73 protein-coding genes and 1 riboswitch (2 of these 74 running past the window's edge) are annotated in these 53,321 nt (G+C 48.6%); of the genes, 14 read left to right on the top strand and 59 right to left on the bottom strand.

Annotation, left to right across the window (positions count from 1 at the left end):
• A protein-coding gene (locus K6T23_RS03975; protein ID WP_159644745.1) for a hypothetical protein crosses the window boundary here: on the top strand, positions 1-206 show its 3' portion. The gene continues 106 nt to the left of window position 1, outside the view; only the last 206 of its 312 coding nucleotides appear in the window; its start codon lies off the left edge, out of view; the stop codon is at positions 204-206.
• Between the two features lie 94 nt (positions 207-300).
• The gene (locus K6T23_RS03970) at positions 301-564 is read left to right on the top strand and encodes a DUF4017 family protein (protein ID WP_159644748.1); all 264 of its coding nucleotides are present in this window, start codon (positions 301-303) and stop codon (positions 562-564) included.
• A 527-nt stretch (positions 565-1,091) separates the two neighbouring features.
• On the opposite strand, the gene K6T23_RS03965 is transcribed toward K6T23_RS03970, so the two are convergent.
• Positions 1,092-1,565 (bottom strand): GNAT family N-acetyltransferase, encoded by a 474-nt coding sequence (locus tag K6T23_RS03965; protein WP_238283630.1) that lies wholly within the window; start codon positions 1,563-1,565, stop codon positions 1,092-1,094.
• A gap of 88 nt (positions 1,566-1,653) precedes the next feature.
• Here K6T23_RS03965 and K6T23_RS03960 point away from each other — a divergent pair, with 88 nt between their 5' ends.
• A complete protein-coding gene (locus K6T23_RS03960; RefSeq protein ID WP_238283629.1) occupies positions 1,654-2,427 on the top strand; it encodes an HAD-IIB family hydrolase in 774 nt (257 codons plus the stop codon).
• Positions 2,428-2,547: 120 nt separating this feature from the next.
• Here the strand turns inward: K6T23_RS03960 and K6T23_RS03955 are convergent, their stop codons facing one another.
• On the bottom strand, positions 2,548-3,039 hold the full coding sequence (locus K6T23_RS03955) for a PH domain-containing protein (protein ID WP_053072198.1): 492 nt from the start codon (positions 3,037-3,039) through the stop codon (positions 2,548-2,550).
• Between the two features lie 74 nt (positions 3,040-3,113).
• Between K6T23_RS03955 and K6T23_RS03950 the strand changes: the two genes are divergently transcribed.
• Complete coding sequence (locus K6T23_RS03950) at positions 3,114-3,509, top strand: VOC family protein (protein ID WP_238283628.1); 396 nt, start codon at positions 3,114-3,116, stop codon at positions 3,507-3,509.
• A gap of 48 nt (positions 3,510-3,557) precedes the next feature.
• On the opposite strand, the gene K6T23_RS03945 is transcribed toward K6T23_RS03950, so the two are convergent.
• The 15 genes from K6T23_RS03945 to K6T23_RS03875 all read right to left on the bottom strand — a co-directional run bounded on the left by K6T23_RS03945 (position 3,558) and on the right by K6T23_RS03875 (position 13,809).
• Positions 3,558-3,743, bottom strand: coding sequence for a hypothetical protein (locus K6T23_RS03945; protein WP_238283627.1), 186 nt, complete (start codon positions 3,741-3,743; stop codon positions 3,558-3,560).
• Between the two features lie 38 nt (positions 3,744-3,781).
• A complete protein-coding gene (locus K6T23_RS03940; protein WP_238283626.1) occupies positions 3,782-4,960 on the bottom strand; it encodes an iron-containing alcohol dehydrogenase in 1,179 nt (392 codons plus the stop codon).
• A gap of 24 nt (positions 4,961-4,984) precedes the next feature.
• Positions 4,985-5,578, bottom strand: coding sequence for a VanZ family protein (locus K6T23_RS03935; RefSeq protein ID WP_238283625.1), 594 nt, complete (start codon positions 5,576-5,578; stop codon positions 4,985-4,987).
• A gap of 283 nt (positions 5,579-5,861) precedes the next feature.
• Positions 5,862-6,011, bottom strand: coding sequence for a hypothetical protein (locus tag K6T23_RS03930; RefSeq protein WP_238283624.1), 150 nt, complete (start codon positions 6,009-6,011; stop codon positions 5,862-5,864).
• Between the two features lie 134 nt (positions 6,012-6,145).
• On the bottom strand, positions 6,146-6,694 hold the full coding sequence (locus tag K6T23_RS03925) for a YdhK family protein (protein WP_053428622.1): 549 nt from the start codon (positions 6,692-6,694) through the stop codon (positions 6,146-6,148).
• A gap of 81 nt (positions 6,695-6,775) precedes the next feature.
• Positions 6,776-7,387 carry an FMN-binding negative transcriptional regulator gene (locus tag K6T23_RS03920; protein WP_238283623.1) on the bottom strand — a complete coding sequence of 204 codons (612 nt, stop codon included), beginning with the start codon at positions 7,385-7,387 and terminating at the stop codon, positions 6,776-6,778.
• 13 nt (positions 7,388-7,400) lie between these two features.
• Positions 7,401-7,922, bottom strand: coding sequence for a GNAT family N-acetyltransferase (locus K6T23_RS03915; protein ID WP_238283622.1), 522 nt, complete (start codon positions 7,920-7,922; stop codon positions 7,401-7,403).
• On the bottom strand, positions 7,919-8,389 hold the full coding sequence (locus K6T23_RS03910) for a MarR family winged helix-turn-helix transcriptional regulator (RefSeq protein ID WP_238283621.1): 471 nt from the start codon (positions 8,387-8,389) through the stop codon (positions 7,919-7,921). Before K6T23_RS03910 ends, K6T23_RS03915 begins: the two co-directional genes overlap by 4 nt.
• 106 nt (positions 8,390-8,495) lie before the next feature.
• Complete coding sequence (locus K6T23_RS03905) at positions 8,496-8,708, bottom strand: hypothetical protein (protein ID WP_142126648.1); 213 nt, start codon at positions 8,706-8,708, stop codon at positions 8,496-8,498.
• A gap of 186 nt (positions 8,709-8,894) precedes the next feature.
• A complete protein-coding gene (locus tag K6T23_RS03900; RefSeq protein ID WP_238283620.1) occupies positions 8,895-9,431 on the bottom strand; it encodes a GNAT family N-acetyltransferase in 537 nt (178 codons plus the stop codon).
• Positions 9,432-9,513: 82 nt separating this feature from the next.
• Complete coding sequence (locus K6T23_RS03895; RefSeq protein WP_238283619.1) at positions 9,514-10,542, bottom strand: ABC transporter ATP-binding protein; 1,029 nt, start codon at positions 10,540-10,542, stop codon at positions 9,514-9,516.
• Complete coding sequence (locus K6T23_RS03890; protein WP_238283618.1) at positions 10,539-11,930, bottom strand: ABC transporter permease; 1,392 nt, start codon at positions 11,928-11,930, stop codon at positions 10,539-10,541. Before K6T23_RS03890 ends, K6T23_RS03895 begins: the two co-directional genes overlap by 4 nt.
• A 176-nt stretch (positions 11,931-12,106) precedes the next feature.
• Positions 12,107-13,156: an extracellular solute-binding protein gene (locus K6T23_RS03885; protein ID WP_238283617.1), complete on the bottom strand. Its 1,050-nt coding sequence runs from the start codon at positions 13,154-13,156 to the stop codon at positions 12,107-12,109.
• Between the two features lie 142 nt (positions 13,157-13,298).
• Positions 13,299-13,664: a hypothetical protein gene (locus K6T23_RS03880; protein WP_238283616.1), complete on the bottom strand. Its 366-nt coding sequence runs from the start codon at positions 13,662-13,664 to the stop codon at positions 13,299-13,301.
• Positions 13,645-13,809: a hypothetical protein gene (locus K6T23_RS03875; protein WP_156183409.1), complete on the bottom strand. Its 165-nt coding sequence runs from the start codon at positions 13,807-13,809 to the stop codon at positions 13,645-13,647. Before K6T23_RS03875 ends, K6T23_RS03880 begins: the two co-directional genes overlap by 20 nt.
• Positions 13,810-13,942: 133 nt before the next feature.
• Here K6T23_RS03875 and K6T23_RS03870 point away from each other — a divergent pair, with 133 nt between their 5' ends.
• Both K6T23_RS03870 and K6T23_RS03865 read left to right on the top strand, forming a co-directional pair.
• A complete protein-coding gene (locus K6T23_RS03870; protein ID WP_238283615.1) occupies positions 13,943-14,347 on the top strand; it encodes an Rrf2 family transcriptional regulator in 405 nt (134 codons plus the stop codon).
• Positions 14,348-14,488: 141 nt separating this feature from the next.
• On the top strand, positions 14,489-15,121 hold the full coding sequence (locus tag K6T23_RS03865; RefSeq protein ID WP_063191025.1) for an NAD(P)-dependent oxidoreductase: 633 nt from the start codon (positions 14,489-14,491) through the stop codon (positions 15,119-15,121).
• A 165-nt stretch (positions 15,122-15,286) separates the two neighbouring features.
• On the opposite strand, the gene K6T23_RS03860 is transcribed toward K6T23_RS03865, so the two are convergent.
• From K6T23_RS03860 to K6T23_RS03760, 21 genes are all read right to left on the bottom strand, one after another.
• Positions 15,287-15,877: an HD domain-containing protein gene (locus K6T23_RS03860; RefSeq protein ID WP_063191026.1), complete on the bottom strand. Its 591-nt coding sequence runs from the start codon at positions 15,875-15,877 to the stop codon at positions 15,287-15,289.
• A gap of 108 nt (positions 15,878-15,985) precedes the next feature.
• On the bottom strand, positions 15,986-16,192 hold the full coding sequence (locus K6T23_RS03855) for a hypothetical protein (protein ID WP_187427175.1): 207 nt from the start codon (positions 16,190-16,192) through the stop codon (positions 15,986-15,988).
• Positions 16,193-16,283: 91 nt separating this feature from the next.
• The gene (locus tag K6T23_RS03850; RefSeq protein WP_148796954.1) at positions 16,284-17,177 is read right to left on the bottom strand and encodes a hypothetical protein; all 894 of its coding nucleotides are present in this window, start codon (positions 17,175-17,177) and stop codon (positions 16,284-16,286) included.
• A 406-nt stretch (positions 17,178-17,583) separates the two neighbouring features.
• On the bottom strand, positions 17,584-18,459 hold the full coding sequence (locus tag K6T23_RS03845; protein ID WP_063191029.1) for a GNAT family N-acetyltransferase: 876 nt from the start codon (positions 18,457-18,459) through the stop codon (positions 17,584-17,586).
• Between the two features lie 12 nt (positions 18,460-18,471).
• Positions 18,472-19,194 (bottom strand): YhgE/Pip domain-containing protein, encoded by a 723-nt coding sequence (locus K6T23_RS03840; RefSeq protein WP_231888704.1) that lies wholly within the window; start codon positions 19,192-19,194, stop codon positions 18,472-18,474.
• 37 nt (positions 19,195-19,231) lie between these two features.
• Entirely contained in the window at positions 19,232-20,191 is a 960-nt protein-coding gene (locus tag K6T23_RS03835) for an ABC transporter ATP-binding protein (protein WP_063191031.1), read from the bottom strand.
• 13 nt (positions 20,192-20,204) lie between these two features.
• The gene (locus tag K6T23_RS03830; protein ID WP_063191032.1) at positions 20,205-21,542 is read right to left on the bottom strand and encodes a hypothetical protein; all 1,338 of its coding nucleotides are present in this window, start codon (positions 21,540-21,542) and stop codon (positions 20,205-20,207) included.
• A gap of 85 nt (positions 21,543-21,627) precedes the next feature.
• The gene (locus tag K6T23_RS03825; RefSeq protein ID WP_063191033.1) at positions 21,628-22,815 is read right to left on the bottom strand and encodes a diaminopimelate decarboxylase family protein; all 1,188 of its coding nucleotides are present in this window, start codon (positions 22,813-22,815) and stop codon (positions 21,628-21,630) included.
• On the bottom strand, positions 22,778-24,004 hold the full coding sequence (locus K6T23_RS03820) for an arginase family protein (protein ID WP_063191034.1): 1,227 nt from the start codon (positions 24,002-24,004) through the stop codon (positions 22,778-22,780). Before K6T23_RS03820 ends, K6T23_RS03825 begins: the two co-directional genes overlap by 38 nt.
• The gene (locus K6T23_RS03815) at positions 24,001-25,206 is read right to left on the bottom strand and encodes a diaminopimelate decarboxylase family protein (RefSeq protein ID WP_063191035.1); all 1,206 of its coding nucleotides are present in this window, start codon (positions 25,204-25,206) and stop codon (positions 24,001-24,003) included. The genes K6T23_RS03820 and K6T23_RS03815 overlap by 4 nt, the downstream gene beginning before the upstream one ends.
• A 95-nt stretch (positions 25,207-25,301) precedes the next feature.
• Positions 25,302-25,460: a hypothetical protein gene (locus tag K6T23_RS03810; RefSeq protein ID WP_156489301.1), complete on the bottom strand. Its 159-nt coding sequence runs from the start codon at positions 25,458-25,460 to the stop codon at positions 25,302-25,304.
• A 324-nt stretch (positions 25,461-25,784) separates the two neighbouring features.
• A complete protein-coding gene (locus tag K6T23_RS03805) occupies positions 25,785-27,860 on the bottom strand; it encodes a class I SAM-dependent methyltransferase (protein WP_238283614.1) in 2,076 nt (691 codons plus the stop codon).
• A 113-nt stretch (positions 27,861-27,973) separates the two neighbouring features.
• Positions 27,974-28,561 (bottom strand): histidine phosphatase family protein, encoded by a 588-nt coding sequence (locus K6T23_RS03800; protein WP_063191037.1) that lies wholly within the window; start codon positions 28,559-28,561, stop codon positions 27,974-27,976.
• Positions 28,562-28,589: 28 nt separating this feature from the next.
• Positions 28,590-28,943, bottom strand: coding sequence for a DUF2085 domain-containing protein (locus tag K6T23_RS03795; RefSeq protein WP_231888705.1), 354 nt, complete (start codon positions 28,941-28,943; stop codon positions 28,590-28,592).
• Entirely contained in the window at positions 28,921-29,208 is a 288-nt protein-coding gene (locus K6T23_RS03790; protein ID WP_197470330.1) for a hypothetical protein, read from the bottom strand. The genes K6T23_RS03795 and K6T23_RS03790 overlap by 23 nt, the downstream gene beginning before the upstream one ends.
• A 103-nt stretch (positions 29,209-29,311) precedes the next feature.
• Positions 29,312-30,154 (bottom strand): gluzincin family metallopeptidase, encoded by an 843-nt coding sequence (locus tag K6T23_RS03785; RefSeq protein WP_238283613.1) that lies wholly within the window; start codon positions 30,152-30,154, stop codon positions 29,312-29,314.
• Positions 30,155-30,167: 13 nt separating this feature from the next.
• Positions 30,168-30,665 (bottom strand): NUDIX hydrolase, encoded by a 498-nt coding sequence (locus tag K6T23_RS03780; protein ID WP_238283612.1) that lies wholly within the window; start codon positions 30,663-30,665, stop codon positions 30,168-30,170.
• 363 nt (positions 30,666-31,028) lie between these two features.
• A complete protein-coding gene (locus K6T23_RS03775; protein ID WP_238283611.1) occupies positions 31,029-32,426 on the bottom strand; it encodes a DUF4179 domain-containing protein in 1,398 nt (465 codons plus the stop codon).
• Positions 32,419-32,958, bottom strand: a complete 540-nt coding sequence (locus K6T23_RS03770) for a sigma-70 family RNA polymerase sigma factor (RefSeq protein ID WP_238283610.1) — start codon at positions 32,956-32,958, stop codon at positions 32,419-32,421. Before K6T23_RS03770 ends, K6T23_RS03775 begins: the two co-directional genes overlap by 8 nt.
• A gap of 149 nt (positions 32,959-33,107) precedes the next feature.
• Positions 33,108-34,493: a 23S rRNA (uracil(1939)-C(5))-methyltransferase RlmD gene (gene rlmD, locus K6T23_RS03765; protein ID WP_238283609.1), complete on the bottom strand. Its 1,386-nt coding sequence runs from the start codon at positions 34,491-34,493 to the stop codon at positions 33,108-33,110.
• 15 nt (positions 34,494-34,508) lie between these two features.
• Complete coding sequence (locus K6T23_RS03760; protein WP_238283608.1) at positions 34,509-35,369, bottom strand: DNA-3-methyladenine glycosylase family protein; 861 nt, start codon at positions 35,367-35,369, stop codon at positions 34,509-34,511.
• A gap of 136 nt (positions 35,370-35,505) precedes the next feature.
• Here K6T23_RS03760 and K6T23_RS03755 point away from each other — a divergent pair, with 136 nt between their 5' ends.
• A complete protein-coding gene (locus K6T23_RS03755) occupies positions 35,506-35,703 on the top strand; it encodes a hypothetical protein (RefSeq protein WP_048016059.1) in 198 nt (65 codons plus the stop codon).
• A gap of 33 nt (positions 35,704-35,736) precedes the next feature.
• On the opposite strand, the gene K6T23_RS03750 is transcribed toward K6T23_RS03755, so the two are convergent.
• The 3 genes from K6T23_RS03750 to K6T23_RS03740 are packed head-to-tail and all read right to left on the bottom strand — an operon-like array spanning position 35,737 to position 36,875.
• Positions 35,737-36,069 carry a hypothetical protein gene (locus tag K6T23_RS03750; protein WP_238283607.1) on the bottom strand — a complete coding sequence of 111 codons (333 nt, stop codon included), beginning with the start codon at positions 36,067-36,069 and terminating at the stop codon, positions 35,737-35,739.
• The gene (locus tag K6T23_RS03745) at positions 36,070-36,375 is read right to left on the bottom strand and encodes a hypothetical protein (protein ID WP_238283606.1); all 306 of its coding nucleotides are present in this window, start codon (positions 36,373-36,375) and stop codon (positions 36,070-36,072) included.
• Positions 36,376-36,377: 2 nt separating this feature from the next.
• The gene (locus K6T23_RS03740) at positions 36,378-36,875 is read right to left on the bottom strand and encodes an NUDIX domain-containing protein (protein ID WP_238283605.1); all 498 of its coding nucleotides are present in this window, start codon (positions 36,873-36,875) and stop codon (positions 36,378-36,380) included.
• A 125-nt stretch (positions 36,876-37,000) separates the two neighbouring features.
• On the opposite strand from K6T23_RS03740, the gene K6T23_RS03735 reads away from it, so the two are divergent.
• Positions 37,001-37,942, top strand: coding sequence for a 3-oxoacyl-ACP synthase III family protein (locus K6T23_RS03735; protein WP_231578704.1), 942 nt, complete (start codon positions 37,001-37,003; stop codon positions 37,940-37,942).
• On the opposite strand, the gene K6T23_RS03730 is transcribed toward K6T23_RS03735, so the two are convergent.
• The 9 genes from K6T23_RS03730 to K6T23_RS03695 form a co-directional block, all read right to left on the bottom strand.
• Positions 37,943-38,347 carry a cytidine deaminase gene (locus tag K6T23_RS03730; RefSeq protein WP_238283604.1) on the bottom strand — a complete coding sequence of 135 codons (405 nt, stop codon included), beginning with the start codon at positions 38,345-38,347 and terminating at the stop codon, positions 37,943-37,945.
• 32 nt (positions 38,348-38,379) lie between these two features.
• A complete protein-coding gene (locus K6T23_RS03725; RefSeq protein ID WP_238283603.1) occupies positions 38,380-38,958 on the bottom strand; it encodes a GNAT family N-acetyltransferase in 579 nt (192 codons plus the stop codon).
• Positions 38,959-38,983: 25 nt separating this feature from the next.
• A complete protein-coding gene (locus tag K6T23_RS03720) occupies positions 38,984-39,175 on the bottom strand; it encodes a hypothetical protein (RefSeq protein WP_053428656.1) in 192 nt (63 codons plus the stop codon).
• A gap of 114 nt (positions 39,176-39,289) precedes the next feature.
• On the bottom strand, positions 39,290-39,703 hold the full coding sequence (locus K6T23_RS22155) for an SDR family NAD(P)-dependent oxidoreductase (protein ID WP_273546601.1): 414 nt from the start codon (positions 39,701-39,703) through the stop codon (positions 39,290-39,292).
• Positions 39,700-40,080, bottom strand: coding sequence for an SDR family NAD(P)-dependent oxidoreductase (locus K6T23_RS22150; RefSeq protein ID WP_273546600.1), 381 nt, complete (start codon positions 40,078-40,080; stop codon positions 39,700-39,702). The genes K6T23_RS22155 and K6T23_RS22150 overlap by 4 nt, the downstream gene beginning before the upstream one ends.
• 409 nt (positions 40,081-40,489) lie before the next feature.
• Positions 40,490-40,906 carry a hypothetical protein gene (locus K6T23_RS03710; RefSeq protein ID WP_238283602.1) on the bottom strand — a complete coding sequence of 139 codons (417 nt, stop codon included), beginning with the start codon at positions 40,904-40,906 and terminating at the stop codon, positions 40,490-40,492.
• 27 nt (positions 40,907-40,933) lie between these two features.
• Complete coding sequence (locus K6T23_RS03705) at positions 40,934-42,100, bottom strand: M20 metallopeptidase family protein (protein ID WP_238283601.1); 1,167 nt, start codon at positions 42,098-42,100, stop codon at positions 40,934-40,936.
• 57 nt (positions 42,101-42,157) lie between these two features.
• A riboswitch (SAM riboswitch) is annotated at positions 42,158-42,254 on the bottom strand.
• 11 nt (positions 42,255-42,265) lie between these two features.
• Complete coding sequence (locus K6T23_RS03700) at positions 42,266-43,192, bottom strand: DUF2785 domain-containing protein (RefSeq protein WP_159129205.1); 927 nt, start codon at positions 43,190-43,192, stop codon at positions 42,266-42,268.
• A gap of 89 nt (positions 43,193-43,281) precedes the next feature.
• Positions 43,282-43,740, bottom strand: coding sequence for a 2-thiouracil desulfurase family protein (locus K6T23_RS03695; protein ID WP_053428661.1), 459 nt, complete (start codon positions 43,738-43,740; stop codon positions 43,282-43,284).
• Between the two features lie 209 nt (positions 43,741-43,949).
• Between K6T23_RS03695 and K6T23_RS03690 the strand changes: the two genes are divergently transcribed.
• Positions 43,950-45,125, top strand: coding sequence for an iron-containing alcohol dehydrogenase (locus K6T23_RS03690; RefSeq protein ID WP_238283600.1), 1,176 nt, complete (start codon positions 43,950-43,952; stop codon positions 45,123-45,125).
• A 40-nt stretch (positions 45,126-45,165) separates the two neighbouring features.
• On the opposite strand, the gene K6T23_RS03685 is transcribed toward K6T23_RS03690, so the two are convergent.
• From K6T23_RS03685 to K6T23_RS03660, 6 genes are all read right to left on the bottom strand, one after another.
• Complete coding sequence (locus K6T23_RS03685) at positions 45,166-45,576, bottom strand: DUF4181 domain-containing protein (protein ID WP_238283599.1); 411 nt, start codon at positions 45,574-45,576, stop codon at positions 45,166-45,168.
• Between the two features lie 202 nt (positions 45,577-45,778).
• Positions 45,779-46,186 (bottom strand): DUF4181 domain-containing protein, encoded by a 408-nt coding sequence (locus K6T23_RS03680; protein WP_238283598.1) that lies wholly within the window; start codon positions 46,184-46,186, stop codon positions 45,779-45,781.
• A 40-nt stretch (positions 46,187-46,226) separates the two neighbouring features.
• Positions 46,227-46,622 (bottom strand): DUF4181 domain-containing protein, encoded by a 396-nt coding sequence (locus K6T23_RS03675; protein WP_238283597.1) that lies wholly within the window; start codon positions 46,620-46,622, stop codon positions 46,227-46,229.
• A 12-nt stretch (positions 46,623-46,634) separates the two neighbouring features.
• A complete protein-coding gene (locus K6T23_RS03670) occupies positions 46,635-47,027 on the bottom strand; it encodes a DUF4181 domain-containing protein (protein WP_048012290.1) in 393 nt (130 codons plus the stop codon).
• Between the two features lie 11 nt (positions 47,028-47,038).
• Positions 47,039-47,188, bottom strand: coding sequence for a hypothetical protein (locus tag K6T23_RS03665; RefSeq protein WP_238283596.1), 150 nt, complete (start codon positions 47,186-47,188; stop codon positions 47,039-47,041).
• Entirely contained in the window at positions 47,185-47,619 is a 435-nt protein-coding gene (locus K6T23_RS03660; RefSeq protein WP_048012289.1) for an Lrp/AsnC family transcriptional regulator, read from the bottom strand. Before K6T23_RS03660 ends, K6T23_RS03665 begins: the two co-directional genes overlap by 4 nt.
• Before the next feature lie 151 nt (positions 47,620-47,770).
• Here K6T23_RS03660 and K6T23_RS03655 point away from each other — a divergent pair, with 151 nt between their 5' ends.
• On the top strand, positions 47,771-48,496 hold the full coding sequence (locus tag K6T23_RS03655) for an isochorismatase family protein (protein ID WP_082139805.1): 726 nt from the start codon (positions 47,771-47,773) through the stop codon (positions 48,494-48,496).
• On the opposite strand, the gene K6T23_RS03650 is transcribed toward K6T23_RS03655, so the two are convergent.
• Positions 48,441-48,938, bottom strand: a complete 498-nt coding sequence (locus K6T23_RS03650) for a GNAT family N-acetyltransferase (protein ID WP_159129197.1) — start codon at positions 48,936-48,938, stop codon at positions 48,441-48,443. The genes K6T23_RS03655 and K6T23_RS03650 overlap by 56 nt on opposite strands.
• Positions 48,901-49,335 carry an HIT family protein gene (locus K6T23_RS03645; protein WP_048012287.1) on the bottom strand — a complete coding sequence of 145 codons (435 nt, stop codon included), beginning with the start codon at positions 49,333-49,335 and terminating at the stop codon, positions 48,901-48,903. The genes K6T23_RS03650 and K6T23_RS03645 overlap by 38 nt, the downstream gene beginning before the upstream one ends.
• 122 nt (positions 49,336-49,457) lie before the next feature.
• On the opposite strand from K6T23_RS03645, the gene K6T23_RS03640 reads away from it, so the two are divergent.
• Positions 49,458-50,375: a hypothetical protein gene (locus tag K6T23_RS03640; RefSeq protein WP_048012286.1), complete on the top strand. Its 918-nt coding sequence runs from the start codon at positions 49,458-49,460 to the stop codon at positions 50,373-50,375.
• A gap of 38 nt (positions 50,376-50,413) precedes the next feature.
• On the opposite strand, the gene K6T23_RS03635 is transcribed toward K6T23_RS03640, so the two are convergent.
• On the bottom strand, positions 50,414-51,340 hold the full coding sequence (locus tag K6T23_RS03635) for a 1,4-dihydroxy-2-naphthoate polyprenyltransferase (protein WP_048006906.1): 927 nt from the start codon (positions 51,338-51,340) through the stop codon (positions 50,414-50,416).
• 336 nt (positions 51,341-51,676) lie between these two features.
• Between K6T23_RS03635 and K6T23_RS03630 the strand changes: the two genes are divergently transcribed.
• The 3 genes from K6T23_RS03630 to K6T23_RS03620 form a co-directional block, all read left to right on the top strand.
• Positions 51,677-52,675, top strand: coding sequence for a ketoacyl-ACP synthase III (locus K6T23_RS03630; RefSeq protein WP_231578702.1), 999 nt, complete (start codon positions 51,677-51,679; stop codon positions 52,673-52,675).
• A complete protein-coding gene (locus tag K6T23_RS03625; protein ID WP_048012284.1) occupies positions 52,672-53,079 on the top strand; it encodes an ApeP family dehydratase in 408 nt (135 codons plus the stop codon). The genes K6T23_RS03630 and K6T23_RS03625 overlap by 4 nt, the downstream gene beginning before the upstream one ends.
• 173 nt (positions 53,080-53,252) lie before the next feature.
• Positions 53,253-53,321 carry the start of a branched-chain amino acid transporter BcaP gene (locus K6T23_RS03620; RefSeq protein WP_048012283.1) on the top strand. Its footprint extends 1,302 nt past the window's final position, so only the first 69 of its 1,371 coding nucleotides appear in the window; the start codon lies at positions 53,253-53,255; its stop codon lies off the right edge, out of view.

The following is a 53,321-nucleotide window of genomic DNA, read 5'->3' as shown; positions in this document are numbered from 1 at the left end:
TCATCGGACTTGGCGCCTCAATCCTTTTGTTCTTTTTCAGCAGCAGTGGCGGCGTTTTCTCAAGAGCTGCGACCATGGATGCGAGCGAAGCCGTTTGGAAGGTGCAGAAGGTGGAAAAGTCGAAGGTCAAGGTCGGCGGGGTCTTCTATGGCGCCGTGCTGTATACGGTGGTCAGTTTGGTTATTATGATGGCTGTTTATTTCTAAGCCTTTGCACGAAGACTTATTGAAGTATTGCTTCCATCCCACTCTGGATTAGTCCCAGTGAAGATAGAATATGTATCTTAAAGGAGCGAACACTATGTTTCTATTCATATGGGGCGGCCTTCTGGTTCTCCTCGTGATCCTCATCAGCCTTCTGCCCAAGGGCCGATATCTCTGGGTGATTCCTCCTGCCGCTTACCTCACCGTGGTGACCATCGCTCTTCTAGGTAAAAGCAGCGATCCCGGGTATGATGTATGGGGGTTCAAATTTGCGATTGCACAATTCATCGCCATCCCCCTTTTCGTCATAACAGCAGGTGTCATCTTTTTCAGATTGCATTGGCGGAAACCAAATGTGTGAATCAGAGAAGAAGGCGATCACCATGCAATGAGGGATCGCCTCCACTTTCATTTTCTCCTTCTAATGTAGGATGACGGTATAGGTTGATCAAACCTCACCGTTTAAACACTTCCTCCATATCCTCCTGTACCATCTGCAGATATTGTTCTCCAAGTTCCAAGTATTCTTCTTCACATGTTTGGCCCGGCGGTTCATAAGGAATGGAGTAAACCAAAACTATATCCCACCAGTCTGCCTACAAACTTCCCATCCTCCACCATGCTTAATTGGATTACTTTTGAAGGCTGATAAGGTTCGAATATCTCAGACGTATCTTTGGTTTGAACAAGATAACGATTTAACCAGGACAGCGGTACCCCGAATGAAAATCAATAGTCACTATCATTGTAGGATAAACTTAGCGTCGACTTAACACGTTCACCAAAGCTGTATTCATGGTATTTACTGGCCTCTTCATGAAGCACCCCACGGTCTCATTGTTTAGCGAAAATAGGAATAAAGTCACAACTCTTATAACATAACCCATTCTAAAAAGCTTTCACAAACAGCACACGATCCTGCCCCTTCCCATCATAGTCAGAATGAACATGGATACCGGAGTCCGTCAGCTTATCCCCCTTCTCTATCTTGAACCCCATTCTCGTATGGTAGGCAATCGACCCCGTATTCACCGGGGAAGTGAGGCAGCGCACCTTTTGACAGCCACGACTGCTTGCCTCGGCAAAGAATTGCTCATATAATGCCTTTCCAATCCCCAGTTGACGGTATTCCGGGTGAACGCCAACAAAGTGGATATAGGCCTCCCCTTTCTTTGACTGCGAGAGGAATCCGACCAAGAAACCCACTATTCTGCCTCCCCGTTCCATCACGAAACTTGTATCCTGGAAGTGGTCGAAGAAGACTTTCGGGAGCATGTCGGCCATATTCCTTCCACCCCACCACTCATTGATCACCGGGGATATCTCATAATAATCCTGACTATCTAATTGACGAATGTTCATATACAACCGCTCCTTTGAAAAAAACTATGTAAACGGAAAGTTATTACTGATACGATAAATTATATCAAATATTCTTAGGAGACCACCCATGCATTTCATTTTTGATTTAGACGGAACCATCTGCTTTAAAGGAAAACCCCTCTCACCAGCCATAACCCGTGCACTCCATCAACTTGAAGAAGCCGGACACCGGATTGTATTCGCCTCGGCCAGACCCATCCGGGACATGCTCCCTGTCCTGCCAAAGCCTTTTCATAGTGGGACGCTGATCGGCGGGAACGGAGCACTGATTTCCGAAAACGGGAACATCACGTTTTCTCGGGCTTTTTCACCGACCAATGTCGAGACCCTGATGAGCACCCTTCATGAGCATCAAGCCACCTACCTGATTGACGGGGAGTGGGATTATTCGTATACGGGCAGAACCGATCACCCGATCCTGACCAACCTCGATCCTCATCGTCTTGCCAAGAATATACCCGTCAGTGAGCATCCCTCCATCGTGAAGCTGCTCATCCTTAGCGCAACTGAAAAAGAAAGCCTTCTGAAAAAGCTCGGAGAAATGGACCTCGTCCTCCACCTCCATGCACAGGAGGATGTGATTGACTGCAGCCCGAAAGGTATCCACAAGCGTGCAGCACTCTCTCACCTGAACATCACCGATTACATCGCCTTCGGTAACGACGCCAATGACATCACCATGTTTAAAGGTGCCAGGCACGCCGTCATGATCGGCGACCATCAGGCGTTACGCCCGCATTGTACTGAAAGCATTCCGTACACTACAGAAATAGAAGAGGATATCATCGCAAAGTTGATGGAATTGAGCGATGCCTTCGCACCAGAACGTGTCACATCCTAATCGTATACAGCAGGGAGTCACAACCAAAAATGTCCACCGACTGTTCAAGCGGGTGGACATTTTAGAAAACACACTATTCAATGAAGCTCTTATTACCAGATTAGGAGCATCCCGATTTAGTCAGTCCCTCCGATCTACAACCAGATTAGGATTTGATTCCCTCAAAACCTGCAGGAACTCCTCTTGATTCCTGGGGGAAACCGTCAGAAACTTTGAGGCAGAGTAGGTAATCCCTATCCGGTCCACTGAAAGCGCCGGCCCCACAAACGGACTCTTTATAAAAGCCACTCTCTCAATCTCTTGGATGGGAACCCGTAAGGTGATAGGACCATAATATATCACCACTTCCTCCGCCTCTACACGATAACCCGTCCGGAACCAGATAAGAAGGTTCACGACACCAAGCACCAGTGGGATTACAAAGATCCAGACCCACTCATCGGATAAAACCGGCAGTCCGAAACAGAGAAACAGGATGATAAGATGAAGGAATCCCATCCACCCGTCTTTTTTTGAAGGGAAATACACGTAACCACTCCTCCGTCTATTAATGGCATTGGACTTCTCGATAAGAGGTGAACGGGACCGCTCTTCCCACACCTTTTCTTCCATACAAGCTTTTCCAGCGTTCCATCTATGTGCTACTATAACGTTAGATTCATGACTCACCCACTAGGAGGATTTCCATGAAAAAAGCCACCCCGTTCCTTATGTTCCAAAACGCCGACGCCGAAGAAGCCATGACGTTCTACACGTCCATCATAGAAGATTCGGAGATCACAAGCATCAACCGTTACGGAGCTGAAGGGCCTGGTGAGGAGGGTACCGTTATGACGGCTACTTTCACCATCAAGGGTCAGGAGTTCATGTGCATCGACAGTCATATCAAGCATGGATTCACCTTCACCCCTGCCTTCTCAATCTTCCTGGAGTGCAGCAGTGAAGAAGAGATCGATCACGTTTACGAGAAGCTTCTCGACGGCGGAAGTGCCCTCATGCCTCTTGGTGGTTATGGGTTCAGCCAGAAGTTCGGCTGGGTCAATGATCGATTCGGGGTATCATGGCAGATGACACTGATATAAAAATGAGCCGGCATCCAGATGCCGGCTTTACTGCTTGAGTACATTCGGTCATCTCTTCTTGAACCGCCTGTTGATCCACTTAAACAGAAAGCCGAAACCTTTGAAGAAAAGCCAGAATGGAACATACATCAAGAAGATAAACAATCCGTTCTTCTCCAGCATCAACAGTAAGTGATCAACATTCGATTTCTTCTGATTGTAATAAGCATCCAGTTCTTTGTACTCTCTCCGCAAATCGTTTATGATCTACCGCCTCTTTCACATTATTGTTTTTACCCTTCCACGACTTCTCCATCATAAGCCGCTTGATAAATCCTGTGGATATCCGCTTCCTCCAGCACCATCGGACTCCTTGCTAACAGTCTCTTCTGTTTCACACCGTCCTTCGTCAGCTCTTCAAGGGCTGATTCTGGGATATCGAACTGGGACAATCGCTGTGGGATACCGACATCTCTGACGATCCTAACCAATTCTTCCACGCATTTTCTTGAGGCTTCTTCCTTAGACAAGTCATTGGACCTGCCTTCGATCGCTTCCAATACGTCTGCCATCCTCCCTTCACAGCTCTTCCGGATATACCCCATCACATAAGGAAGGAGGACGGCATTAGATTCACCGTGGGAAATGTGGAACTGACCACCAAGGGGATAGGCGAGGGCATGGACACCTGCTACGCCTGCATTGAAGAAGGCAAGACCCGCGATATAGCTTCCGTAGCTCATATCAATGCGTGCCTGCCGATTGGAACCATCCCTTACAGCCGTACGAATAGATCCGGCAATCAACCTGATTGCATGCAGGGACAAGGCGTCCGTTGTAGGGCTTGCATTGATCGAGACATATGCCTCGACAGCATGGGTCAGGGCATCGATCCCTGTGGCCGCCGTCACCTTTGGTGGCACCGTCAGCGTGAGTTTGGGATCAATGATGGCAACGTCCGCCAATAGGTTGTCATGGGTCACGACATCCTTCGTGGAATCTAAAGAGAGGACGGCAATGTTGGTCACTTCCGAACCGGTTCCCGCTGTGGTCGGGAGGAGGATCTTCGGAAGTCCCTTCGCTTGGATTTCCTTCGTGCCTGATAGATTCAGATAATCCTCTACACGCCCTTCCTGCTGAGACAGAACTGCAGTCATCTTGGCCAGGTCGAGAGCACTCCCTCCCCCCATCCCGATCACTAGGTCGAAACCTCCTTCCCTAGTGAATGCCACCAGTTGTTCCCCAACAGAGAGCGGGGGCTCAGGCACCACTTCTGTATACAAGGTGATGTCGAATCCATCTTCCTCAAGGGGTACCGTGACATTCCGGGTCAACCCGATTTCGACCAGTTGCGGATCCGTGACAATGAGGATCCTCTTTGCCTCCGCCTTCCTCACTTCAGGAAGTAGGTTCTCCAACGATCCCCACCCTGTATAGCTAAGAGACGCAAATACTAGTTTTGAACTACTCATCTTACTCTCCTCCTTGTTGGTCCATTATCCCCTTCCAAATCGTCTGTACCGAACCGCTTCCACTGGATACCTCCCAATCCCCACTTTCAAGATAGGCAAGGCTATCCCGTATCCAATCAAGAATCCGACCGTGTATAAGAGCAGATCGGACAGATCAAACTGTCCGACATTCAGAATGTGCTGCATCCACTCCAACGTCCAGGCAACACCTTGGAACAATAAGAATCGCCCCTTAAATCCCTTCAACACATTGGAAACTGCGAGAAGAAAATACATAGGAACAAAGATGATCAGGTTGATCACCATGACCCATTGTGAGGCCGGGTCCCCTTGTATGTCCGACAAGAAAGCAATGGGATTCCATGACACATCACCCGTCCCGTTGCTATACTGCCCATCCGGCCTCAACAGACCGAAGATCAGGACCGTGAAGTATGCGAGCAGCAGAGCGTACCGATCCCATTTCGTAGCCATGCCCAAGACCAACTTCAGAAGAACGTAGATTGTCAGTACAGCAATCGCCATGGAGAGAATTGTCTTCTCGATATTCTCCATATTGGAAAAGAACCGAGGCAACATATTAAAGAAATACTCCATGTAAATCCAGATCCCTGCCACCAAACTAAAAACCAACACCAATCCGCTTTTCATTTTCCCATGCATGCAACCACCCTATTCTTCTTTTCTATCACTTCCATCATACTATTTTTGTATAAAAATAGGAGAAATAAGAGCCTATATTGTTCTGCGGTAAAGACGGGCGAGGATGAAAAAAAGTTTCAGTCAAAATAAAAAGCCATTCCCCGGTGGAACGACTCTTCATCTTATCAATTCAAAAAACCAATCCACGAACAATACTCACTATGATAAGCTGCCCTTCCCATTGCTTAACCTCATAGATTTATTCCACCAACTGAAAAATCATCATCCCCAAAAAAACCAATGCGATGATAACAACTTGGACATCACTGCCCACTATCCATTTCCGTCTCTTTTTTTGCCTATCTTCATGTTGGATTTTCCCGGTCTCATTTTTCGGATGCTTCTCCATCGAATCCCTCCAATGATCGTAGACATCATGGTAGATCACCCTTTTCTATACCCTTCCATATCAGAATGAAAAACCCTTTTTGCTAGTCACAGAATTCCAAAGAAACCGGCACATCCATGCCGGCTCACGCATCCTTATTCAGACTCCAATTCACTTTCTACAACCCACTTATGATTCTTCACCATGTCTCCACCATCTGTTGGCTGATAGTCAACAGTATACACCGTTGTTTTCTCCGCAGAGACGATCGTGGCTTTGGCATCTTTCATGCCTTTCATGTGGTCGGCTTCCAGGGTGACCTCGGTGCCGGGTTTGAGTTCTTCGTCCCCTGCGTCTTTGATTTCTTCCTGGATCACCCACTTATGATCCTTCACTTCTTCTCCTCCATCGGTCGGCTTATAGTCGACGACGTAGGCAGTGGTATCATAGGCGCCGGTGACCATACCTTCTGCCCCGTCCATGCCCTTCATGTGATCTGCCTTGATGGTGACTTTGCTTCCGGTCTCGAATTCAGGGTTTGCCGCTTCTTCAAGTCCTTCGGGCATTTCGGCCGAACCTGAATGGTTCATATCCGCATGCTCGTCATGTGATTCCTTTTTATCCGACTGACTGTCCGGGCTATTGCCGCATCCCGCCAGTGCCAATAGAGCAGCGGCTCCGATTACCAGTATGTATTTCTTCATGATCATCCCTCTTTCTATAAGGTTCTCACCTACAGTGTTACCCTTTAGAGGGAAAAATGATCATGATTCCTGGAAAATGATTCAATGGTCCAACCCTTTTTCCATTCGTTGTGCTACCATAGCATCCCCTTCGCGACCGGTTCTCCTCAATTCGTGGGCGACGGATCGGCGCCTTTCTTCGGGATGATGCTGGCTGAACTTGGCTTTTCCCTCCATGCGGCTGATGGGGATCCGGAAGGCGACGATGCCTTTCTGCAGGCCGTGGAGCTTATTCTCACTGACATGGTTCAGTGAATAAGTACTTTCCGGTCCTTCATATTGATCGACCAGACGCGTCAGGGAGTCGGTCATCTCCTCACCGTCTTCAATGATTTCAAAGGTGCCGTATACATGGACAGCTTCATAATTCCAGGTCGGAACCTCTTGATCCGACTCATACCAGGTCGGGGAAATGTAAGCATGGGCCCCTTGGAAAACAGCCAGTACTTCCTGCCCCTCCGCATCCTTCCACTGACCATTCGGTCTCGCCATATGTCCATAGAGGACACGGTCGCGCCGGTCCACCATCAGCGGTAGATGAGTCGCCCAAGGGGAACCTTGGTGCTGGGAGAACAGGATGGCAAACCCGTTATCCTCGATTAGCTGAAAGATTTCTATTTCATCATTCATTTGAAATTGCTTGGGTCTATACATCCTCATTCTCCTCTCAATCTGTCAGTATCTTAGTCATGATCAAGTCGATTTGTTCCTCATCCCCCATCATAAAGGTGTGAGATCCGGTACGCTTGAAGCCCCACTTTTCATAAAAAGAAATCGCATGTGCGTTCTTCTCCCAAACCCCAAGCCATATACGATTGCGCCCTTTCACCTCAGCCTCTTCGACTGCTTTTAACATCAACGCTTTCCCCACCCCTTGTCGGTGATGGGATTTCCGAACGTAGATGCGCTCGATTTCCAATGAATCCCTGCCCATCTGCTCAGTCTGGGCACCCCCCTCATTAAGTTTCACATAGCCGGCAATGTCACCATTAATTTCGGCAAAAAAGAAGGATGAGTAAGGGTCTGCCAATTCTTTTTCCAGTTTCCCGAGGGCAAACGCCTGTTCAAGGTACGCCTCTAATTCCTCTGGGTCATTGTCTTGCACAAATGTATCCCGGAAGGTCTCCTGTCCAATTTCCTTAAGGAGAAGGGAATCTTCCTCTGAACATTTCCTCAGCCTGATCCTCATACCGGGTCACCTCCCCCATAGGTTCTCCTGTTCCCTTTCTTCACCCAATCCCAGTCCACTTCTACATTTTCCCGTACCCGCTGGAGAAGGTACAGCAGGGCATCCGACTCCTCATCCGATAGTCCGCTGAGGGCGATCGCATTGGAATGGTCATTCTCCTTCTTGATGAACGGGTAGATGGATCTGCCCTTCTCTGTCGGGTACAACTTCTTTATTTTCTTGTTATGATCATCTGCGACCTTCTCGATGAATCCACTCGCCTCCAATTTTGCAATGGCCCGTGAAGCCGTCGTCCGGTCCACTTTAATCATGTCGGCAACCTTTTCCTGAATGATCCCGGGGTTCTCGCAGATTCTCACCACGTAGAGATATTGCCCCTTCGTTAGATCGACGTCCTTGAATTCGATGTTGCTGATAGAATCCAGCGCCCGTGCAATCATTCCAATTTCCCTTAAAACGTCGGTCATCTCTTCACCTCTTTTGTTGCAATTGCATGAATTTCTTTAACTATAACGGCATTTTGTTGTATTTGCAACAAAATACAACAAAATAAAAAAGGCCGGCTCACCGACCTCATGCACAGCTACCTTCTTGTTCAAGGTGCTGGTATGCCTGAATGAATCTTCTATATGAATAATCGCCGAGTGTTCCTTCGTCATTCTGGAACAATCGTTTGAAGGTAAAAGCCTTGGCCTCCTCCAATGTTGATCCCCTGCTGTTCATAATCAATGTAAGATACGCAATGAAATAGCCTTCACTAAGGTCCCCACCGTGGTTAATCGTCATCCGTTATACCTCCCATTCGTTTGACAAAGTCAACTATACGTTTATAGTAATGTATATAGTTGACTTTGTCAAATATTCGTTTTCATACCACTTTCATGCTCCCTGCAGTCCCAATAAGTTTTTCCTACAAAAAAAGCAAAACCTCCGATACCACTGATAGGAGGTTTCATCAATTTCTATAGACGTCTACAATCTCAAGACCATCCAGTCCTCATCATAATAAGAACCACCGAACTTCAGCCCGTGCTTCTCAACCCCGAACACCTTGAATCCTGCACTCGTATACAGACGCTTGGCCGGCTCATTGTCCGAGACGACTGTGAGAATGATCTGCTCGAGTCCATCAAGCCCCTTTACATGCTGAAGCAGTTCTTCCAGAAGGGAGCGTCCCACCGACCTGCCGCGCATGTCCGGTGAGACGAACATGCCGAAGATGTTGCCTTTATGCGCCATCTTCGGACTCGTTTCCCTGACGAAGGTGACGATTCCGCCAAGCTCTCCGTCCACCCACGCACCCATGGTGAACTTATCGTCAGATGGTTTCAAGCGCTCTTCTACAAAGGATCGTGAAAAAGCAACTTCCCGTTCATAGGTGGATCCGAATGCTTCCGGGTTGGTCTGCAGTGCCTGCAGGCGGAGCTCCTGGTATGCCTCCGCGTCATGTTCATTCAATATGGAAATCGTCATCTCTTCTTCCTTCTTTCGTCTGATTCTATCATTCAATTATTCGATGGCCGTCCGCTGATTCCTCCCTGTGATCAAAAAAAGCCCCATTCCAAAATGGAATGGAGCTTGGCTTATGGTATTAGTAAATCACAACATCCCCGTCCACCTTCAAGCCGACGGTGTCCCCTACTTTGACCTGAGGTCTTCCGAGGACACGGATGGAAGCTGAAGTCGCCTGGCCGTTCTCATCGATGAGAAGTTCGATCAGGGAATCGTGTCCGAAGTAGGTCGTCTTCATGACCTTCGCTTGGATTCCGCTTTCGATTGGCCCTACGCTGAGCTGTTCCGGACGGATCATGACCGTGACTTGTTCGGCGCAACCGGAAGGCTTATGACATGGCAGCATGCCGAGCGGACAGTCGACGCATTCTCCGCTGATCCGTCCATTGAGGAGCACGGCTTCCCCAACGAAGGTGGCCACCTTCAAGTCTTTCGGTTTCGTATAGACGTCATCCGGATTGGCGATCTGGACGAGCTCGCCGTCCCTCATGACGGCGATGACATCAGCCATGGAGAACGCTTCTTCCTGGTCATGTGTGACCATGATCGACGTTGCATTCGACTGTTCAAGGGCGTGCTTGATATCATCCCTGAGCTTGGCGCGAAGCCCCGTATCAAGTGCGCTGAACGGTTCGTCCAGTAGGATCAGGCTCGGACCGGGAGCGAGGGCGCGTGCCAAGGCGACACGCTGCTGTTGCCCGCCGGACAGTTCATGGGGCATGCGTTTTTCAAACCCTTGCATACCGACAAGCTCGAGCATATCGAGGACACGGCTAGTGCGTTTCATCTTCCTCGGGAGTCCGAAGGCGACATTCTGTTCTACTGTCAAATGCGGGAAGAGTGCACCTTCCTGCGGTACATAGCCGATCTTCCGCTTTTCCGGGGAGAGATAGAGGCGTTCACCGAAGGCCTTCACGCCGGAAATCTCGATTTCACCCGAGGCAGGGATTTCGAATCCTGCGATGCTACGGAGAAGCGTTGTCTTCCCGCACCCCGATGGTCCTAGAACGGCGAGCATCTGCCCCTTCTGCAAGTCGAAGGAGACATTCTCCAATACTTTCACTCCATCAAAGTTCTTTGATAACTCTTTAATCGTCAAGGCCTTCATACTCTTTCACTCCTCTTACTGGAAAATGATCGCATGGTCAGGATATAGACCGGCACGCCCGAAATCAGGATCAGCAGGGCGGCATAGGGGGCGGCTGCGGCAAACTCGGAGTTCGCCGTGTGCTGCCACACCCTGATAGCGAGCGTATCGACACCCGTCGGACGTAGCAGCAGCGTCGCCGTCAATTCATTCATGATTTTCAAACAAACCAGGGCCATTGCCGCCCCGATGCCCGGGATGATCAAGGGCAGGGTCACGGTGAAGAAGACACTCATCGGCCTTCTTCCGAGTGACCTCGCCACCTCTTCGACCCGCTCAGGCGCCTGCTCGTACGAGGCACGGATCGACGACTGGGCAAGGGGGACGAACAGGATCACATACGCGATGATCAGAAGGGCCGATGTCTGGTAGATCCCGCTCATATAGCGGATGGCGAAGAACACGAGGGTCAAGCCGATAACAAGACCAGGCAGACTGTGGACCACATACGGAACACGCTCGGCCATGACCGAAAGCGGTCCCCGGTGGCGGAGCGACAGCATGACGAGAGGTAGCGCGATAATCACCGTCACCACGGCTCCTCCCAACCCGTAGGACAAGGTGGTGAACAGATTGCCTACCAATTCAGCAGGCTCGAAGCTTGCCGAGCTTCCGGTTACCAACCAATACCCAAGACGTCCGAGGGGAATCCCGACGGCGAGTACCGTCAACGCGAGGAACCCCAGTTGGACGAACGGGGCTGCCAACCCCAGACTCACCTGCTCTCTCGCACGTGAGACGCCTCTTCCGACAGACGTATATTTAGCCTTCCCTCGGACGTAGAGCTCCACTCCGATGAAGACGAGGCACAAGAACAGGAGGACCGTCGTCAGCATCGCAGCAGATGCCCCGTTGAAGGCCATCGTGTACTGATCATAGATCGCCGTCGTAAACGTATCGAACCGGAGCAGGGACAGAGCCCCGAACTCCGCAAGCGTGTGAAGGGCAATGAGGAGCGCTCCACCGAACAGTGCCGGCCGCATTTGCGGAAACGTGACGAGCCAGAAGGTCTTCCACTGTCCGTATCCTGCCGAGAATGCCACTTCTTCGAGGGAAGGATTCATCCCCCGCAGTGCCGCAGCCACCGGCAAGTGGACCAAGGGATAGCTGTATAGCGTCAGGACCAGGAAGGCACCGAAAAATCCTTCAAAGATCGGGCTCAGGGAAACCCAGCTGTAACTCGATACAAAGGCGGGGACGGCGAACGGAATCGTCACGAGGACGTTCCATACGCGCCTTCCCCATAGATTTGTCCGCTCCGTGCACCAGGCCGTGGCGACACCGATGACCATGGAGGCCACCGTCACCGACACGTCCAGTAGAAGCGTATTTTTCAGAAGCTCATACACACGGTCTCGGAAGATCAGGTTGATCGATGTCTCCCATCCGGCTTCATATGCGCGGAGGATAATGTAGAGGATAGGTAGACACGCGACAAAAATAAAGATAAAAACAGGTAAAAGGAGCAACAGCGACGTTCTTTTTCGCTGCGGCTCCTTCTTCCTCCATATGCCGGTCAGGGGCATTAGAGCAACCCTACTTCTTGTAGAAGTTCCAATGCCTGCTCACCATCAGAATATTCCCCGAGGTCCAGTGCTTCTTTCGGCGGATTCAATTCTGAGAAAGGTTTCATATCCTTCGTGTCCACGCTAGAGTTCAATGGATACTGTGAACTTGTATCCGTCAATACCTGCTGTCCTTTTTCTTCAGTGGCGAACTCCATGAATTTCTGTGCTTCTTCTTTATGAGAGCTTGACTTGACGATTCCTGCTCCGGATAGGGAAATCATATCCCCGATATCGCCATTACCGAAGTAATAGAGCTTGGAGTTCATCTTGTCAGCGCCTTTTTCTTTTGCTTCATTATCCCAGTAGTAGTTGTTGATAAGGGCTGCGCCTACATCGCCTTTTTCTACTGCATCAAGGGCAATCTTGTTGTTTTTATATTGCTTGCCGTATTTCTTCAAGCCTTCCAACCACTGTTTTGTTTCATCTTCACCATACAGCATGATCATGGCAGAGATCTGGTTCGTGAACGCACCGCTTGTCGGTACGTAGGCTACTTTGTTTTTCCATTCAGGCTTGGCGAAGTCGAATACCGTCTTCGGCAGTTCGCTTTCTTTCACCACATCGGGATTGTACGCCACGACGCGTGAACGCGCAAGCAATCCGACCCAAGTCCCGTCTGGATCTTCATATTGGTCATCCATGTTATCAAGGGCCTTGGAATCGATCTTCTCAAGAAGTCCCTTCTCACTCAACATCACAAGGGGAGCCGTTTCTTCCGTGAAGATGATATCGGCAGGAGACTTGTCTCCTTCTTCTGCAACCTGATGAGCCAGCTCATTGCTGGATCCTTCACGCACGTCCACTTTGATTCCAGTTTCCTTCGTGAATTCCTTCGTCAACGCTTCGGTCACTTCTGTGTGCTGACCGCTGTAGATGGTCAACGCTTTTTCTTTATCGCCGTCCTTCGCGTTATCGCCGCCGTTCCCACAAGCCGCCAACGCACCGACGACCATGACGGACGCTGCCGCCACTGCTGCCTTCTTCGCATATGTATGAAGCTTCATCATGATGATTTCCTCCCCAAGACTGAATGGTATGTTTTATAGTGGTGTTTCACTTATTAACGATGCAAGTGATAATCATTATCACTACCTTAGTATAAGCAAGAGGAGAATCAACGTCAATGTCTTTAATGAAATAAGTTCTCAATTAGCCGAAAATATGAAAAAAGAATGACGTTTTCATCATTCTTTCACCAATAAAGACCATATGAACGATGTCACAAGCCCTGCCATGGATTCCATTATCACCATCATGGCAAGGGCACTGTACCCCATTCCACCCCCCGATAGCAAATCCCACCACCCATCCGGCAGCTGACAGGAAAATCAGGATTAAAAACAGGATCAACCCTTCATAGGAGGGGCGCTTTGTATAGCGCAGGATCAATTGGATTGGGACACTTACCGCCACACCCGTTATCATCATGGTTTGCGGTGTCATTTCTTCATCTCCAGCTTTGACCAAGGCAAGGAAGTGCGGCTCATCATCTCCATCACCAATCCCGGCCTTCACCAGACTGATAGTTACTGCTCTCTCCCTTTTTGGTGGATGGGTCACTGTGACGCGTATGTTTCGTGTTGTTATTCCGCCTTCTCCTGTAGTCGATCAGAGCAGCGAACAATAGGATACCGATGACCATATAGAGGTAAAACATCATATCCGCAACCCCCTTTCTTCTATAGTATTCTCAATCACGGGTCAGATTCCTCCTTTCCCGACGTCCCTTCATAGGCTGAGGTATTTGACATCCCCTCCATTTGTAACTAATATGGTTACGAAGGAGGGAGATCATGATTAATACCCGCTTATCGGTCGCGATTCATATCATGTCTCTAGTGGCCATGGATCCGAAGCAATCATCTGATCAGATCGCCCAGAGCGTCACCACGAATCCCGTCGTCATCAGGAGGCTATCGGGTGACCTGAAAAAAGCCGGACTATTGACGTCCCAAGCCGGAGTACCAGGGTTCAACCTGACACGTGACCCCAAGGACATTACCTTGCTTGATATCTATAAAGCCGTGAATATGGAGAAAGAGTTATTCTCCATCCACGATAAACCGAATCCTAAATGCCCTGTCGGCAAACGGATCCAAGGTACACTGGATGAAACATTCAAAAGCGTCCAGACAGCCATGGAAAATGAACTCAATGAACAAACGCTGAAGGACATCATGAATCATCTCTTCCAATAAGAGGTGATTTTTTTCATGGTTGACAGACCAACCTGTAACATTTATAGTTACATTTAGAACAACTCATTCACCCGACTCAATCGGAATTATTTATGAATATCCTGTAACAAATATAGTTACAAAACAATAGGAGGAATAAAAATGAACATCGCCATCATCGGAGCAACAGGAAAAGCAGGATCATTGATAACAGAGGAAGCCATCCAACGAGGCCATGACGTGACCGCCGTCGTGCGCAGCGCGTCAAAAGTGAACGCAAACGTGAACATCGTTGAAAAGGATCTCTTCGATCTGACAGTAGAAGACTTGAAAGGGTTCGACGTCGTCGTGAACGCCTTCAATGCCCCCGAAGGAAAAGAGCATCTCCACATTGAAGCTGGCAGGGTTCTTACCAACGCCCTGAAAGACGCTCCCGAAACCAGACTCGTTGTCATCGGCGGAGCCGGCAGCCTGTTTGTGGACGAAGACAAAACCGTTCAGCTCTTGGAAACACCTGACTTCCCGAAAGCCTATTATGCCACTGCTTACAATGCCAGCCTCAGCCTAAAAGAGCTGCAAAACACCGAAGACCTGAACTGGACGTACATCAGCCCGGCAGCCTTCTTCGACCCTGAAGGTCCCAAAACGGGAACCTACCAAACCGGCAAGGATCACTTCATCGTGAATGCAGAAGGTCAGAGCTACATCAGCTATGCCGACTATGCCACAGCACTCCTTGACGAAGTGGAACAACCGAAACATAAGAACGAACGATTTGCCGTTGTATCAAAATAAGAACAAAGAGAAGGCAGGGACCCGATCCCTGCCTTCTTTTACTGTTCGTTATCTTCGCCAAACACCCCGATGGTCTTTAGGTTATTCTTTTCTGAAAAACGATAGGTTACATATGTAACCAAGGAAGACAACTCCAATCAGGCTGACATGCACAACCTTTGGAGATTACTGCCTTACACGCCCTTGAATCTTCTCATGCCCTTCCTTTTCAACGAGGTCTTTCAACTCCGTCAGGAAGCTGTCAAACTCCACATGTCTTCCCATGGCGTAGGTCATGTCCACCTCGACATCCAGCCACGTAGAAAGATCGGCCTCATTATGCTGGATCTGCACCTCGAGCTTGTCTAGAGCATTCGCCACCTTTGCCTCGTACGTCCCTTTTGCCTCGAACTCATGCCACAGCGTGTATAGCTCAAGTCCTACTTCTCGCGGAATCATGTCCCGGATGTTCTCGATTGCCCGTTCCTCACGCTGCTGCTTCAATGCCTTCATCTCCGCATTCCCCATCGTATCAAAAGCCGGGACATCGCCTGCTTCCGCCTCCACTAGGTCATGGATGATGATCATCTTCAACAGTTTTTCCATCTCCACTGATTTGTCCAAAAACGGCTCTACGAGAATGGCCATGAGGGATACCCTCCACGTATGCTCCGCCACACTCTCCTGACGCCCATCCGACAGCCAGCTGTGTCGCATTTCCATTTTCAGCTTTTGGGATAGGTGGATGAGGTTCATGATGCCTTTCAGTTGATCCATCTAGGTTCCCCCGTTTCTATAAAACGATTCTTTTTACCAAAATATGTTATAATAAACCTATCACACTCTCTTATAAAGGAAGTGACCACAATGGAAACACAAGCCCCTTCACCAAAAACGTATGGCTTCATCAGCTGGCTCTCCCTCATCATCGGTGTAATATCCTTCTTCCTTGTGTTCGTTACCCCGAAACGAATAGCCAATACCGGTTCTGCCATCGGGGATTCCATCACCCTCGGCCTGATGGTCATCGGGAGTATCATCTCGATTGTTGGACTCCTCAAAAAAAACGGAGAAAAAGGTTCTCTCCGTCATCGGTTTATTACTTTCCCTTTTCTTTATCTTTTACTGGTTCCTGATCATCGTCCTCTTGGTCACCGGGCAGATTCCTTTTGCACCTTAAGAATCACTGCGTCAGATTTTCCATCTCAACCACTTTTCCGTCAGCCCGCTCGACCGTATAGCGGACAGAAGGATTTTGAGGGTAGGACGCATTGCCGTTATATTCCGTGATTTCAACACGATCACCGTGGCTCACAAACTTGGTGAAACTCCCCCCCGCTCCGCTGATATTGCTGAAATGCAGAAGCATGGTATCACCTGAGGTGCCTTCCTCCACCACTTCCCATAGATCACGCACATAATTCTCCCAGAAAATATTTTTGGAAATCTCGTTTGCTTTGTTCTTATGAACCAATTCCCACAGGTCCACGGCTTCGTCCATACTATCCCAGGCAGCGCCGTCCCTCTGGAATTCGATCACCTGGCCATCAGGCACTGTGCCATCTGTAAAGTACTGATCGAACGAATCGTCCTCTAACGTCAGGGCTTCCAAGGAATCTCCCTCACCTTTCAACAGCAAAGCAGTCATATTGTTATCATCACGTATAATCTTCACCACCGTATAGCCATGGCGATCCTTATACTTCTCAACCTTATACACATAGTCGTACTTTTCGTTCACCGCGAGCTCGCCATTGTTAAAGAACCACTTACTCTTCACTCCATCGTCCTTCCCCTTTGCCACCCAGGAACCGGAGATGTCGAGGGTCGCTTCTTCTACTCCATCAGAAGTGGCTTCCTCGTCTTCACTTTTTTCCTCCTGTTCAGCCGTCGCACTCTCTTCCGATGTGGCCTCATCATCCTCCCTCTCAACAGGTTCCGACTCTTTCTCCTCCTGCACTTCATCCTGCTTCATTTCCTGCTTATCATCCTCAGTCTGAACCTTTTCTTCCTTTCCGCAACCTGCCACCACCATGGCAGCAAGGATGGCGAATATTATCCAACTGTATTTTTTCATTGTTATTTACACCCTTTACGCTCTCATTTTTGGAAGGAATATTCCACCCATCACTATTCGACAACTTTTTCAAATAATCCTTTTTTAGGAAACTTCCCTTTTTGATATTCCTCTACGGCAATTAGTTTTAATGGAGGTTGATAGCTGACACGTAGCCATTTAGATTATGTTCAAGCTGCTTCGTTTCCGTTTCATTGAATATACGATTACGCATTTGATTACTGCGTTCATTGTTTTTGTTTCATTATAAAGAGGTTTAACTTTCTAGAAATAGAAAGAACCCGAATAACAGGGCACTTTTTTAATAAGTGTCCGTTATTCGGGATACGGTTCATAATAGAAGTCTCTTCTTAATTTTTGCTATTTCCCTTACCCAACATGGTAAAAAAATCACTATCATGATTCTTCACACATTCAGCACATAATGATGCAGCCGATGTTCTCTCTTAAAACCTGCCCTCTTATATAAGTTAATAGCTTGGGAGTTTTGCTCATTCACACAAATAGATATTTCCTCTATCCCTAAGTCCTCAAACATGAAACCCAGGGCATGCTTAACCAACCTAGTCCCGATGCCTCTTTTACGATTATCAGTTGAAACAGCAATAAATTCAATGTTTCCTTCTTCATAATCTGGATTACCTTCTACATAAATGTATCCTAAAAGGGTATCCCCTGATGGAATGACAAACACTTTATTATTATCGTTAACCTTATAAATAATTTCTTCACTTGTATAATATGTATCCGGGAATGATTCATTATGTAGCTTATCAAATGCTTGATGCCACTTTGGACTTAGTTCCTCGACTACCACATCATGTTCGTCGGTATAATCATATTTCTTGGCTTTAAGAATTAAATGGCTTCCCGTAACCTTACCTCCGAGAGACTCAATGAAGCCTTGCCCAATTAGATTTAGATCGTTGTAAAATCCATGATAGGTCTGAACCATTTTTCCTAAATTTGAAGATATCTCCTCCCAAAGCAATGCCGTTAATGGTTCCGGATTTTCACTATTCACAAAAGGACCCCATAGCTCTGCAGAATGATTATCTAAGTCGACGTCAGCTCCCAGGACACCAAGGATACCTTCGTCTTCATCGTCGTAGCTAACCGCCAAACAATCCTCTAAATTCAGGTCAGAGAAATCATGTTGCAATGTGTCCAAGATTTCATCAGATTTTTCACCACAATAGCCGATGTGGTGTTTACTCATTGCGTTCAAACTCGCTATAAACCTGGATATCTGTTCCAAATTCAGCGTATCAAGTCGTGACATGTTCCCGTCCTCCTAATAATGGCCAAACAGACCTTTCCTTTTGGCTATTTGCTCACATTTTTTAAAACATAATAAACCAATGATAAAATATAAAAATGAATTAATAATGAGGAAGATAAGATCACCAATAGGAATGTCAGTGATTGCAATACCCCGGATTGCAATCTCCCTGATCAATTGTAGACCTAACATGAACGGACCAAATTTCAATATCGGAACAACAGTTATAGGGACAAAGGTAAGCCCCATGATAACGAATTGAAAAAGCTGTAGAATGTAATCAACCTGTTTTAAAATCATCGTTATCCCTGCAATAGCATAGCCCAACCCAAAGACTCCGAATAGCGTGATTCCAAGGATGGGTAGGATTGATAGTAAGTCCATATTCAGCCACTGTTGAGACGTAAACATGGCTGCAAACAATAGAAGAGTTATGGTGACAATATTGATTAGAAGGGTACTAATCATTCTGGAGAGCAAAACATACCAGAGTTTGTAGGGGGTCATATAGAGTTGTTCTAACGTACCCTGCCCAGCTTCATTTGAAATCTCCCATCCGATCCCCTGAGTAATGGACAAAATTAAAAACCAAAACACATAGTTTAGAATGACCATTTGAATATTGTAATCAATGGTCTGTTGGTCTCCTACCAATGTTATTCCGAGAAAAAAACCTAAAAATATGATATAGAATATAACAAGCTCACTGATTGTATTCGGCAGATACCGAAACATTTGTATGCCTTCTCTTCTGAGATTAGAGATGAATATATTATATAGTTGCATATTGCCGTTCTCCCTTGACCAACGTGAGAAAGACTTGTTCAAAGTTGATCTGGTGCTTATCAATTGATTCAATAAACACATGGAAACCTTTTAGCATTTCTACAATCTGATAGAAATCCTTCTTTTCCAAAATCGTGAACTCCAAGGTATGATTTCCTTCTATAAAGCCACTTCTCATTGTCGGATACCGTTGGCGTAATTTCTCATTCTGTTCCTCTTTCAAGGGACGATCAACAATGAACTGATATGATATAGCTTGAAATAATCTTAATAGATTTTCAACAGAATCATCCGTCACTACTTCACCTTTGTTGATGATGATTACACGATCACATAAGCGCTCAATTAGATTCATGTCATGAGAACTTATCAGGATTGTTTTTTTCTCTGTCTTTACGATTTCTTTCAAAAAGTTGCGAATCTCATTATTCGCCTCGACATCCAATCCAAGAGTCGGTTCATCCAATAGCAGAACCTCAGTTTGACTCATTAATGCTATGATAATAGCCACCTTTTGTTGCATACCTCTTGAGAGGTTTTTTACTAACTCATTCTTTTTTTCTAATAATGAGAACTTTTTTAGGAAGTTATTCATTTCAATTGAAATGGACTTCCTTGAGATTCCTCGGTTACCCAAAAAGTACTCGATGTTCTCCTTTACCGTCAACCTCCAATAAAGATTCCGATTCCCTTCGAGGACGGAACTGATATATTTCAAGGCTCTTTTATCTTGATGATTAACCGCTAAGTTGCGGATGGTGACCTGACCAGCATCCGGCTCTATCAAACCGCATAAGCTTTTAATTAATGTTGTTTTGCCTGCTCCATTTGAACCCAAAAGGCCAACTACTTCTCCTTGATTAATACAAAATGATACATTCTTCAGAACATCTACTCGATTCTTTTTTGAAAGATACGACTTTGAAAGATCCTTGACTTCAATCATGACGAAGCCTCCATTACTCCTTAATGTCTACTAGGTTCACTGGCTTGATCGTAGGGTAATCCTTTCTCAGGCTGTGAAAACTCTTATATAAGGATAATTTTTTGAATAATTTGGTGATTGCGTCCTTCGATGGACCATCCCTGAATCCCATGGCCACTTTGAAAAGCCCTTTACCTTCACTCACATTTGGAATAATTACTTCAAACCGGTGTGATCTGAATCCGAAACTGGATCCTATCGAGAATGTAAGACCTTTTGACTCAGCTTCATGAAGAACTACTCCTAATAGAAATCCATGATTTTCAAGAGTATCTTCTTTCAAATGAAATACGACAAAAGGAGATACCGCCCACGGAAAAGTGGAATTTATAGAAGGATGTGCCACCTTTTTAAATATCCCATTCGATTCGATGGAATGAGCAAGCTCCCTATTATGCTTAAACACCCCACTACAATAGGAATTTAAATGATGCTTGTTTAGAAAATAAGGTTGATCAAGGAGGGCTATTTCTTCTAACCCTAAGCCTGTTCCAAGAATCGTCCTTACTTTTCTAATATATTGACCAAACTCCTTAGCTTCGGGAAGGTTCCCCCGTTTTGTCGTGTAAATACTTAGTAATCCTGCATTGGAGTATTCAAACCCTTGTTGATCCAGTTTTAGACAGGAGTGAATTTGAACAATAATGAGATTAGGGACTTGACTGCAAAATTCTAGTATTCCACTCATATCAAGGGTATCACCAATCAACGTCGTGTCCATTACAAGAACGCTAATCTTATCTGGATGAAGAGCTTTTAGTTGAGATAGAAACGTTTCCAAATTCAATACCTCAAGATCCCAGTTATATCGAACTGGCTCTATGAAGAAGATGTCCCCTATAGTTATATAGGACTCTAGTTCTTCCTGACTTTTACAAGGATAATAGTGAACTGAATCCCTACTGTATAAATCCATCATGACCCGCGTTTCAAAATAATCACTCCAAGAGAGAATAGTTAAGGGCTTATCGATAGAAGGCTTAAACATCCCCAAGTAACTCTGCATGAAAGTTGAAATACTCGCCATACCACTGGAGAACATTACATGATCACTATTCCACAGGTCATGTTGAGACCGGTATTGGCCGCTTCTTTCTTCAAGAAGATTGGCCTGAATATTCCTTTCATAGCTAAAGTCAATTTTATTATTAGAGGGTAAAATTTTCATCGTATTTAATGGTGGGGACTTCAAGTGAAAATTGCTGTACGACTGTGCATACTCTATCCAAATTCTTCTTAATTCCATTGAGCGTTCCTCTATCTCCCTTTCAGCTTTCAGACTCCATCGCCCTTCCGCTCTCATTAAATGCATATCGTCCAACCACCTGCTCAAGCGGTTTGGATGAGGATGTTCCTGTATACTAAAAGATTCATACACTTTCAATAATTGCTCTATTTCATTGGTAAGGGAGCGTCTGGATTTTAGAGTGGTTTGCATAATCGTCTCCTGTCTTATAGATTTCGTCATCCACTAGAATAAATTCCATTGGGACTGGAAAACCATGCATATTTCTTGCCATGCTAGTGACATATGCACCTGCTGGTGCTAATAGGACCCGATCACCTGTTTCCAGACGAGGATTTATACTGGACTGTATAAAGATATCTTTTTCATAGCAAGTATTTCCATACAATGTATGAATCTCTTCTTCAACATTTTGGGTATAAGCCTTAACCAAAACCGGATATGACCAGTACATTAGATTCCATGCCGAAGCATCAAGCGTAACGTTCCTGCTGTCATTGCCCCAATCTGATGACCTTACACTCGAAAGCAGATACCCACACATTGCCATCAACAACATCCCGGGCTCAACCATCAATTTTATTGAACGTCCTAGAGTACACTGTATATCCTCCATATAAGTCGCAACCATTTTCCATACGTTCTTAGCTTCATCCTGGTCAGAATATAAATAAGTCAAGCCCCCGCCTAAGTTAATACTTTCTATCGAAGGATAGATTTTAACCAGTTTAGCGATTGATTTCATAACCTGCTCCATGACATGGACATTCCTCATCTCACCGAGGTGAATATGAATCTGCTTAACTTCTATTTGATGTTTGATCAAATAGGATTTTATAGAAGGTTCGAACAGATTTATTCCAAATCGACTACCCTCCCCAAACGTCGTTTCTCCTTCCTCTTCTGAAAGGAGAAGGGGAAACTTAACCCTTAAACCAACCTCCTCTAAAGAGCCCAATTCTATCCTGGCTAGTTCTAGTTGTGAGAGGCTATTAAAATCTGGAAATATCCCCGCTTCCCTTAACATCTTAATCTCATCGGCTGAGAAAGAGGGAGATGTTGCATGGATAATCTCAAATCCTGCTTTCTTCACCGCTTGCAACTCCTCAATAGATGCTACATCAACACCAAGTCCCATGTCTGCCAGTAATCGGAGGATTGTCGGGTTCCGATTGGCTTTGACCGAATACAGGAGAGTTGCTTCAGGTATGACCCGAATATCGTTAAGTAGGGATTGTATGACGTGCTTTATAGCTGCGACGTCATAGATAATGGAAGGTGTAGGAAGATTTATGTCTTCATTAAGTAAGAGACTTGGAATACGAGGTGCAATGCTCATCTAATCTCTCCATAACATTCGAAAGTAGGTTGATCAGTAAACCTGACGCTAACACACCATCAACTTCAGAATCCCCCGGAAGGAGTTCTACCATATCTAATCCAATGATACGGGCTGATTTTGTGATTGTTTTGAGAACTTCATTCATCTCTTCATATGTAAACCCTCCAGGAAGAGGCGTACCCGTAGCTGACAAAACAGTCGGGTCCATTGCATCAACATCAATGGTCAGATAATAAGGAATTTCACTATTTAAACGATCTTCCATTTCGGAAAGCAATAGGAGAATGGACTTGCCAGGATACTGCTTCACTTTCGCATGAGGGAGGTATCCCTCCACAAGTTGTCGAATACCGATTTGCACAATATCTACAACTCTTTCGTCTTCAATTAAAAGATCCATAAAGTTTCCATGGTGAGTCGTTTCTCTCCAATCTTCCACTTGGTTTAATCCAAAATCTGAATGGGCATCAAGCTGGATAATTCCAATTTTATGATAAGTTCGTGCTGCCCCCTTCACACAAGGTAACGTAATGGAATGGTCACCCCCAATTGTTGTCGGGAGTATGTTTTTTTTAGTCAAGCGATAGATTGTTTCTTCTAGTGAATCAAATTGAGTTCCATTTCTGGAAAATACAACAGAAGAGATATCCCCAATATCTGTCATCCTAATGTTTTGCAGAATCTGTTTTCCTTTGACAGGGTCATATGCCCCTTTTAACGTATCGGAATCATATTGAAAAACGGAACCACTTACCTTCCTAAGATAACTTGGTGCAAATCGAGCTCCTGGTCGATAAGTAACATTCAAATCATATGGCATACCTAAAAAAGCGATGTTTGTTCCTTCACCCATTAAACATTCTTTAAGTGATATAATGGGGGTCCTAAACATCCCGATTTGCAGATTTGGTTTATTTGTTTTCCCTGCTCCAGAAACAGGTTCAATTAATTTTTGGGAGAGGAAAGACGCTACGATATCCTCAAAAAACTGCTCGTTAACATTATAGGACGTAGCTATAGACCGATAGGCCGCTTCCTTCGTGGCAGGAATGGCAAACGCCTTTAGGAAATCAATCATATGGGCTTCCAGCTTTAACTCCCATCCCTCCTTTGGATCCCAAAGAGTTAAGGAAGACTGTTCATCGAATAGTACTAACGAGTCCTTTATTTTATATAGCTCTTTCATTGCAGTACCCCCACCTGTTTTAAATCATCATCATTTAAGAGGTATTCCTTTGGTAATGGTAGGCGATTGAAGCGTCGAGAATTAGTCATCGTATATGCTCCGGAAGCTGTGAACAATATCTTTTCACCGATGTGTGGGTCATCTAGATCAAAATACGTCAACTGGCCATTCCCTTGCTTCCCAAAAAAATCACCTTCATAGAGCGTATTACCAGCAATAAGAGCTTTATTCTCCTGAATTCTTTTATCATTGTTATCTCCTAGAATCATGACTTCGGGCTTATGCCAAGGAGCCAAGTTCCATGCAGATGCATCAACTGTCACGATTCTTGAGTTGAAATGGGAATGAAATTCGTTCGCTACAATAGTTGATACTAGGTAACCGCATCCAGCAAGAAGAGCTCCCCCTGGTTCGAATCTTGTCATTAGGGTACGCTTGTTTTTTCTCACCCACTCTTTTATTTTTCCATTTACCATCGTCAGTGACTTCCTTGCCTTTTCTCTACTTATATAAAAATGGAAAAGCCCTCCACCGAAGTCGATTGTATGGACATCCTCAAAAACTTCCGCAATTGCAAGTAAGTAATCTGCTTTAAATAGTAGGGACTCCGGAGTCATCTGACCTGTATGTACATGTAAACGTGTAACTGAAAGATTGTATTTCTCGAGTATTTCATTTAGTCCCGGCTGTAAAATGTCAATTCCAAATCTACTGTCATTTCCAAAAGTGGCGTTCGATTCGAGTTCTGGAGGGAGAGGGATCCTGATACGCAATCCAATCTCTGTTCCGGGATACAAGCTTCCATAACTCTTCACTTGTGATTGAGAATCAAGATCTAGCACTACGTCTTCGTCATGAAAAAAGCCCATATCTTTCTCACTGTATGCTGGATTTGTAGTTGTAATTTCTGAAAATCCTGCCTTTTTTGCTAATTCATATTCCCCTATACTAGCCACATCACACCCCAACCCCCACTCTGCATAAAGGCGAAGCAACTCTGGGGTGTGGATAGCCTTAACCGCTAGATTTAATTTAGCGTTAGATAATAGACTGAAGTCTTCCTGCATGCGATTGACTACATCCTTCATACCAACCTGATCATATATGATAGCTGGTGTGCCAATGGATCTTGATAATGTAAAAAGGCTTTTAGGCGGCTGAGAATATAAAGGCTCAATCGCATTTCTACCGTTTATCACCATAATATGGCCTCCCCGTTACATAAAATTTACCTCATAGACCCTGTTGAATAAGTATTTTTTATTTTTTTTTCAAGGCAATAGTATTAGGGTAGACGTTAACTCAAACGTGGTCTAGAACCACCAAGAAGTGTTAAATCAAGATTAATGCCGTTTCCACCTTTTTTCTCAAACGATGGGGTTGTACCATTTTCAATATCGATATTCTCATTTATTTTTAGCGCACTCAATTTTTGTTCTAATTCTTTCATACTCATCACAATCTCTCCTCTTCTATTTTTCAACAGGGTCTATCAAGTAAATTTAATTTTCTTACTCTTTTGACAACTTTATCAGACATAATCATCCTAAATCAATCTAAAAAATGGACAAAATCCTATTTATGTAAAAATTAGTAATATATACTCAAAATTCAAATAGACCATTTTTACCGAAACAAGAGACTTTTTATCTAGTGAGAAATAAAGTAATGCATCAAAGGATATAATATTAAAATTCAATAAAAAAGCTGTTATCCAGTTAAGGACAACAGCTCCACGTCCCCCTAAGGGAAGGTTTTAGCTTGAGTTGATGTTTGATGCTTAATGCTTTTCAACTACTATGAAGCACGTACTATCCGGCAGCTCCTCGACCCCCGCCTCATCCCGCACCGTCACCTTGGGAGCGAGGAACTCCTCATACCCGTCCTGGAGATAATGCTTGAACGCAACGATTTTCGCCTCATCTCCCAAGGCTTCCTTGATGGCCCCCTTGAACTCGGATGGCGTGTAGTAGCCGAATTGCTCCTGCACTTCATGGGGATAGGCTTCTTCGCCCCACGTATACGTGTAGAGGAATTCCATGGCATCATTGACCGGGAGCTTGATCCTTCCGTCTTGGAGGAATTCGTAATCCAGCTTCCTCCCCTTGAAATCATGGGCGTACCGCTTGAAGAATGCGTGCCCGTTTTCGTCCTTGAATTCGATTGTGCGGTAAGCATCCTTCGGCTCCGTCATGATCCCGTCCCTGATGATGATCCGGCCGCCTTCGCCGAGCACTTCGAACGAACTTCTCAGCGCCTGGATGATCACGTCATGATTGAACTTCTTCCCCTCGTACGGGATATACGAGAACATTTCATGGAGGATCGAGGAGAAGACGATGGTGTCGACGGACCCCGGCTCGTAATGGGCCCTCAGCTCGAGGGCATCGGCCTGTTGCACGGTCCATCGCTTGTTCTCTCGGTTTTTCCTCCTCGTCAGTTCTTCGATGACGTTGGTGGAGACGTCGATTCCGACCACATTGGCTTCCGGGTGATCATCCGACAACACATCAAGCATGACACCACCACCCGCGCCGATGTCGAGCATCAGCGTTCCCGTGGCAAAGTCTGAAATAATGCGCTTATGATCCTGCCCGCTATTCATGTCGGACAGATAGGTGTGTTCGTTCTGCAGGCGATCGAAGGCATCCTTCCTGAAGCCGAAGAAATCATACAGGAGGATCGTCGCCCGCTCATAGTGAGGGGACTTTTCTGCTTCCTGACAGAATTCGATCAGCTTCTCCCCTGCTGCCGAATATCGGAATCGGACCCCGATGATCTGACCCAAGAGGTCCATGGGCTCAGCCTCTAGCTCCACATGCTCATTGACCGGCTTCTCCCCATGAAGGAGATCTTCAAGGGAGAATTCTTTGAGATACGATTCTATGATCCTCTTTTTATACAGATTGATGGTTTTCCGGCCTTTGTAATCATAGTAGATGTCTTTCATGAACGCCTCGAAGCTCACATGCTGTACGGAGAGGGGATTCACCTTTTGATAGATCAAGAGGAAGATCTTCAGGAACTCTTCCAATGTAAATTCCTTCAGGGCGGATTCGACGTACCACAGATCGGTCTTCTTGAAGAAGCTTTCCACATACCCGTTCAACCTGGCATCCGCCATATATCGGTCATACTCACGGTCGACATTCTCGCCATTTTCAATCGAAGACCGGCGAAGTCGCTCAATCCTTGCTTTCAGCGTCATTTCCACTGAACGTTCTCCGTCGATCAGGAAAGAAACAATCTGATCTGCTTCGTCCTTCACCACTTCCCAAATCTCATTCGACACTCCCTGGATGATGCACTGATTGAGTTTCTTCAGGACCACTTCCATATCCACACCGATTCCATTGTGCTCATCCATCCACTGAATGAGGGGGTGCAGCTGCTTGTAGCGCACCTCTCCTCGGATAAATTGACCGATCAGCCCATGGGTCAGGATCAGGGTGTAGAGGAGCTCCTCCCGCTCCAGATCCCGCAGGTGAAGAGGAAGACTCATCTGCTCCGCCGCATAAATCTGTGCTGATCCTATATTGTGGATATCGAGCTGGAAGCCCTTCTTCCCCCAGACGTTCCGCTGATGCTTCGTACCGCCCTTGGCCACTTCCGACCACACCAGCACTTCCTCGATGATTCCCTTCTCCTTCTCCGGCAGATCCATTTCATTCAGCACGAGCAAGGTACGTTCCACATAAGGAAGGACTGGGTTCACCGGCATCCTCTCAAGGGAGGTGATCTGCTCCAGATTGATGTGCTGCTCTCTCGTCAGGTAAAGGTACTGCAGCCACCTATGCTCCCTCAGGACAGTCCGGTCCCCCGACCTCGCTTTGTCGATAAGCTCCAATGATTTCATGATGGATCCTCCCTTTCGCTACCGTTCTTCATATGGAAAATTGTATCATAATTCATCCAGATGAAATGCCGCCGGCTCTCTGAAAAAACAAAAAAACCGAGGCGTCCTCCACCTCAGCTTGTACGTGGGACGGGATCCCACAACCTCTCTACCTCAATCAGCTCTTCCCCGTCAAAGGTCAGTTTGTAAATATCAGGCTTCGATGTCCCCAGCAGGAAGTCCAGTCCAACCCTCTCGTCGAAGTGCTGCATCATGAGCGTCATCACTGCCCCGTGGGTACCGACGGCGATTTTGCCGCCCTGATGAAGGAGCAATAGCTCTCTGATAATTTCAACGGCCCGCACCTGACAACCGGCATTCGATTCTGCACCAGGCAGGGAGTAATGAGGATTCTTGAACGACTTCTCAAGAAGGGGATACAGCTCCGCATCAGCCATCCGGTTCACCCCGGAAGAAAACATCCTTTCTTTCAATTCCTCATAGAGCAGTACGTCCTTTCCAGACAGGGTAGCCAGCTCCTTGATCGTCAGGACGGCCCGCTTATACGGACTGGAGACGAATACATCGATCCCCTCGTCCTTCAGGAGCTCCGTCACCCGTTCGGCGTCTGCCTGTCCTTTTTCGCTCAGCCCCCTGAGGCGTTCGACTTCTCCCGTCTTCGGGGAATCGCCATGTCTGATCAAATAGATGATGGTATTCATCGTGCACCTCGGATTCTCTTTAGTTGTATTACGGCAACCACGCAATGATGGACCAAAAAAGTCCTGCTATCCCCATGGAGAGCCCCAACCCACTCATCAAACCCGTTGCACTCCTAAGGGCATTGGTACTGGTTCTCCACCGTTTGAGCTGAGTCCACCCATCCAGCACCATGGGCACCTGCAGGACAAACCCGATGTAGATGGGCAGGGGGTAAATCAGGAAAAGGGGGAGAAACAGCATGCCGATCAGGATGAACAGGCATCTGGAACAGATCGGCATGGCTTCCCCTCCGATATGAAAACATCGCTCTTCCCTCCGATGACAGGGCACCGTGCGGAAGAACCCGTAGAGCGTGGATTTAAGGTGTGCAGTCAAATCCACAGCAATCGCCTCCACCCACATGCTTCCCTACTCCCCTTGGTACCGGCACACAGTCACCAAGATACGCACAATCCACGCAGTCCCAATAAGTAGAATCCTTTTTGGATGTTCTCTTAGAGTTTGAGTGATAACGCCGGACCGTCGCCCCCAGGATGATGATGGAGAATACCCCGAATATCGCACAGTACACCCATTCCCCTTGGTAGCCTGTATATCCGGTTAAAAGAGAGAATAATAGAAAGGACGAAATCAATACAAAATACATGCTATCACCCTCATCAAGGTCCTTTCCCTGAAGTTTTCTATGATATGAGATTTACTATTTTCCATGAGTGATCTTACCATTTTTATAGCACCCATCCCCCTACTCAATGTATGTAACGCTCATCAATCTCTCCAAAATACGATCTTCGCTTCTCCAATCCAGGTACCTTCTTCTGTTCCCGCTCGCTCAGCTTATAGGATTCCTGATCAATATAAGCAAGCCACTCTTCCTCAAGCTCTGCCGCGTCCTTCCCATAGACCTCTTTCATCTGCTGTAGCGAGTCTTTTTCATTAAAGACCTTCTCGAACTCTTCCATTCCGAACTCATCGATGAGATATGAAACAAAGGAAGCCGACTCGATATAGGAGATCCACTGCAGGGACCGAGATGCTCCCCCACTTTCCAAGGAGGGTTGAAACAGCATCCGGCTCATGGACGTTCCGCAAAGTTTCGTCAGGGGAATCATCATCCCTTCTTCTTTCACCACATTCATAATCGCGTGGGGGGAAACGTCATAATTCGGATACACGGGGTCACCGTATTCCGTTTGAAGATGGATGGCAAGCCCCTCAAGTGCCCAGTAACCCCGGTCATCCTGCTCTTCCTTACCCCACAGAAGCGCATGGGAGAGCTCATGGACCGTCAGGAAATGGCCCTGATCCTTGAACAGTACCACCTCGTCCCGTGTAGAGAATGAGATATCTTTTTTATTGTGAAATTCTAAGGAAATCGGCGAGGCAGGATTGTAGTCCCCCTTCACTTCCCCCATGATCGCTTCATAGGCATGGGTCACCTCGTCTTTGATGGAACTCCGGCTGGCAGTCGAATGGTTCTCTACGGCAAACTCCACCTGTCCGACCCGGAAGGTGAACCGATCTTCTTTAAAATAGAACCAATAGATCATCAGTCCAGCGATGAGAACGATAAGAACACTAGCTGTGATCATCACTGTCTTCTTGCTAGTAATTTCCCATCACCTGCCCGGCCAACTCCATTCTCAACCACTCCACAGGTGCCTTCTTCACAAAGTGCTTCTCTACAAACGCGAGCACCACATCATTCCCGGGCAGCGTCGCCCGCTCCATAGCATCGTGGAAACGGAGCCACTCATACTCACTATGCTCCCTGTTCAGCATCACGTCCTGATCGTCCTCCACAAACCCGACGAACACCGGCGCCATGTAAATGTCATTCGTTGCAGGGGAGTAGAACTGATCGAATGTGTTCCCTGTATACAACGTCCGGATGTCGATCCCCGTCTCTTCCCAGATTTCGCGCTTGGCCGCCTGCCATGCCTTTTCACCCGGCTCGATTCCGCCGCCGATGTAGCACCACGCTCCATTCAAGGTCCGGGATGCCCGCTTCAGAAGGAGCACGCGATCCTCTCCATCCACTTTCTTTACTAAAACAGCCGCAATCCCGCTGCGGCGTATAGGAAGTTCCGTTGTTTCACTCATTATCTACTGCACATCCTTACTATTATGTTGTCCGGGAGGGTGAGGGTCATCAATTCTTCCCGCACGTACTTCCTGCCAATCAGGAAACAGATGAAACTTCCAATCAAACAGACTAGGAGTAGAACACTCACACTTCTGTTCTCCCAGAAAGCCAAAAAAGCCCATTCAAGCAGACCCCAGGAGACGATGATGGATAAGTTTGACTCTCCAAGAATAGCTGAAGATGTTTTTTATCCACCACATTTGAATTACTCCATTGGGATTTTAATCCATTTTACCATTAGGATCAGAAATTTCAATCAAATCTATAAATCAAATAAACAGAAAAAGGGTGTGCCGATTTGAATGGCACACCCCTGGAATTTAGTTGTTTAAATTGATTTCAAAAGGCTTCAACTCTTTAGCCGAAACAAAATTGGAGAAATCAAACTGAAGTACCGTATTCTCCAGTGTAAAATTCTTGAACGGCTCTTCTCCATCCAACTCAAATGTGGATTGGAAGTGAGCGGTCTTCCCTTCGATCGTTTTCACTGTGTTTTTGCGGATACCGTGATGTTTAGGCGGGACAGGATTGTCAGGATCAATCTTATCAAGATAATCCTGATCCACCAACATCAGCTCATATTGAAGATTGTTTTCCAGCAGTTCAAGTCGGTCCGAGCTCAAGTCTGCAGGAAGACCGAGCAGCTGATAATCCAAGACCACCTGATCACCGCGCTCTGTTATTTCGTTCACCTGCACCTTCAGTCCAAGCCGTTCACTCTTGAGTGTGAAGCCGTCTTGATCCAGCAGCTGCTCCACCTTCGGATCGGCTACATCCACCTGAGGATAGAACGTAAGGGAATCGATGGCCGAAGCCGGTTTCGTCATCTCCACGCGAAGCGTCCGGTGGTACCCGTCTTCTTCCTGGGACTCGCTCAGTACGGTCGGATTGCCGAAACCGTATACCTTGCCGTCTTCATCCCTTGCCTTTTTAATCCGTATATCATCGTCTTTATATTTCTGAACCGTTTCATATACAAGGAACGAACTCGCCTTGCCCGTCAGGATTTCTTTCAGATGGAAGGTGACGCCATCCTGTTTGTACTCATGACTCTGGTCAAGTGCCGTCCGCATGATCTCCTCCTGCTGAAGAGGCACGTCGAACGTCCACTCTCCTTTGACGCCATTGATGGAATGGATCGTGACGGGAAGAATCTCATTCTCGTCGATGGTTTCGTACGGATAGTTCATCTTCCACTGGAAGTCATACCCGCCCTTCACTTTCTTGACGGTACTGGAACGATCGCTCAACCACGAATCACGATCCCCCTGCCCGTCACCGTAGTTGACATCAAAGCTCACTTCCCCGGGCTCATTCTGCCCCTTCTCCACGCCATCATCCACAAATCCCGTAATCGACACCGCTACACCGTCAAAATAGGCGCTGGTCAGTTTCACCGTTACCCCGTTCTTCGTCATGGACTGATCAAGCTCCGTCACCGCCTGCTGATGAGCAAGTTCCATTCCGGTTTTATCATTGAACTGCTGGAAGATCCCCCCGATGAGCGGCGCACTGGCCAACACGCTGTTCATCGTCGGATTCACAAAACCCGTTCCGAGTGTAATCCCCACAAGAGCAACTGCAGCCGTCAACCCGGTGGCTACCTTTCGCTTCTTCTTTGGCCGGGCTTGGTTCAACCCTTCTGAAATGGCGTTGAACACTTTCTCCTTCGGCACCGGAATCTGCTCCACCGCTGCTTTCACCTTCTTGTTATCCATGGCACTTGTCCTCCTCATCCTGATAGAGCTTCTTCAGTTCTGCTCGGCCCCTGCTCAGATTCGTCTTCACCGTATTCTCCGGAATGTCCATCATCTCGCTGATCAGCTTGATCGGGTAATCATGATAATAGAAAAGAATGATAGCTGTTCGATAACCCTCTCGTAAATGACCGATCGCATCAAGAAGCTGCTCGGACTCTTCCAGATCTGGGTCTGCGTGACCCGGCAGATTGGATAGAATCTCATCACTCAACGGAACCACTTTATTCTTCCGACGATACAGATCACCCGCACACCGAATGACGATCCTCGTGAACCAGGTGAGGAAATACTCCGGCTGCTTCAAGGAATGGATCGATGTAAACGCCTTGAATGACGCCTCCTGCACTGCATCCAGCGCATCCTCTTCATTATTCACATACAAAAACGCCGTCCGGTAAATCCGTTCATAATGCTGCTGAAGCAGCCTCTCAAAGGCCGCCTTATTGCCCTTGATCGCCTTCTTGACCAGCCGCTGGTCTTTTGCATCCATCTGGTTTGCCCCCTTTATACTTATTAGTGGGTTGGTTGGGGGAGGAAGGTTTCAGGTTGTGGAAGTTTTTATTTATACGATATCATTTACGGGTGATTTGGAGTAAAAAAATAACAAGAACCGTTTTGGGTTCTTGTTATTAAAAAAAGTTATTTTAATGTTAGTTTTGCTACTACCTCAACATGTGCCGTCTGCGGAAACATATCAACCGGCTGCAAATACTCAACGCGATAGTCACGCTTCAAATAGTCGATGTCCTTCGCAAGCGTGGACGGATTACACGACACATACACAAAACGCTTCGGTTTGACTTCCTTGATGGTATCGAGGAATTTGCGGTCGCAGCCGACCCTTGGGGGGTCGACGACGACGACGTCGGGGCGCCAGCCTTCTTGTTTCCATTTGGGCATGAGGTCTTCAGCGCTGCCGACGTAGTAGTCGGCGTGGTTGACGCCGGATGCTTTGGCGTTCTTTTTGGCGTCGTCGATTCCTTCTTTGATGACGTCCATTCCACGGATTTCTTTGGCGCCGTCTGCGAGCCAGAGGCCGATGGTGCCGACGCCGCAGTACGCGTCGACGACTTTTTCGTTGCCGGTGAGGGCGGCGGCTTTCTTGGCTTCGCCGTAAAGCTTGCTCGTCTGGATCGGGTTGAGCTGGAAGAAGGCGCGGGCTGAGAGTTCATACGTGAACTCGTCCAGGCGTTCTTTGATGCTATCCTTACCTTGAAGGTTAATCGTCTGATCACCGAAGATCAGGGACGTCTTCTTCGGATTGATATTTTGGACGATGGAGACGACTTCCGGCAGGCGCTTGCTGATTTCTTGGACGAGGAGATCCTTTTGCGGGACCTTCTTTTCTGTTGTGACAAGTACGACCTGGACCTGTCCCGTTTCGAATCCTACGCGTGTGACGATCGTCTTGATGATCTGGCGCTTCTGCTTTTCGTCATAGACCGGGATCTTGAAATCATTGATGATGCGGATGATTTCCGTTGTGACCTTGTTCGTCAGCGGATGCTGGACGATGCACTCGTCGATGTCGATGAGCTTGTTGGAGTTCATGCTGTAGAGGCCGGCGATGGCTTTACCGTCTTGGGTCCCGACCTGGAACTGGCTTTTGTTGCGGTAGTGCCACGGATTATCCATCCCGATTGTCGGGCGGATATCGAGCTCATCGAGATTGAGCTTCGTGTGGCGCTCGAGGGACTGGATCAGGATATCGCGTTTAGCGTCCAACTGTCCTTGATATTCAAGATGCTGAAGCTGGCATCCACCGCACTGTTCGTATACTGGGCACGGTGCTTTCGTGCGCTGGGGTGACGCTTTGCGGATCTTTTTCACGCGGGCTTCGGTGAATTTCGGATGGACCTTGGTGACTTCCACGACGACTTCTTCGCCTGGCAGGGCTCCTGGTACGAAGACGATCTTCCGTTTAAAGAAGCCGACTCCTTCCCCGTTGATCCCGATTCGTTTTATGGTCAGAGGAAACTGCTGTTTCAACTCGATGCGTACTTGGTTTGACTGTTGTTTATTCATCTATTCACGTCCGTTCTACTCAATACTTCTCCACAGATACAGGGAGGCATAGCTCAGGTAAGGGTCCCATGCGGCGCTCAAGCGCTCCATTTCCTCGCGCGTCGGCTTCTGTTCCATCCCGAACAGCTTCTTGATGGCGTTCTGGATGCCGATATCCGCCATGGGGAACAGATTCGGCCGCCCGAGTCCGAAGAGGAGGAAGCTCTGGGCCGTCCACGGTCCGATGCCGCGGATCTTCGTAAGCTCCTTGATGATGACTTCATCGGACTCACGGGCAAGTTCTTCGAGGTTGAGCTCTCCGCTTGCCACCTTCTCTCCGACGCCGATCACATACTCCGCCTTCCGCTGGGAAAATTGCAGCTCCCGCAGTTCGTCCACGGTGAGGGTCGCGATTTTCTCCGGTGACGGATAGAACCAGACGCCGTCCTTCTCGGTCCCGTAGCGGGTGACGAAACGGTGGGTCAGGGTGAAGGCGAACTTCAGGTTGAGCTGCTGATGGATGATGCTCTTCACGATGGTGGCAAATGGATTGAAATCAAGGACGATCGGCGTACCGACATGCTCCTCGAAGATCGGCTTCAGATCCGTTGCGAGAAAGTGGGCTTGGATCTCATGAAGTCCCGTGTGCCACTGGAAGATGCGGGCGATATGGACCTGTTTTTCTTCCGATTTGTCGTCTCGCTCGAATGATAGGACGAACGCCGGCTCATCCTTTGTCCCGACACCTTTTACAGTGATGACTTCCCCTGTCGGATAATACGGGACCTTTACAAGTCTCGCCTCTCGATCCACAGCATGGAGCGGGTCGATGGACAGCCGCTCGAGCACACGGTCGAAGTCATACGGCCCCGGTATCTCGATCCTTGTTTCGCTCATTTGCCTCCCCCTTTCTACATATGCGTATTATAGCACACACCAGTATCCCCTCGCCTGCTCTGTGAAATACCTCTCAAACCCCACCCAAATTCATGTTATACTGTCAAACATAGGAATCTAGCAAGGAGGTCAAAGCGTGAAGAAATCAACTTGGATCCTCGCTGTCGGAATCAGCGCCCTCATCATCCTGTCAGGATCTTTCCGAATCTACCAGATCAAAGAAAACTCCAAACAAAATCAGAAAAAAGCAGCCGAATGCGTAGACGGAGGCGGTACCGTTCTTCTCTATGAAGGCTCCATCTTCTCCCTTAGCTCGGTGTCATGTGAACAGTAAAAGGATCGCTCCATGGACGGGGCGATCCTTTTGTTAGGAGGATTTTTTCAGTTGATGGGCATATTTCAAGGAAAAGCTGACGATTGCGATGATCCACGCAACGATGGCCAACCCGACCGGAGCATAGGTCAGCGTGCGGATAAGGCTTTCCGGCATGAAATACGTTTCGCCCTGCGGCATGAAGAAGCTCGCAATCTCAACGTTGTACATACCGGCTGTCATGAGTGCGACAACGGCGAACCCCGACCAAATTGACAGGGCATACGGCTTGATTGTTTTCATGAACCGTGAAGCACCGTCGTTGACCTTCTCTGACAAGATCTTTTCCCCTGGTGGATAAGTGGTGCCGTCTTTCTTTCCACTCATCTAGTTATTTCCTTTTTTCAGCTGATGGGCATACTGGACGGTGCAGGTCGATATGGCAAGCAGGATACAAGCTAAGCCAAGGACCGATGGGATGTATGTATTGGTCAACAGGAAGCCCGCTCCCGGTAATGGTGAGGTGAACAGGAAATTCGCTATTTCAACTCCGTTTATGCTGATGATCAAGAGGATAATTCCAATCAGGGCGCTCCAGATGGAAAAGCGATACGGCTTTAAGCGGATCATTGCCCCCTCGTTTTCGTCTTGGAGTACCTTTTCCTCAAGTTCTACCCGAACATCTTTCTCCATTTTCATCTCCCCTTTTCTATTTTTCTCCATGCTAGATCCAATATATCCTGATGCAGTGCCATCCATCCTTTATAATGATCCGGTGCCTTCGCAGGTTCCATGAAAAGCCGTGCCCCTGACTCATGCTCCCCCTCAAACGGATGGATCTTCGTGACTTCCATGACGAAATACACCTGATACCCGACCTTTGGATACGGTCCGTCTTCAGTCCATGAGTCGTTCTCACTATGATCCACCGTGATGTGACCGAGCATCGTGCAGTCGCCTTCTACATATCCTTCCTCCATGGCTTCACGCCTGAAGCATTCTTCCGGCGTCTCCTCGGCTTCCAGATGACCTCCGGGAATATCCCACCCTCTTGAATGGAGATTAACGAGAAGCAGCTTCCCTTCGTAAAAGCAGAACCCATGGGCACTTGTGATGCGCGAGGGATCCGGTAGGGAATCCGATTCTGTCCACGACAGCTTGATCCTTGCACCGCCCCATGTGACATATGTCATGACACGCCCCCCTTTTCATTCTTTCTACTTATACTAATTCCATATTATTCTTTTAAATTCCTTTTTATCCCTGTAATTATGCTAGGATGAATATGTAGGAAAAACTCATGAAATGGGGAATGTGTATGATGGTCAACACGGGAATCTTAGGGATCGGTGTCGATATTCCCGACCGCGTGGTGAATAATGAAGAACTCGGTGCCCGCTTTGGCATGAAAGCCTCTGACATCGAACGGAAGACCGGCATCATCGAGCGCCGCTACCTCAGCAAGGAAGAAACGCTCACAGAGCTGTGCGAGCGGGCCGGAAAGCGGGCCATTGAGAACGCCGGCGTCAATGCAGAAGAGATCGACCTTGTCATCATCGCCACGAACACCCACGACACCCACATCACCGCAGCCCTCGTCCAGGACCGGATTGGTGCCAGGAAATGCGCCGGACTCGACCTTCACTCGGGATGTTCAAGCTTCATCACAGGACTCGCCACCGCCGTTCAGTTCGTGAAGACCGGCATGTATAAGAAATCACTCGTCGTCGCCGTGGACAAGTGCTCCTCCCTCCTCAACCCCGATGATTATAAAACCTCCCTTATCTTCGGGGACGGCGCGGCCGCGGTCATCGTGGGAGAAGTCCCGGAAGGCAGAGGGATCCTCGGCATCACCATGCAGATGGACGGAAGCGGCGGTCACCACCTCCATCTCGACGAGAACAAACATATCAAAATGAACGGCCGGGCCGTCTTCGATTTCGCCGTCGAAAAGTTCCCGGAAGCCGTAAACGAAATCCTTGCCCAGACTGGCCACACCCTAGACGACGTCCACTTCATCATCCCGCACCAGTCCAATCTCCGCATCATCGAAACGAGCATCGCGTCCCTCGGCTATCCGATGGAACAAGTCCACACTCACACGATCCGCTACTACGGCAATTCATCCGCACCCACGATTCCCATCGGACTTCACAAGGAAGTCACTGAAGGCAAAATAAAAGACGGCGACCTCGTCATCCTCGTCGGCTACGGAGCTGGACTCGGATGGGGGGCCGTCGCCCTTCGATGGGGAAGCTGATCACTCCCCGCGATACGCCTGATACCAATGAAACGGCTGGATCTCATCCAGCCTCTTGAACTCTACATGCCCGTCTTCCGTATAGATCCCGGCCTTCACCTGGGGTCCCCAGTAAAACAGACGCTCCTGGCACACCCCGCATGGAGTCAAAATCTGATATGATGCATGCTCATCCTCTCGGGCCACACAGATCGTATGCGTCACTTCATCAGCAGACTTATGCGCTTCTAGGATCGCCCCCGTCTCCATGCAGAGCTCCGTCGACGCATTGATCACCTCAGGAGCCACGCTCGTCAACAAGCGCCCGCCCTTCGTCATCATCGCCGCTGCCCCGCCCCATCCGGTCGGGTAGCGGGTGTTGATGAGGTCGATGGCTGCTTCGTATAGTTGTTGTTCGATTGTCATGGTGTATTGCTCCTTTATTCGTTGATAGTTGTTTAATGTCCTTCGTTTGAGAAGAACTCTTCCCTCAAAATCGAATACTGCTTCAGATCCATCTGCGTCCCCCTCAGATTCATCGCCTGCCGCAGCGTCCCTTCATACGTCATCCCGAGCTTCTGCATCACCCGCTCCGACCCGATGTTTTCCGGGAAGCATCTAGCCTGGATGCGGAGGAGGTCCATATGCTCGAATCCGAACGTCAAGAGTTGCCGGGCCGCTTCCGTCATATACCCTTTCCCCCAATAGGGGCGTCCGATGGTATAGCCGATCTCCGCTGTCCGATGCCGCTCACTCCATGACACAAAATCAATCGTCCCGATGAATTTCCCGTTCTCTTTGCACTCGATCCCCCAAGGGGACACTTCCTCATTCCGGTACGCCTCCAGCGCATAATCAAGGAACTGCCTCGTATCCTCAAGGGTCTGATGGGTATCCCACAGCACGTACTTCGTCACCTCGGGGTCAGATGCATACCGGAACATGTCGTCAAGATCGGTCGCTGCGATCTTCCTGAGGAGCAGTCGCTCCGTTTCGAAGATGGGCGGGTTGCTGTAGATGGATTGGATGGTGGTCATGGGTTTTCCTCCTTTTTGATTATCGTCATTCTAAGCCAAGAAATGTGATCATCACGAGTGTCCATGCGATCAAAGTGAAAGAAAGTGTCAACCAGAACGTGTTGATGGCCGTTTTTTCATCCCTCTTGATCTTTTTCATGATCGTGACGAGATTCAAACAGAATATGATACTGAGGATCGGTGTCAGGTACATACCGGTATAGAGGAAGACAATCATTGGTTTCCCCCTTAATGGAATCCATTATCTATTTGACTATTATTCCATCATTTAACAAAAACAACAAGGTGATTTTCAGAATCATCGGTTATTTCAATGGGTAGAGGAGCGGGTTCAGTCAACATCGGTAAATCCATATGCACGTGCCAACTCAGTGACCTCAATGGCCCGTCCGGATAGAGATGCAACATGGGCATCCATAGCCAATGCGACCACTGCGCGCCCAACATAGGCGGTGGTTTCCGTCGCCCCGTCCTCTGGGCCGAATCCAGCATCGACGACCCTTTCCGTCCTCATCCAACCGGGGCACAGCGCCACTGCCGACACATTGTATTCCTTCAGTTCCTTTGCCATCACCAAGGTCATCCGGTTGACGGCATTCATGGCAAGATCATAGTACAAGTTAGCTGAAATCGTATCACCGAGCTGGGCGGTGATGTTGACGATCAGCCCTTTTTGCTGCGGGATCATGAGGAGAACGGCATCCCGGGCAGTGAGAACGTAGGCATGGGCACCCGCACCCATCATCGCATCCCAGTGTTCCTCCGGCGCTCCCAGAAGCGCCTGCCTCCTGCACGGGGAAGCGAGCTTTCCGAACCGCCGAACACGCTGTTGACGAGAAGATCGATGCGGCCATGTTCGTCTTTGATACCATCGAATAAACGGCGGACATCGGTTGAGTCGGTATGATCACAGCGAACGGCGATCCCCTTCCCCCCGCGTGCCGTGACTCCTGCGGCCGTTTCTTCGATTGTTTCCGGTCGGTTGTCGGTTGTAGATCCCTGAATGCTTCGTCCTGTCACATAGACAGTTGCCCCAGCTTCGCCTAGCTCGTAGGCAATTCCCCTGCCTGCTCCGCGGGATGCACCGGTGACGAGGGCGATGGTGTTTTGTAGTGGTTTCATGGTCAAAATCCCTTCATGTTAGGTGGTTTTGATTCTGGACGGGTCTTGTTTGGTCACATTTTCGGGAAAACAGGATGAAATGGCATACTTTCTTCATTTTTAAATTCCTTATATATCCAATTATATCATTCCACCTCCATTTTCTACCGACTTTTAAACTTTTTCTATCAACTTTGGGAAATTTATTATCAACTTTCGAGATTTTACTTCCAACTTTTTTCGGGCAGGCTTTTTTATTTTCAACTCTTCGAGGTTACTGTCAACTCGGGAACGGTACTTCCAACTTCACACGTATATTACCAACTTCCGCCCACCTAAGACTCCAAATCTTCCAATCCATCACTCCCCCAAACAAAAAAAGCCCCGACCGCTTCATAAAAAAATGAAGCTCCGGGACCGTCCAATGCACCTATTCGATATACGTCACGCTGGCCACATACCCATCATTCGCTTCCTCTGCCTTCAACACCCAGTTGCTTGAGAGCAGCTTCTTCAACTGGATCAGCTCTTCCACGCTGAGGTGCAGTCCTTCAATCCCGTTGTCCAAGTCGGTAAACGGCTTGCGGAATTTCATGCGAAGAAGGTTACGAAGGCCGTTGTAGGTAACGAATTTGATCTGGTAGCCATCATTCAGGATGCTCTCCAGCGCGTGCCGATCCTCGGCGAGTTTCAGCAAAGCATCGAAGTTCCCTTCTGGATCTGCCTCCAACAGTCGCGTTGTATCTCCACTTGCTGCGGCCTCAAGCAGTATCTCATTGGTGATGCCTTTTTCGCGGAGGGATTCGATGGCGTAGGCGTCCATCATCGTGATTTTGTAGGTTGTCATCTATGTATCTCCTATTCTTCTGTTAAGTTAAAAAACGTAGTGCTCGGCCAGTTTGATGAAGGCTTTGCCCGTGTGAACGAGTGCGCGTTCGTCGATGTCGAAGCGCGGGTGGTGATGGGAGTACTGGGTTGCCAGGTCATCCGTCCGGGATCCGACTCGGAAGAAGGTACCGGGCTTTTCCTGAAGGTAATAGGCGAAGTCTTCAGCGCCCATGGTCGGCTCTGACTCGGCCACAGGTCCAAGATCAGCGAAGAGGCGACGGGCAATTTCCGTTTCCTCCGGATGGTTATAGAGGGCCGGGTAGCCACGCAGATAGTCGATGCTGTGCGTCGCCTTGAATCCGGATGTGATGCCGGCGACAATCGAATGGATCTCTTCCTGGACCTGGTCGCGCACTTCGCCTTCGAATGTACGCACTGTGCCTTCGATGGTGACGTTGTCGGGGATCACGTTGAAGGCGGTTCCGGCTTTGAAAATGCCGATGGTGACGACGGCGGATTTCAGGGGATCGACCTTCCTGCTCACGATCTGCTGGAGGGCGTTGACGACGGTCGTGCCGATCACGAGTGGATCGATCGTCGTGTGCGGCCTTGCGCCGTGACCGCCGAGGCCATTGATGTGGATGGCGAATTTATCGACGGCTGCCATGCGGAAGCCTTCTCCGACGCCGTAAGACCCAAGTGGCAAATCCGATGCAAGATGGGCTCCGAATACATGGTCCACTCCTTCAAGCACGCCTTCTTCGATCATGAATTTGGCTCCGCCCGGCGGTGTTTCTTCTGCCGGCTGGAAGAGGAAGATGAGTGTGCCGTTGATGTCTTGTCCATATTGACTCAGCACCTTGGCAACAGACAACAGGGCGGACGTATGCCCGTCATGGCCACATGCGTGCATCACGCCGGGATTCTTGGATTTGTACGGTGCGTCTTTTTCATCCGTGATCGGCAAGGCATCGAAGTCGGCCCGGAAGGCGATCGTCTTGCCCGGCTTCGCCCCGCGGAGCGTGCCGGTGATGCCGTTGCCGCCGATTCCGGTCTTCACCTCAAGCCCGAACTCACGCAGATTTCTTTCGATGAAGCGAGCGGTTTCGGTTTCCTGGAAGGATAGCTCGGGATTCTCGTGGAGATGCCGCCTCCAGCTTCGTGTTTCTTCAAAGTTTCCTTCAAGTTCTGTATACATCTCTTGTCTCGTCATGCTCTTCCTCCTTCTCTTCATAAAAAAAGACCTCTCCAAGAGGCCTCTTTCATCAGCCTCTTATCGTTCAGACGCACTGTCTGCTGGATTTGGCACCGTGGATCCGGTTGCCGAGGCTTCATGGGGCCAGTCCCTCCGCCTCTCTTCATAAGAGCATTGCACTATTCAGTTGAGTTCTTTCAGGACCCGGTCGATCGCATCCCTCAGCTTTGAAAGGGTCGGGTAGTCTTCCAGTTTCATATAGAAGGTTTTTGAGAAGGTCTTCACATTGAAAAACAGAGTCCAGTAGGCCTCTTCCTCAAGTTCGGCTTTCTGCTTCTCTAGCATCTCAGGAAGTTTTTCCACCAGCGTTATGACTTCCCCCTCATCCATCCCCTGCCAGATCATCTGAAGGATCGGGACGAGGAGCCGCTCATCTTCATCATGGATATAGGCATGGTGTGACACCAACACCTTTTCCCATAGTGCCTTCAGCAGGACCGGGAACATATCCTGATCGACTTTTGGGTTCAGCACGAGCTCATCCACCATGTCTGCTGCGTGGGCGACACTGTGGGCCCATCCCTTTTCCTCGACGAAGCCGCGCACGTCCTGTTCCTGCTCCAGGTATTCCACCGTGATATCGGCTGCTTCCTGGATCTTATCCTCTGATAAGAAATCGGCCTCTTTGTCCCGTCCAAGGACGAGTGCCATGAGGAGGGTCGTGAAGGCGCGCGTGAAGACGGAATCCGTCCCTTCCTCACCGATCCCCTTCATAAGAAGATGATCCATGGAAAGGTCGAGGAGATCCTTCAGGACTTCGGTATGGAGTCTGTCTTCCTCAATGATCAATCGGTAAAAGGTGGTGTAAATCAATTTGTCTCGGAGAACGGGATCCGGCGTCCCGATATGCTCCACCATGGCCAGGAGTACGTCCAGTTGTTTCCCTTCTTCGACATCCCCTTGCTGCAGAAGTGACTTTAATTCTGCTTCAGGTAAGAAGGTTTGACCTGTTACATCGCTCATTCGATTCTCTTGCCCCTTTGTGATCGTATTGCAGTCGAAGGACTGTTCTCTATCTCTACTTTTCTTTCCATACAATACCCAGGACATGTTCCGTTGAAACTGTTCCGCGTCTGTATGTGCCATTACTATTATTCATCGGCTAATCAGCACAGGTGTTTAGCAGAACGATGGTAAATTTACACAAATTCATTCACAGCATCCTCTTCCGACCAAACCTTGATTCCATGTCTTCTCAAGAGTGCGGTTGTCACACCTTCCCCGGGAATCTTCTCTCCGGAAAAATCCCCATTGTAGATCATGGAGCTGCCGCAGGAAGGACTGTTTTCCTTCAAGACGATCTCCGTCGCCCCCATCTTCCGGCAAATGGCGAGGGTCTCAGCAGCACCGGCTACATATTGATCCGTCACATCCGCTCCTGAACGGTCCAGCACGCGAGCCGTACCGTCGAGCACATCCTCACCCGTACCGCCCTGGATCTCGGCAGGCTCACGCGGGGTTTGGAATCCACCCAGAATCTCAGGGCAGACCGTGACGGCCTTACCCGAACTGACCATCTCTCCGATCACGTCTTCGAGGCAATCCGTCCCATTGTATCGTACCTTCATGCCTGCAAGACATGCGCTTACCACCAGCATGCCTGAACGCCCCCTTATGAACAACTATTCAATTCTTATTATTTCAAATTTTCAACCTTTGTACAACAAAAATAAAACTTTTGCCAATATCAGTCATAATGTCTCATGATGGGTGCAGAATCGACAGACCCCTTCACTTGCTAAACCTTCCGACCCGCGTTATACTTGCACCTTTGATTCTTAACGACAACTCAGAGGAGGCTGACAAGATGGAAAACTTTACGTATCATAATCCAACGAAACTGATTTTCGGAAAAAATCAGGTCAATGCATTGACGGACTTGATCCCCCAGTACGGAAAGAACGTCCTGCTTGTATACGGAGGCGGAAGCATCAAGCGCAACGGCCTGTATGATCAGGTGCTGGACATCCTGAAGAACCTTGACGTGAACGTATCCGAGCTTGCAGGGGTCGAACCGAACCCGCGTCTATCCACGGTCCGGAAAGGAATCGACATCTGCCGTGAGGAGAACATCGACTTCATGCTCGCCGTCGGTGGAGGAAGCGTGATCGACTGCACGAAAGCCATCGCTGCTGGTGCAAAGTATGACGGCGACGTCTGGGACATCATCAATAAGCAGGTCATCGCTCAGGATGCCCTTCCGTTCGGGACCGTGCTGACCCTTGCCGCAACCGGATCTGAAATGAACCCGGACTCTGTCATCACCAACTGGGAGACGAACGAGAAGTATGTATGGGGTAGCCCAGGCGTGACTCACCCTGCCTTCTCCATCCTTGATCCGGTCAATACGATGTCGGTTCCACGCGACCAGACGATCTACGGCATGGTGGACATGATGAGCCACGTGTTCGAACAGTACTTCCACAATGTAGCAAACACGCCGCTCCAGGACAATTTATGCTATTCGGTCCTTCAGACTGTGATCGAAACAGCGCCGAAACTCCTTGACGACCTCGAGAGCTACGAGAACCGCGAAACGATCCTGTACTCAGGTACCATCGCCCTGAACGGTACTCTTCAAATGGGCTACTTCGGCGACTGGGCGTCCCATACGATCGAACACGCCGTGTCGGCCGTATACGATATCCCCCATGCCGGCGGACTGGCGATCCTGTTCCCGAACTGGATGCGCCACGTCATCGACCATGATCCGGTCCGCATGAAGCGCCTCATGCTCAGCATGTTCGATATCGAGACGGAAGGACGCAGCGACAAAGATATCGCCCTTGAAGGTGTCGAGAAACTGAGCGCGTTCTGGACCAGTCTCGGAGCGCCATCCAGACTCGCCGACTACAACATCGGCGAAGACCGCCTCGACGAAATCGCCGGCATCGCCGCCCGCGAAATGGAATACGGAGGCTTCGGTAACTTCAAGAAACTCGGAAAAGAAGACATCCTTTCCATCCTGAAGGCTTCCCTATAAAACAACGAAAGCCCTGTCCGCGTGTGGACAGGGCTTTTTGTCAGGAAATCCAGAAAAAATCCGTGACGTACAGGATCATCATGAAAGATAGCAAATACGCTACGCTCAGCAGTACGCGGATATATTCCTTTCGTTGCTCGGAATACTTCCACTCCATATACGCGCGACACAACTCAGGAATCGTTATGCTCGCGAACATCGCAAACAGCAGCACGAACCATAACGACTCATCACCGCCCTGAAGGATCATCACCCATATGAACGAGGACATGAGAATACCCAAACTGACCCAGCACATTATCTTATGCCATTTCCAGTGCGTCTCGTTGTAAAAAGTGGGAAACTTCCTCCGACTCTCGAGATGGAGCCATTTCCCCAGCGCCCACTGCAACACCATGTACAGCGCCGCAAATACGAACAACACGAGCAGTACCAAAGCCATACTCGCCATCGAACAGCCTCCTTGATCAACACATGATGAGCTCAACCAACAAGCATCCTACCAAAATGGATGAGAGGTGAAACTCCATCCATGTATATTCGCCTGCCCCTTGCCTCGCCACGGCACCCGTCAAATTAGCAGAGACCCGTTATGGCTCAAGGTTGATGAACCGTATTGAAAAAGAGTACATGTCCGACAGCTTCCTCGGCCTTCATACCAGCCCGAAGAGGTTGGTGACGTAAATTGTCAACAGAAATACCAGTACATACCCTGCTGATGCCAGCACCCGAATATATTCCCTTCGCTGCTCTGAGTACTTCCATTCCATGTAGGCAGTGCATAGCTCTTGAAAGAACACTCCCGCAAAGTTCGAAACCAGGATAACCTTCCAAAATGATTCATCGACTCCTCGACTGATGCCCCACATACATCCCACTGCAATGATCAACGCAGATACTAAACGCACCCTAAGGTCCCATTTTTTATGCGTTTCATTGTGAAACGTCCGGTAATGCCTCCTCTTCCCAAGATGGAGCCATTTCCCCAACGCCCATTGCAGAAGATAATACACTCCCAAAAACACTCCCAATATGACGATAAGCCAGATCCATGTATCCATATAATTCCCCTTCTCCCTTTGGTTGATCGTTCATCACGATCTAGCGAACCGCCCAATAAAAGTTCGTAGCGAATGCCGTGATAAAGAATACAACCATGTAGCTCATGGTAATGATCATACGGATATACTCTTTACTCCCATCAGAATATTTCCATTCCCAGTACACCCGTAGTGCGTTCTGAAGGATGATACAGACGATGAAGACGTAAGGCAGCATATCTCGCATCACCCCACCGTCCACAGACATCATAAAACTGATCAGAATGATGAACATCAACACACCACTTGTTTTGACTTCCAAATCCTTATGCTGTTCGTTGTGATACCCCTTCTTCTTTTTTTCAATCTTAAGCCATTTACCCAGCGCCCATTCCAAAAGGATATAAGTTGCTATGAACACGCCAAGGACAATGAGCATCCTTGTACCGTTTTCCATTTGTAACACTCCTTACAGTATGCTTGTAGATAGAATCGCAATGAAAAGGGTCAGGCCGAATGCCATGTATCCTGTTTCGATAAGCGATCGTATGTATTCGTTGCGCTCCTCTGAATACTTCCAATCCATATACGCCTCGAACAACTCTTGGAGAATGAGTCCGATCAAGACCAGAATACATACGTATGCAGGGTTGAGATCATAGTAATAGGAAACACCTAATACAACCATCACAATCACCAGAATTATCCTTCTGACTCGCTTATTCCATTGCCTGTGGGTTTCGTTATAGTGATGGTTCTTCTTCTTACCGAGATGCAGCTTCCTTTTCAGGATCCTTCCTAAAATGAAAGATCCTATATGATAAACAAAGAAAAATGCTAAAAAAAACAGGATTACATTCATTTTCTCTCCTCCTACCCCAGAAAAACCCCTATAGCCGTTGCAGCCAGCAGGCTCACAAACACCGACACGCCCCAGTCCACTCCCCGTCGCATGTTGAGCAGCATATTCAACGTCCCACTTATGGCAAAACAAATGACAAATCCGAGTAGAAATGCCATCACGCTTCACCGACCGTAAGCGGCTTCCCGGGAACTGGGGATGACAGATTCATCATCGTATAGGGCTCGCCGTATTCCATGGCAGCGTCGATGAAATCTTCGAGTTCTGCATTGGTTCCCGTGACCAGCTTCACGAGGTAACTGTATTCCCCTGTAAGCCGGTGGCATTCCATCACATCGGCGTGCTCCCTGCAGAAGGAGCGGAATGCTTTGCAGCGATGCGTCTTCATAAGGATGAACGCCTTGACGGTCTTGCCTACCCGGTCAGGATCGACCTTTGCATGATATCCCGTGATGACTCCCTGCTCCTCAAGGCGCATCACCCTCTCCTTCACCGCCGGTACCGACAGCGACACCCGCCTCCCGAGTTCGGTCATCGACAGCCGCCCGTCCTGCTGTAGTTCTTCCATGATCTGACGATTGATTTCGTCCATGATTCGCTCCCACCTTATCTTTTAAGTCCGATCGCCATTTCTTCCGTTGTTTTTACGGCGTTCCGACGTATTTTCCTTCATGATAGCATAGTCCCGCCTATCTTTTTCCAATAAACTGAATACTAGAATGAAAGAATAGGAGTGATTGGACATGGAACATTGTTTAGCGTGTGAAAAGAAGATGGATGAGGGAGCTTACCATTGCTCTCATGACTGCACCTTTTGCAGTGAATGTACGGAGAGCTTCAAAAGCGTCTGTCCGAACTGCGGTGGAACGCTGGTGCCGAAGGTGAAGCGTGCCCTGCTCCTTATCGATGTGCAGCAGGCGTTCCTCCACCCGCAGTGGGGACCGCGGAATAACCCCCATGCGGAGGAAGAGATGCTGTTTGTTTTGAATGAATGGAGGCGCCTCGGCTGGGAGGTCATCCACATCCGGCACCGGTCGCTTCATCCGGAGTCCATTTTCCATTCTTCGAAGGAAGGCTTCCGCTTTAAAGAAGGCTTCGACCCGATCCCCGGTGAGACCGTGCTCGAGAAAGGTGTGAACAGTGCCTTCATCGGAACGGGACTTGAGGAACACCTTAGTCACCTCGGAATCACAGAAGTGGTGATCGCCGGCTTGACGACACCACACTGCATCTCCACGTCGGCAAGGATGAGCGGCAATCTCGGATTCACGACCTTCGTGCTATCCGATGCAACGGCTGCCTTCGATCTTGTCGATCCCGAGGGCCGCACCCTGGATGCTACACTCGTTCACGACGTATCCCTCGCCACCCTTCACGGTGAGTTTGCCACCGTAGTAAAGACAACCGATTATGTTAGAGCTCTTTTTCCAGACAATAGTGGGGCTTCCCTCCAATGTCCACTTCCTTAAAGGAGTGAAAGCCCTTCTTCATCCAAAATGCCAGTCCCGCCTCGTTCGAAGCGTGGACGGCCAAACGGAGGCGGCTCCTGCCGCTTCTCCCGACAAGCGCTTCCAATTCCCCGTACGCTTCATGGGCGACCCCCGTCCCCTGATGGGCACGGTGGACGACGAAGAGGCTGATCCAAGCCTCTGAATCGGACGGATTCTGGAGGCAATAATCAATGACCGCCACGTATCGGCGGTCTTTTTTCACCAGAAGGCGCCTCACTCCCCGGCGTTCGCATTCCTGGAACTCTGATTCCACTTCATCAAACCCGATTGTTTCCCGGTCCCTGGCCAGAAAATTGAAGGCGGGATTGGAATTCATGATCTCCACCTCGGCCTTCATCTTCTTCCGCATCCGACTGTTCGGCTCAAACTCGAGCATGCTGCTCCATCTCTTTGATGACACGGATCAGCTTCTGGGCAGCCTGAGCAAGATCCTCTTCTTGCGCCGGCTCTCCCTCCTCAGAGAAGAACTCGGCAAAATCCTGTCCTTCAAAACGAGGGATCACATGCATATGATAATGGTCGAGGTCGTTGAATCCCCCGCCGTTTTGGATGATCGTGATGCCATCAGGATTGAACGCCGCCTTTACAGCTTTAGAAAGGAAGCGCGACGCTTCCATGATTTCGATGGCCATCTTCGGATCAAGCTCCTCCACCTCTGCCGCGTGCTGCTTTGGAAGGATCATGACATGACCCGGATTGAACGACATATAGTCAAGGATGCATGTAAGGGTGGCTGTTTCGTACACCACATGGACGTTCTCTTGTTTCTTGGCCAATCTGCAGCCTATACAATTCATGGTCGTTCACTCCTTTTTAGGTTTATTTTACCATATGAGTGGAATAAGACTCTAGGATAGATTTGTACTCAGGTGAAACCAGCGTGTATGTTCACCCGTATCGATTACGAGAGGTGTTTAGCATGGACCTGCAAAAATATGAACATGATCCCGTTTTTATATTCCATAAGTCGTGGTGGACCGATGAAGGATATGTGCAAAGCGGCTTGGATCGTGAAACCAATGAAAAAATTGAGCGTCTGGTTCCCTTCAGTGATATAAAAGAAGTCCTGATTGGGCCAGCCTGGATCAGGATGCACGCGAGATCAAGGGATAGTTCGGGAAAGAAAAAAAATCTGTACAGGCAAGGACTTCGACTGGTATTCAGAGTGGAAAGCAACGGGGATATTACCTACCTTTCCTTTCTGTCGGAAACCAAAAAAGACGTTGACTCCTGGATCCAACGTATACATACTCACGCTATTCCAGCTTATGTGACCGATCTTGACCTGCATGATGCGAAACGGGAGGATTTCGACTTTCATTATGAATCGATTATCCGGCAACCCCTTCATGAGGCTGGCCTTGATTTCCCCGAACGGGTTGATATGAAAAATGAAGAATTCGCACCGCCTCAATGGAAACCCGATTCTTTTTACAAACGAAAGGAGCGGGAGGAAGAGCGATCCATGGACAGGATGAAGAAAGTCCGCCTTATCGTCTTCATCGGTACATTCCTGACGGCTCTGATCTGGCTTCCTCACTGGCGACTTGATGAGGACGTGAATTCCATGTTTCTTGTGCTTGGCATCCTGGTCCTTTTATTCCCGACCTATCTGCACAATGCCTGGAAGCCTGTTCAATCGCTCCTTGATACGGTGATGGTCGGGGTGGCCTTATTTGGAGGACTGACGACGGCGAATCTGTACACCCCCATCACGGCAGCGCACTATTCCAGTATATGGACGACCCTCCTGATCTTCGCGGTCTTTCATAACGGCGCTTTCTTCCTGAGCCGTTTCGGGAATAAAAGGGCAATCCGCCCCGGCAGAAAACGATAAACCAAAAAGACGACCCCACATTGGAGTCGTCTTTTTGTTCATCGGACGATGAAGTAATTGATGAAGAGTGCCACTGACAGCAGCAATCCGAAGAATGTGTTCGTCTGGGCGGTCGCTTTCATGGCAAGTCCCGAATGGGCAGGTCCGCCTTTTCCGAGGAAGGATTTAATGGCTTGGACCGGTTTCGGGATGCTCAGGAAGACGAGCAGGACCCACGGGCTGACGGTGCCGGCGATGATGAGGCCGATCAGCCACGCATAGGAGACGAAGAACGAGAAGCCGAGGAAATAGACGGCTTTTTTGTGACCCATGAGGATCGCAAGCGTCTTCCGTCCACCGATCGTGTCTTCTTCAATATCCCGGATATTGTTGGACAGGTTGATGGCTCCGACCAGGATCGCGATCGGGATCGAGATCAGGATCGTCGTCTGATCGACGGTTCCTGTCTGGATGAAGAATGCGATCAGGACGAAGGCTGCTCCCATGCTGACGCCTGAGAACAGCTCACCGAATGGCGTGTAGGCAATCGGCAGCGGGCCTCCTGTATATAGGTAGCCGATGAGCATCCCGCCGATTCCGATGGCGGCAAGCCACCAGCTGCTGTTGGCGCAGATATAGATTCCGGCAAGGACAGCCAGCGTATAGCAGGTAAGGGCCATCTGAAGGACCGTCCTCGGCTTCATGCCGTGGCGGACGATGGCGCCCCCGATTCCGACCGAGTCTTCCGTGTCGAGCCCACGTTTGAAATCGTAATATTCATTGAATAAGTTCGTGGCAATCTGCAGGCACAGACACGCGAAAAGCATCGCTAGGAACATCCAGACGCTGATGTTCGTCTCGTACATGGCGGAAACCGTTCCGATGAATACCGGGACGAAGGATGCAGTCAGGGTGTGGGGACGGGTCAGCTGCCAAAGGATGCTGGCTTTGCTGGGCGTCTCTATCGTTTGGTGCGATTGTTTCATCTAATCATCCTTTCATGCAAGGTTAAATATACTGCTGTTGGACCCGATTTGTCCATGCGCATGCTTCAGCATGGCAAATAGAAGTTCGCGCCTCATGCGTGACTCCTGGTTCAGGCCTCATTCAGTTATATTTCTCCTTCTCTTCTTATCTTAATCTCTCCGTGGTGCTTTCACAAGAGCTCAAAGACAAGTAGAAGGCAGGAATTCGACCTTTTTTTCAATCCCCGAAATCCGGGTGATTGAAGAATTCGGTAAAAAGGCGTATAATGGAGAGGATTTAGTACCTGGTCATAATATATGGTGTAAACACAATTCATGAAAAAGGTGGTCCTTCTTTTGAACCAATCACGCGCACGTATCACGGCAATCGGAACGTATGTGCCTGAGAAAAAACTGACAAACGCAGACCTTGAGAAAATGGTGGACACGACTGATGAATGGATCGTCCAGCGCACCGGCATGCATGAACGCCGCGTTGCAGCCGATGATCAATTCGCTTCCCATCTTGCCTTCGGGGCCGTCCAGAACCTGATTGACGGGTACGGAAAAGATCTGAGCGACGTCGACTGCATCATCGTGGCGACGACCACGCCGGATCATGCCTTCCCGAGTGTTGCCTGCCTGATCCAGAATCACTTCGACATACCTGCAACCGGTGCCTTCGATCTGAATGCCACCTGTGCCGGCTTCACCTATTCCCTGCATGTGGCCAACAACATGGTATCAAGCGGGATCCATAAAAAAATCCTCGTTGTCGCGTCTGAAACGCTGACGAAGGTGACGGACTATACAGACCGCTCGACCTGCATACTTTTCGGAGACGCTGCTGCTGCCATGCTCGTCGAATATGATGAAGAGAACCCAAGCTTCCTCGCGAGCCACATGGGCGCAAACGGAGCCGGCGGAGCCCACGTATACCGCCGTACATTCGCTCCTACTCTTCACGGACAGGAGCTTGATCCATCCGGGAAGATGGTACAGAACGGACGCGAAGTCTATAAGTGGGCAACGCGCACGATCCCAGGCGGCGTAGAAGAGCTTCTGACGAAATCCGGCATCGAGCGGGACAAGCTTGACTGGTTCATCCCTCACAGCGCAAACCTCCGCATGGTGGAGTCGATCTGTGACAAAGCCGGGATCAATGTCGACAATACCCTGACAAGCATGCAGTACTTCGGCAACACTTCTTCTGCTTCGATCCCCCTTGCCATCCATAAAGGGATCAAAGAAGGAAAAGTGAACGATGGCGACACGATGCTTCTGTACGGATTCGGTGGCGGACTTACCCATCTCGGACTCGTATTGAACTGGAGTCCCGACAGTCCAAAGGCATGAGGGACGTCCGGAGCATCCTGCCTCACCGGTTCCCCTTCCTCCTGATTGATAAGATCACGGAAGTGGAAGAAGGAAAACGGGCGGTGGGCGTGAAACTCATTTCACAACATGATTGTGAAGGGTCACCGGACGGCGCCTTCCCCCGCGGGTTCATCCTTGAGGCCATGGCCCAGATGAGCGGAGCCGCGCTCCATTCCGAGAGCCGGAGCAACGGCCTTGGCATGCTTGCCGGCATCGATAACTGCCGGTTTTACCAGGACGTCTTTGCCGGTGACCGGCTGACTCTTACAATCGACATCACACGGAATAAAGGAAGGATCGTGAAAGGGAGAGGTACGGCGGCCATCGACAGCAGGATCGTCTGTGAAGCCGACCTCCTGTTCGCCTTCCAATCCATCACGTAACAATCGAGACAAGCGATCTGCTTGTCTCTTTTTTTATGCCAATCCACTTACTGAATTGGAAAACAACTATAGGTAATAGTAATATTTATATATTTACTTTCAAGACAGTTGACTATACACTATGAAAAGTAATTTATTGAATTGTTTAATAATTCGGTTTTTGGAGGTTGGGCATGAGCTTATTCAGAAAGAAACTCATCACAGAAAGCAATACCGGTTCCCTCAATCGCGTACTAGGAGCA

The sequence above is a fragment of the Rossellomorea marisflavi genome, from assembly GCF_022170785.1.
Classification (GTDB): domain Bacteria; phylum Bacillota; class Bacilli; order Bacillales; family Bacillaceae_B; genus Rossellomorea; species Rossellomorea marisflavi_B.
The sequence above is the reverse complement of the archived record's forward strand: the minus strand, read 5'-3'. Positions and strand labels throughout refer to the sequence as shown.

Excerpts from the sequence above, each read along its gene's own strand:
- K6T23_RS03970 (WP_159644748.1), top strand. The coding sequence starts at position 301 with ATGTTTCTATTCATATGGGGCGGCCTTCTGGTTCTCCTCGTGATCCTC.
- K6T23_RS03965 (WP_238283630.1), bottom strand. The coding sequence starts at position 1,565 with ATGAACATTCGTCAATTAGATAGTCAGGATTATTATGAGATATCCCCG.
- K6T23_RS03960 (WP_238283629.1), top strand. The coding sequence starts at position 1,654 with ATGCATTTCATTTTTGATTTAGACGGAACCATCTGCTTTAAAGGAAAA.
- K6T23_RS03955 (WP_053072198.1), bottom strand. The coding sequence starts at position 3,039 with ATGGAAGAAAAGGTGTGGGAAGAGCGGTCCCGTTCACCTCTTATCGAG.
- K6T23_RS03950 (WP_238283628.1), top strand. The coding sequence starts at position 3,114 with ATGAAAAAAGCCACCCCGTTCCTTATGTTCCAAAACGCCGACGCCGAA.
- K6T23_RS03940 (WP_238283626.1), bottom strand. The coding sequence starts at position 4,960 with ATGAGTAGTTCAAAACTAGTATTTGCGTCTCTTAGCTATACAGGGTGG.
- K6T23_RS03930 (WP_238283624.1), bottom strand. The coding sequence starts at position 6,011 with ATGGAGAAGCATCCGAAAAATGAGACCGGGAAAATCCAACATGAAGAT.
- K6T23_RS03925 (WP_053428622.1), bottom strand. The coding sequence starts at position 6,694 with ATGAAGAAATACATACTGGTAATCGGAGCCGCTGCTCTATTGGCACTG.
- K6T23_RS03920 (WP_238283623.1), bottom strand. The coding sequence starts at position 7,387 with ATGTATAGACCCAAGCAATTTCAAATGAATGATGAAATAGAAATCTTT.
- K6T23_RS03915 (WP_238283622.1), bottom strand. The coding sequence starts at position 7,922 with ATGAGGATCAGGCTGAGGAAATGTTCAGAGGAAGATTCCCTTCTCCTT.
- K6T23_RS03910 (WP_238283621.1), bottom strand. The coding sequence starts at position 8,389 with ATGACCGACGTTTTAAGGGAAATTGGAATGATTGCACGGGCGCTGGAT.
- K6T23_RS03905 (WP_142126648.1), bottom strand. The coding sequence starts at position 8,708 with ATGACGATTAACCACGGTGGGGACCTTAGTGAAGGCTATTTCATTGCG.
- K6T23_RS03895 (WP_238283619.1), bottom strand. The coding sequence starts at position 10,542 with ATGAAGGCCTTGACGATTAAAGAGTTATCAAAGAACTTTGATGGAGTG.
- K6T23_RS03885 (WP_238283617.1), bottom strand. The coding sequence starts at position 13,156 with ATGATGAAGCTTCATACATATGCGAAGAAGGCAGCAGTGGCGGCAGCG.
- K6T23_RS03875 (WP_156183409.1), bottom strand. The coding sequence starts at position 13,809 with ATGATGTTTTACCTCTATATGGTCATCGGTATCCTATTGTTCGCTGCT.
- K6T23_RS03870 (WP_238283615.1), top strand. The coding sequence starts at position 13,943 with ATGATTAATACCCGCTTATCGGTCGCGATTCATATCATGTCTCTAGTG.
- K6T23_RS03865 (WP_063191025.1), top strand. The coding sequence starts at position 14,489 with ATGAACATCGCCATCATCGGAGCAACAGGAAAAGCAGGATCATTGATA.
- K6T23_RS03860 (WP_063191026.1), bottom strand. The coding sequence starts at position 15,877 with ATGGATCAACTGAAAGGCATCATGAACCTCATCCACCTATCCCAAAAG.
- K6T23_RS03855 (WP_187427175.1), bottom strand. The coding sequence starts at position 16,192 with ATGACGGAGAGAACCTTTTTCTCCGTTTTTTTTGAGGAGTCCAACAAT.
- K6T23_RS03850 (WP_148796954.1), bottom strand. The coding sequence starts at position 17,177 with ATGAAAAAATACAGTTGGATAATATTCGCCATCCTTGCTGCCATGGTG.
- K6T23_RS03845 (WP_063191029.1), bottom strand. The coding sequence starts at position 18,459 with ATGTCACGACTTGATACGCTGAATTTGGAACAGATATCCAGGTTTATA.
- K6T23_RS03840 (WP_231888704.1), bottom strand. The coding sequence starts at position 19,194 with ATGTTTCGGTATCTGCCGAATACAATCAGTGAGCTTGTTATATTCTAT.
- K6T23_RS03835 (WP_063191031.1), bottom strand. The coding sequence starts at position 20,191 with ATGATTGAAGTCAAGGATCTTTCAAAGTCGTATCTTTCAAAAAAGAAT.
- K6T23_RS03830 (WP_063191032.1), bottom strand. The coding sequence starts at position 21,542 with ATGCATTTAATGAGAGCGGAAGGGCGATGGAGTCTGAAAGCTGAAAGG.
- K6T23_RS03825 (WP_063191033.1), bottom strand. The coding sequence starts at position 22,815 with ATGAGCATTGCACCTCGTATTCCAAGTCTCTTACTTAATGAAGACATA.
- K6T23_RS03820 (WP_063191034.1), bottom strand. The coding sequence starts at position 24,004 with ATGAAAGAGCTATATAAAATAAAGGACTCGTTAGTACTATTCGATGAA.
- K6T23_RS03815 (WP_063191035.1), bottom strand. The coding sequence starts at position 25,206 with ATGGTGATAAACGGTAGAAATGCGATTGAGCCTTTATATTCTCAGCCG.
- K6T23_RS03810 (WP_156489301.1), bottom strand. The coding sequence starts at position 25,460 with ATGAGTATGAAAGAATTAGAACAAAAATTGAGTGCGCTAAAAATAAAT.
- K6T23_RS03805 (WP_238283614.1), bottom strand. The coding sequence starts at position 27,860 with ATGAAATCATTGGAGCTTATCGACAAAGCGAGGTCGGGGGACCGGACT.
- K6T23_RS03800 (WP_063191037.1), bottom strand. The coding sequence starts at position 28,561 with ATGAATACCATCATCTATTTGATCAGACATGGCGATTCCCCGAAGACG.
- K6T23_RS03790 (WP_197470330.1), bottom strand. The coding sequence starts at position 29,208 with ATGTATTTTGTATTGATTTCGTCCTTTCTATTATTCTCTCTTTTAACC.
- K6T23_RS03785 (WP_238283613.1), bottom strand. The coding sequence starts at position 30,154 with ATGATCACAGCTAGTGTTCTTATCGTTCTCATCGCTGGACTGATGATC.
- K6T23_RS03780 (WP_238283612.1), bottom strand. The coding sequence starts at position 30,665 with ATGAGTGAAACAACGGAACTTCCTATACGCCGCAGCGGGATTGCGGCT.
- K6T23_RS03775 (WP_238283611.1), bottom strand. The coding sequence starts at position 32,426 with ATGGATAACAAGAAGGTGAAAGCAGCGGTGGAGCAGATTCCGGTGCCG.
- K6T23_RS03770 (WP_238283610.1), bottom strand. The coding sequence starts at position 32,958 with ATGGATGCAAAAGACCAGCGGCTGGTCAAGAAGGCGATCAAGGGCAAT.
- rlmD (WP_238283609.1), bottom strand. The coding sequence starts at position 34,493 with ATGAATAAACAACAGTCAAACCAAGTACGCATCGAGTTGAAACAGCAG.
- K6T23_RS03760 (WP_238283608.1), bottom strand. The coding sequence starts at position 35,369 with ATGAGCGAAACAAGGATCGAGATACCGGGGCCGTATGACTTCGACCGT.
- K6T23_RS03750 (WP_238283607.1), bottom strand. The coding sequence starts at position 36,069 with ATGAGTGGAAAGAAAGACGGCACCACTTATCCACCAGGGGAAAAGATC.
- K6T23_RS03745 (WP_238283606.1), bottom strand. The coding sequence starts at position 36,375 with ATGGAGAAAGATGTTCGGGTAGAACTTGAGGAAAAGGTACTCCAAGAC.
- K6T23_RS03740 (WP_238283605.1), bottom strand. The coding sequence starts at position 36,875 with ATGACATATGTCACATGGGGCGGTGCAAGGATCAAGCTGTCGTGGACA.
- K6T23_RS03735 (WP_231578704.1), top strand. The coding sequence starts at position 37,001 with ATGATGGTCAACACGGGAATCTTAGGGATCGGTGTCGATATTCCCGAC.
- K6T23_RS03730 (WP_238283604.1), bottom strand. The coding sequence starts at position 38,347 with ATGACAATCGAACAACAACTATACGAAGCAGCCATCGACCTCATCAAC.
- K6T23_RS03725 (WP_238283603.1), bottom strand. The coding sequence starts at position 38,958 with ATGACCACCATCCAATCCATCTACAGCAACCCGCCCATCTTCGAAACG.
- K6T23_RS03720 (WP_053428656.1), bottom strand. The coding sequence starts at position 39,175 with ATGATTGTCTTCCTCTATACCGGTATGTACCTGACACCGATCCTCAGT.
- K6T23_RS22155 (WP_273546601.1), bottom strand. The coding sequence starts at position 39,703 with ATGATGGGTGCGGGTGCCCATGCCTACGTTCTCACTGCCCGGGATGCC.
- K6T23_RS22150 (WP_273546600.1), bottom strand. The coding sequence starts at position 40,080 with ATGAAACCACTACAAAACACCATCGCCCTCGTCACCGGTGCATCCCGC.
- K6T23_RS03710 (WP_238283602.1), bottom strand. The coding sequence starts at position 40,906 with ATGACAACCTACAAAATCACGATGATGGACGCCTACGCCATCGAATCC.
- K6T23_RS03705 (WP_238283601.1), bottom strand. The coding sequence starts at position 42,100 with ATGACGAGACAAGAGATGTATACAGAACTTGAAGGAAACTTTGAAGAA.
- K6T23_RS03700 (WP_159129205.1), bottom strand. The coding sequence starts at position 43,192 with ATGTCCTGGGTATTGTATGGAAAGAAAAGTAGAGATAGAGAACAGTCC.
- K6T23_RS03695 (WP_053428661.1), bottom strand. The coding sequence starts at position 43,740 with ATGCTGGTGGTAAGCGCATGTCTTGCAGGCATGAAGGTACGATACAAT.
- K6T23_RS03690 (WP_238283600.1), top strand. The coding sequence starts at position 43,950 with ATGGAAAACTTTACGTATCATAATCCAACGAAACTGATTTTCGGAAAA.
- K6T23_RS03685 (WP_238283599.1), bottom strand. The coding sequence starts at position 45,576 with ATGGCGAGTATGGCTTTGGTACTGCTCGTGTTGTTCGTATTTGCGGCG.
- K6T23_RS03680 (WP_238283598.1), bottom strand. The coding sequence starts at position 46,186 with ATGGATACATGGATCTGGCTTATCGTCATATTGGGAGTGTTTTTGGGA.
- K6T23_RS03675 (WP_238283597.1), bottom strand. The coding sequence starts at position 46,622 with ATGGAAAACGGTACAAGGATGCTCATTGTCCTTGGCGTGTTCATAGCA.
- K6T23_RS03670 (WP_048012290.1), bottom strand. The coding sequence starts at position 47,027 with ATGAATGTAATCCTGTTTTTTTTAGCATTTTTCTTTGTTTATCATATA.
- K6T23_RS03660 (WP_048012289.1), bottom strand. The coding sequence starts at position 47,619 with ATGGACGAAATCAATCGTCAGATCATGGAAGAACTACAGCAGGACGGG.
- K6T23_RS03655 (WP_082139805.1), top strand. The coding sequence starts at position 47,771 with ATGGAACATTGTTTAGCGTGTGAAAAGAAGATGGATGAGGGAGCTTAC.
- K6T23_RS03645 (WP_048012287.1), bottom strand. The coding sequence starts at position 49,335 with ATGAATTGTATAGGCTGCAGATTGGCCAAGAAACAAGAGAACGTCCAT.
- K6T23_RS03640 (WP_048012286.1), top strand. The coding sequence starts at position 49,458 with ATGGACCTGCAAAAATATGAACATGATCCCGTTTTTATATTCCATAAG.
- K6T23_RS03635 (WP_048006906.1), bottom strand. The coding sequence starts at position 51,340 with ATGAAACAATCGCACCAAACGATAGAGACGCCCAGCAAAGCCAGCATC.
- K6T23_RS03625 (WP_048012284.1), top strand. The coding sequence starts at position 52,672 with ATGAGGGACGTCCGGAGCATCCTGCCTCACCGGTTCCCCTTCCTCCTG.